The sequence below is a fragment of the Haloechinothrix aidingensis genome, assembly GCF_013450155.1.
GTDB classification, from domain to species: Bacteria; Actinomycetota; Actinomycetes; order Mycobacteriales; family Pseudonocardiaceae; genus Haloechinothrix; species Haloechinothrix aidingensis.
In genome coordinates this window covers 230,687-277,893 of sequence record NZ_JACCKD010000009.1, presented here as the reverse complement: position 1 = coordinate 277,893, position 47,207 = coordinate 230,687, and the positions used below count along the sequence as shown (strand labels likewise).

Annotated in this window: 42 protein-coding genes (1 of these 42 cut by a window edge); 33 read left to right on the top strand and 9 right to left on the bottom strand. The window is 69.3% G+C overall.

What is annotated here, in order from left to right:
• Positions 1–345: 345 nt before the first annotated feature.
• From H0B56_RS21590 to H0B56_RS21555, 8 genes are all read left to right on the top strand, one after another.
• Positions 346–1,182, top strand: a complete 837-nt coding sequence (locus H0B56_RS21590) for a DUF5336 domain-containing protein (RefSeq protein WP_180894922.1) — start codon at positions 346–348, stop codon at positions 1,180–1,182.
• A gap of 178 nt (positions 1,183–1,360) precedes the next feature.
• On the top strand, positions 1,361–3,019 hold the full coding sequence (locus H0B56_RS21585) for a cell division protein PerM (protein WP_180894921.1): 1,659 nt from the start codon (positions 1,361–1,363) through the stop codon (positions 3,017–3,019).
• A gap of 189 nt (positions 3,020–3,208) precedes the next feature.
• Positions 3,209–3,841, top strand: coding sequence for a phosphoribosylglycinamide formyltransferase (gene purN / locus H0B56_RS21580; RefSeq protein WP_180894962.1), 633 nt, complete (start codon positions 3,209–3,211; stop codon positions 3,839–3,841).
• Positions 3,835–5,394, top strand: a complete 1,560-nt coding sequence (purH, locus tag H0B56_RS21575) for a bifunctional phosphoribosylaminoimidazolecarboxamide formyltransferase/IMP cyclohydrolase (protein ID WP_219633047.1) — start codon at positions 3,835–3,837, stop codon at positions 5,392–5,394. Before purN ends, purH begins: the two co-directional genes overlap by 7 nt.
• Positions 5,395–5,690: 296 nt before the next feature.
• Entirely contained in the window at positions 5,691–6,422 is a 732-nt protein-coding gene (locus tag H0B56_RS21570; RefSeq protein ID WP_343063996.1) for a hypothetical protein, read from the top strand.
• A gap of 3 nt (positions 6,423–6,425) precedes the next feature.
• Entirely contained in the window at positions 6,426–8,048 is a 1,623-nt protein-coding gene (locus H0B56_RS21565) for a DNA polymerase Y family protein (RefSeq protein WP_343063995.1), read from the top strand.
• Complete coding sequence (locus H0B56_RS21560) at positions 8,048–11,458, top strand: error-prone DNA polymerase (RefSeq protein WP_180894919.1); 3,411 nt, start codon at positions 8,048–8,050, stop codon at positions 11,456–11,458. Before H0B56_RS21565 ends, H0B56_RS21560 begins: the two co-directional genes overlap by 1 nt.
• Before the next feature lie 54 nt (positions 11,459–11,512).
• Positions 11,513–12,124, top strand: a complete 612-nt coding sequence (locus H0B56_RS21555; protein ID WP_180894918.1) for a pentapeptide repeat-containing protein — start codon at positions 11,513–11,515, stop codon at positions 12,122–12,124.
• Between the two features lie 45 nt (positions 12,125–12,169).
• Here H0B56_RS21555 and H0B56_RS21550 read toward each other — a convergent pair whose 3' ends face one another.
• Entirely contained in the window at positions 12,170–13,885 is a 1,716-nt protein-coding gene (locus H0B56_RS21550; protein ID WP_180894917.1) for a glycohydrolase toxin TNT-related protein, read from the bottom strand.
• Between the two features lie 82 nt (positions 13,886–13,967).
• Here H0B56_RS21550 and H0B56_RS21545 point away from each other — a divergent pair, with 82 nt between their 5' ends.
• The 3 genes from H0B56_RS21545 to H0B56_RS21535 are packed head-to-tail and all read left to right on the top strand — an operon-like array spanning position 13,968 to position 16,219.
• Positions 13,968–14,957: a DMT family transporter gene (locus H0B56_RS21545; RefSeq protein WP_180894916.1), complete on the top strand. Its 990-nt coding sequence runs from the start codon at positions 13,968–13,970 to the stop codon at positions 14,955–14,957.
• Between the two features lie 60 nt (positions 14,958–15,017).
• A complete protein-coding gene (locus tag H0B56_RS21540; protein ID WP_180894915.1) occupies positions 15,018–15,923 on the top strand; it encodes a bifunctional methylenetetrahydrofolate dehydrogenase/methenyltetrahydrofolate cyclohydrolase in 906 nt (301 codons plus the stop codon).
• Positions 15,923–16,219, top strand: coding sequence for a DUF3017 domain-containing protein (locus H0B56_RS21535; RefSeq protein ID WP_180894914.1), 297 nt, complete (start codon positions 15,923–15,925; stop codon positions 16,217–16,219). The genes H0B56_RS21540 and H0B56_RS21535 overlap by 1 nt, the downstream gene beginning before the upstream one ends.
• Positions 16,220–16,223: 4 nt before the next feature.
• Here the strand turns inward: H0B56_RS21535 and H0B56_RS21530 are convergent, their stop codons facing one another.
• Positions 16,224–16,412 carry a DUF1918 domain-containing protein gene (locus tag H0B56_RS21530; protein ID WP_180894913.1) on the bottom strand — a complete coding sequence of 63 codons (189 nt, stop codon included), beginning with the start codon at positions 16,410–16,412 and terminating at the stop codon, positions 16,224–16,226.
• Positions 16,413–16,521: 109 nt separating this feature from the next.
• On the opposite strand from H0B56_RS21530, the gene H0B56_RS21525 reads away from it, so the two are divergent.
• The 12 genes from H0B56_RS21525 (at position 16,522) to pstB (ending at position 29,746) form a co-directional block, all read left to right on the top strand.
• Positions 16,522–17,184, top strand: a complete 663-nt coding sequence (locus H0B56_RS21525) for a spermine/spermidine synthase domain-containing protein (protein WP_180894912.1) — start codon at positions 16,522–16,524, stop codon at positions 17,182–17,184.
• Positions 17,185–17,297: 113 nt separating this feature from the next.
• A complete protein-coding gene (locus tag H0B56_RS21520) occupies positions 17,298–17,561 on the top strand; it encodes a Prokaryotic metallothionein (RefSeq protein ID WP_180894911.1) in 264 nt (87 codons plus the stop codon).
• A gap of 54 nt (positions 17,562–17,615) precedes the next feature.
• A complete protein-coding gene (locus H0B56_RS21515) occupies positions 17,616–18,095 on the top strand; it encodes a hypothetical protein (protein WP_180894910.1) in 480 nt (159 codons plus the stop codon).
• 325 nt (positions 18,096–18,420) lie between these two features.
• Positions 18,421–19,644, top strand: coding sequence for an NADP-dependent isocitrate dehydrogenase (locus H0B56_RS21510; RefSeq protein WP_180894909.1), 1,224 nt, complete (start codon positions 18,421–18,423; stop codon positions 19,642–19,644).
• 117 nt (positions 19,645–19,761) lie between these two features.
• The gene (locus tag H0B56_RS21505) at positions 19,762–20,484 is read left to right on the top strand and encodes a hypothetical protein (RefSeq protein WP_180894908.1); all 723 of its coding nucleotides are present in this window, start codon (positions 19,762–19,764) and stop codon (positions 20,482–20,484) included.
• Between the two features lie 8 nt (positions 20,485–20,492).
• Positions 20,493–20,891, top strand: coding sequence for a DUF4326 domain-containing protein (locus H0B56_RS21500; RefSeq protein WP_180894907.1), 399 nt, complete (start codon positions 20,493–20,495; stop codon positions 20,889–20,891).
• Between the two features lie 89 nt (positions 20,892–20,980).
• Entirely contained in the window at positions 20,981–21,787 is an 807-nt protein-coding gene (locus H0B56_RS21495) for an exodeoxyribonuclease III (RefSeq protein ID WP_180894906.1), read from the top strand.
• 842 nt (positions 21,788–22,629) lie between these two features.
• On the top strand, positions 22,630–25,182 hold the full coding sequence (locus H0B56_RS21490; protein ID WP_180894905.1) for a bifunctional FO biosynthesis protein CofGH: 2,553 nt from the start codon (positions 22,630–22,632) through the stop codon (positions 25,180–25,182).
• Positions 25,183–25,629: 447 nt separating this feature from the next.
• Positions 25,630–26,712 (top strand): extracellular solute-binding protein, encoded by a 1,083-nt coding sequence (locus H0B56_RS21485; RefSeq protein WP_180894904.1) that lies wholly within the window; start codon positions 25,630–25,632, stop codon positions 26,710–26,712.
• Positions 26,713–26,866: 154 nt separating this feature from the next.
• Complete coding sequence (gene pstC, locus H0B56_RS21480; protein ID WP_180894903.1) at positions 26,867–27,811, top strand: phosphate ABC transporter permease subunit PstC; 945 nt, start codon at positions 26,867–26,869, stop codon at positions 27,809–27,811.
• Complete coding sequence (gene pstA / locus H0B56_RS21475; RefSeq protein WP_180894902.1) at positions 27,811–28,887, top strand: phosphate ABC transporter permease PstA; 1,077 nt, start codon at positions 27,811–27,813, stop codon at positions 28,885–28,887. Before pstC ends, pstA begins: the two co-directional genes overlap by 1 nt.
• Before the next feature lie 79 nt (positions 28,888–28,966).
• Complete coding sequence (pstB, locus tag H0B56_RS21470; protein WP_180894901.1) at positions 28,967–29,746, top strand: phosphate ABC transporter ATP-binding protein PstB; 780 nt, start codon at positions 28,967–28,969, stop codon at positions 29,744–29,746.
• A gap of 42 nt (positions 29,747–29,788) precedes the next feature.
• On the opposite strand, the gene H0B56_RS21465 is transcribed toward pstB, so the two are convergent.
• Both H0B56_RS21465 and H0B56_RS23560 read right to left on the bottom strand, forming a co-directional pair.
• Positions 29,789–30,463, bottom strand: coding sequence for a response regulator (locus H0B56_RS21465; protein ID WP_180894900.1), 675 nt, complete (start codon positions 30,461–30,463; stop codon positions 29,789–29,791).
• Positions 30,460–32,145, bottom strand: coding sequence for a sensor histidine kinase (locus H0B56_RS23560; protein ID WP_219632997.1), 1,686 nt, complete (start codon positions 32,143–32,145; stop codon positions 30,460–30,462). The genes H0B56_RS21465 and H0B56_RS23560 overlap by 4 nt, the downstream gene beginning before the upstream one ends.
• A 247-nt stretch (positions 32,146–32,392) precedes the next feature.
• On the opposite strand from H0B56_RS23560, the gene H0B56_RS21455 reads away from it, so the two are divergent.
• The 6 genes from H0B56_RS21455 (at position 32,393) to H0B56_RS21430 (ending at position 38,734) form a co-directional block, all read left to right on the top strand.
• Positions 32,393–33,397, top strand: coding sequence for a Bug family tripartite tricarboxylate transporter substrate binding protein (locus tag H0B56_RS21455; RefSeq protein ID WP_219632996.1), 1,005 nt, complete (start codon positions 32,393–32,395; stop codon positions 33,395–33,397).
• A gap of 11 nt (positions 33,398–33,408) precedes the next feature.
• Positions 33,409–33,924 (top strand): tripartite tricarboxylate transporter TctB family protein, encoded by a 516-nt coding sequence (locus H0B56_RS21450; RefSeq protein ID WP_180894898.1) that lies wholly within the window; start codon positions 33,409–33,411, stop codon positions 33,922–33,924.
• A gap of 94 nt (positions 33,925–34,018) precedes the next feature.
• Positions 34,019–35,533: a tripartite tricarboxylate transporter permease gene (locus H0B56_RS21445; protein ID WP_180894897.1), complete on the top strand. Its 1,515-nt coding sequence runs from the start codon at positions 34,019–34,021 to the stop codon at positions 35,531–35,533.
• Complete coding sequence (locus H0B56_RS21440) at positions 35,530–36,504, top strand: tripartite tricarboxylate transporter substrate-binding protein (protein WP_180894896.1); 975 nt, start codon at positions 35,530–35,532, stop codon at positions 36,502–36,504. The genes H0B56_RS21445 and H0B56_RS21440 overlap by 4 nt, the downstream gene beginning before the upstream one ends.
• A 91-nt stretch (positions 36,505–36,595) precedes the next feature.
• Positions 36,596–37,732: an inner membrane protein YhjD gene (yhjD, locus tag H0B56_RS21435; protein WP_180894895.1), complete on the top strand. Its 1,137-nt coding sequence runs from the start codon at positions 36,596–36,598 to the stop codon at positions 37,730–37,732.
• 96 nt (positions 37,733–37,828) lie between these two features.
• On the top strand, positions 37,829–38,734 hold the full coding sequence (locus H0B56_RS21430) for an SGNH/GDSL hydrolase family protein (protein WP_219632995.1): 906 nt from the start codon (positions 37,829–37,831) through the stop codon (positions 38,732–38,734).
• Between the two features lie 9 nt (positions 38,735–38,743).
• Here H0B56_RS21430 and H0B56_RS21425 read toward each other — a convergent pair whose 3' ends face one another.
• On the bottom strand, positions 38,744–39,961 hold the full coding sequence (locus H0B56_RS21425; protein WP_343063993.1) for a D-alanyl-D-alanine carboxypeptidase family protein: 1,218 nt from the start codon (positions 39,959–39,961) through the stop codon (positions 38,744–38,746).
• Positions 39,962–40,151: 190 nt separating this feature from the next.
• Here H0B56_RS21425 and H0B56_RS21420 point away from each other — a divergent pair, with 190 nt between their 5' ends.
• The 3 genes from H0B56_RS21420 to H0B56_RS21410 all read left to right on the top strand — a co-directional run bounded on the left by H0B56_RS21420 (position 40,152) and on the right by H0B56_RS21410 (position 42,319).
• Entirely contained in the window at positions 40,152–40,430 is a 279-nt protein-coding gene (locus H0B56_RS21420) for an SCO4848 family membrane protein (protein WP_180894894.1), read from the top strand.
• Entirely contained in the window at positions 40,430–40,777 is a 348-nt protein-coding gene (locus H0B56_RS21415; protein WP_180894893.1) for a hypothetical protein, read from the top strand. Before H0B56_RS21420 ends, H0B56_RS21415 begins: the two co-directional genes overlap by 1 nt.
• Before the next feature lie 195 nt (positions 40,778–40,972).
• Positions 40,973–42,319 (top strand): acyl-CoA dehydrogenase family protein, encoded by a 1,347-nt coding sequence (locus H0B56_RS21410; protein WP_180894892.1) that lies wholly within the window; start codon positions 40,973–40,975, stop codon positions 42,317–42,319.
• A gap of 91 nt (positions 42,320–42,410) precedes the next feature.
• On the opposite strand, the gene H0B56_RS21405 is transcribed toward H0B56_RS21410, so the two are convergent.
• Genes H0B56_RS21405 through sdhC form a run of 4 tightly spaced genes read right to left on the bottom strand, consistent with a single transcriptional unit; the run spans position 42,411 to position 45,897 of the window.
• Positions 42,411–43,196 (bottom strand): succinate dehydrogenase iron-sulfur subunit, encoded by a 786-nt coding sequence (locus tag H0B56_RS21405; RefSeq protein WP_180894891.1) that lies wholly within the window; start codon positions 43,194–43,196, stop codon positions 42,411–42,413.
• Complete coding sequence (gene sdhA / locus H0B56_RS21400) at positions 43,196–44,998, bottom strand: succinate dehydrogenase flavoprotein subunit (RefSeq protein ID WP_180894890.1); 1,803 nt, start codon at positions 44,996–44,998, stop codon at positions 43,196–43,198. The genes H0B56_RS21405 and sdhA overlap by 1 nt, the downstream gene beginning before the upstream one ends.
• 39 nt (positions 44,999–45,037) lie before the next feature.
• The gene (locus H0B56_RS21395; RefSeq protein ID WP_180894889.1) at positions 45,038–45,454 is read right to left on the bottom strand and encodes a succinate dehydrogenase hydrophobic membrane anchor subunit; all 417 of its coding nucleotides are present in this window, start codon (positions 45,452–45,454) and stop codon (positions 45,038–45,040) included.
• A gap of 2 nt (positions 45,455–45,456) precedes the next feature.
• Positions 45,457–45,897 (bottom strand): succinate dehydrogenase, cytochrome b556 subunit, encoded by a 441-nt coding sequence (gene sdhC, locus H0B56_RS21390; RefSeq protein WP_180894888.1) that lies wholly within the window; start codon positions 45,895–45,897, stop codon positions 45,457–45,459.
• A 441-nt stretch (positions 45,898–46,338) separates the two neighbouring features.
• Between sdhC and H0B56_RS21385 the strand changes: the two genes are divergently transcribed.
• Positions 46,339–47,207 carry the 5' portion of a BMP family lipoprotein gene (locus tag H0B56_RS21385; RefSeq protein WP_180894887.1) on the top strand. Its footprint extends 223 nt past the window's final position, so the window shows 869 of its 1,092 coding nt (coding positions 1–869); it begins with the start codon at positions 46,339–46,341; its stop codon lies off the right edge, out of view.

Here is a 47,207-nt window from a genome sequence, read left to right as displayed (position 1 = left end):
GTACGCGTCGGCAAAACCCCCAGCGAAGCAGCCGAACTCGCCCGCGAACTCTACAAACAACTCTGAGCGGTTCGTAGGGATCGACACGGCGAGCGGGGCCGGGCACAGTGACTGTGTGCCCGGCCCCGCTCGTATGCCGGGGAACCGGACCGGGCCCGCGTCCGTCCCACCGTGCGGGGTGGGCTAGCGTCCGCCCTGTCAGCTGCAGGTGCAGCCGGTTACCGGAGCTGAGGGAGCGTCGTGCGGCGGGTGGACGGCGCGGTCCCGCTGGGGCGAGCGACGGGGTGCGCGCGTTCGTCCACCGGTGCATGACCCGACCCGTGACGACGACACAGGAGCGAAGACATGACGATGCCGAGCAGCGGGTTCCCGGCGCAGGGCCCCCAGCAGGCACAGCAGGCCTACCAGCAGCAGCCGAACCCGCAGGCACAGGGCACTCAGTTCCTCCCGTCGATGTCCGGGCACGCATCCGGTGGTACCGGCCGCCCCGCTCCACCGCTGGGGTTGATCCTGGCACTTGTCGTCACCGCCCTCGGTGTCGGCAGCTACTTCGTCAGCTTCGCTGATGTCGTGCCCGCTTCCAGCCCCAAGGTGATGTTCTTGCTGGTCGGCGGTCTTCTCGCCGCGTTGCACGCGCTTCCCGGCGGGCCGAGGAGCCTGCCGTTCGCCGCGTTGCTGAGCGTGACGGGATTCCTCCTGGCGTTGAGCGCGATGATCGACGCGGCATCGGTGGCCGGGGCGCTCGTGGTGTTGCTGATCATGGCGATCCTGCAGATGGCGGCGGCGGTGGTCGCGTTGCTGCTCGAGTACGGCGTGCTCCCGCCGCCGAGCCAGCAACCGGCCCAGCGACCGGCTCCACCGCAGCCCGGCCAGTACGCGCAGCCGGGGGTGCAGGGCCCGTACGGGCAGCAGATGCCACCCCAGCAGCAGACCCAGCAGCAGACCCAGCAGCAGACCCAGCACGGGGCGTTCGGCACACCTGCCGCGCAGGGGGCCCAATCCCCGGCGGCCGGGTACCCGCAGCCGGGCCAGTTCGCCGGACCGGCCTCCGCCCAGCAGGAGCAGGTCCCGTCGCCGCAGCCGACGCAGTACGCACCGCACCAGGGCCAGTTCCACCATCACTCCGCCACGCAGGCGCAGAGCGGCTCAGAGCACGCCGAGGGGGAGCAGCGCGCTGACTGACGGCGCCGCGGGGTGCCCGGTACAACACGGTCGCCACCGTCGCTAGCCCGGGAGGGTGGGGATGCCCACAGGGTCGCGCTGCCGGCGGCGTGCCGCGGCTGCTGTGCGGCGTTCCGGTGCGATCGTGGTGGCAGGGTTTCTGTCGGGCCGCACGATGTGAGGGACGGGTGTAGCGACTGTGGTTGCCAGGCTGCGCGTTCTCCTCGCCGCGGCAACGCTTCCCCTGGTTGCCGGTTACGTCGCGGTGGCAGCGGTGCTCGCCGGGATCGCGGCGACAGCCGAGCAGGCGGACGCCTCCGTACCAGGGGTGCTGCGTGCTGCGGGGCCCGGATGGCTGGCTGTGTACCAGGTTCCGGTCTCCATCGACGGTCACGAGCTCGGTGTCCTGCCGCTGGCGGCGACCGCCGCGATCTTCGCGCTCGTGGCCAAGGTGGCGCACGGAGCCGTCGCGCGGTTGGGGGCAACGGATCCTGCGTACCCGCTCATGGTCATCGCGGTGATCTCCACCGCGCACGGCCTGGCAGGGGGCGGTGTCGCGTTGCTGGTGCTGCCGGAGCCGGTGACCGTGGAGACGGGTGCCGCGGTCGTGGTCCCGGCGTTGCTCGCCGGGCTCGCCGCGACGGTGGGTGCTGCCCGGCGGGTCGACCTGCGTGACCATGTCCGGGCCCACATCGATGAGGCGGCTGTGCGCGGTTTGCGTGCCGGCCTGCTCGGAGTCGCCGCGCTTGTGGCTGCCGGCATGCTGGTCCTGCTGGTCTCGGCCGCGTTGTCGGTGGGAACCGCGCGGGACACGTTCGCCGAGTACGCCCTCGGGGCGGGCGGTGGGCTCGGCATGCTGCTGCTGTCCATCGTCTACCTGCCCAATGCCGTGCTGTCCGGGGTGGCCTTCGTGACCGGTCCGGGCTTCTCGATCGGCCCGGTGTCGGTGACCCCGTTCGGGCTCAGCGGGGGCGCGCTACCCGGGGTGCCGCTGCTGGCCGCCGTTCCGGAACAGTACGGAGCGTGGTGGCCCGCGCTGCTGGCGCTCCCGGCCTGCGCGGGGGTTCTCGTCGGATGGGTGCTGCGCCGTTCGGATCCGCAGCCGGTGGTCCGGCTGCGCAGCGTGACCGTCGCCGGTGTGTGTGCCGCCTTCGGATGTCTCGTGTTGACCTCGATGGCTGGTGGTCAGCTCGGTGACGGCGGGATCGGTGCCATGGAGATCCCCGCCGCCCTGGTCTCGCTCGCCGCGTTCGGGTGGATCGCGGTTCCCGCGGGGCTCGTCAGCTGGCTCGCGGGCCCGCGAGCGGTCGCCGCCGAGGCGGGTGTGGATGCCGGCGAGGAGGACGACGCTGCCGAGGAGGATGCTGCCGAGAACGACCTTGCCGAGAACGACGCTGCCGGGATCGGCGACGGCGCTGCGGACGACGACGCTGCGGACGATGGTGCGGAGGACGGCGACGGCGCTGCGGACGATGCCGGGGAGCGCGACGGGGACCCCGTCGGCGACACCGGCGGGGACACCGGCGAGCCCGACGGCGACACCGACGGGGACACCGTCGGCGAGCCCGACGGTGCTGAGCAGCTCGCCGCGCCTGCCGACCCCGTAGCGGAGCAGGGGTCCGGCGGCGAGGACCGCGACGGCGGGCATCGGGATCCCGAGGCCGCCGGGGAGAGCGCGGGGGAGCAGGGGGATACCGATACCCGCGGACCGGTACGCGCTGCGGAAGGCGAGGACCCCGAGGACGACGAGGACACCCCGGCCGGCGAGGACACCCCGGCTGGCGAGGACAGCGGCACGGGTATCGCTGACGCGGGCGAGTACACCGCGGATGCCGCGGAGCGGACCGCCGGCGGGTGATGCCGTGGCGCGGGCTCGGGGTGCATTCCAGATCACCCCATGATGTCCCGCGCGCGGGACGGTGGTGGGGTGATGTCTAGGGTTGGCTGTGCCATCCGTTCGATCCCGTGCGCGTAGCCGCGCGAGTCCAGGCAAGGAGCGGCGTTGCAACGTCCGTGGCGAGTACCGGCAGGTGCTGGGCAGGCAGAGGTGCAGCACGACGCGCCGGAAGAGGGGTCTGTCGCCAGGCTCGTCGTGCTCGCCTCGGGGTCGGGGACGCTGCTGCAGGCGTTGCTGGAGTCCACCAGGGAGGCAGGCTTCCCGGCGCGGGTGGTCGCTGTCGGCGCCGACCGCGATGGCATCGCGGCGTTGCAGCGCGCCACGGACGCTGAGGTGGATCACTTCGTCGTGCGGCTGGCCGATCACGGCGATCGCGCCGCGTGGGATCGCGCGCTGACCGAGGCGGTTGCCGCGTACGAGCCGGACTTCGTCGTCTCGGCGGGCTTCTTGAAGATCCTTGGCCCGGAGTTTCTCGCTCGTTTCCCGTCCCGTGTGATCAACACACATCCGGCGCTGCTCCCGGCCTTTCCCGGGATGCACGCCGTGTCGGATGCGTTGGCGGCTGGGGTGAAGGTCACCGGATCCACCGTGCATTTCGCCGATGCCGGGGTGGATACCGGACCGATCATCGCCCAGGAACCGGTCGCGATCGCACCGGAGGACGATGAAGCGAGCTTGCACGAACGTATCAAGGCTGTTGAGCGAAGGCTGCTCGTCGACGTGGTGGCGAAGCTGGCTCACTACCGCTATACGGTGACTGGACGGAAGGTGAGTTTCTGGTGAGTGCATCGGATCAAGCTGTGGTGCGACGCGCCTTGCTCGGGGTGTCGGACAAGTCCGGCCTCGCAGAGCTCGCGACCGGGTTGCACGCCGCCGGTGTCGAGATCGTCTCGACGGGCGGCACCGCCGGTGCCATCCGCGACGCCGGCGTGCCGGTCACTCCGGTCGAGCAGGTCACAGGGTTTCCCGAATCGCTGGATGGCCGGGTGAAGACGCTGCATCCCGGTGTGCACGCAGGGTTGCTTGCCGATGTGCGCAAGCAGGAGCACCGGCGGCAGCTGGAGGAGCTGGATATCGCGCCGTTCGACCTGCTCGTGGTGAACCTGTACCCGTTCGCGGACACGGTCGCCTCCGGGGCGAGCGGGGAGGACTGTGTCGAGCAGATCGACATCGGCGGGCCGGCCATGGTGCGGGCCGCCGCGAAGAACCACCCCTCGGTCGCTGTGGTCGTCGACCCGCAACAGTACGACTGGGTGCTCGGCCGGGTGTCGGCAGGAGGATTCACCCTCGCCGAACGCAAGCGTCTCGCGGGCCAGGCGTTCGCCCACACGGCGGGTTACGACCTCGCGGTCGCCTCGTGGTTCGCCGACACCTATGCTCCCGACGACCAGGCGCGGGCCCCGGAGTTCCTGGGCAGCGCGTGGCGGCGCTCGGCGGTTCTGCGCTACGGGGAGAACCCGCACCAGCACGCCGCGCTCTACACCTCGGGATCGGGCGGGCTCGCGAATGCCGAGCAGCTGCACGGCAAGGAGATGTCCTACAACAACTACGTGGACGCCGACGCGGCTGTACGCGCCGCACACGATCACGACGAGCCCGCCGTGGCGATCATCAAGCATGCCAACCCGTGCGGGTTGGCGACCGGTTCGGACATCGCCGAGGCTCATCGCAAGGCGCACGCCTGTGACCCGGTCAGCGCGTTCGGCGGCGTCATCGCTGCCAACGGCTCGGTCGGGCTGGATGCCGCCGAGCAGATCGCCGAGGTGTTCACCGAGGTGGTCGTGGCTCCCGACTACACGGAGGACGCCCTCGACGTGCTGCGGCGCAAGAAGAACGTCCGCATCCTGCGCTGCGCTGCTCCGGGGCGCGGTGGCCGCGAGCTGCGGCCGATCACCGGCGGCGCGCTCATGCAGGCGGCGGATGCGCTGGATGCCGAAGGGGACGACCCCGCGAGCTGGACGCTGGCCACGGGCGCGGCCGCCGATGCGGCGACGTTGGCCGATCTGGCCTTCGCCTGGCGTGCCGTGCGCGCGGTGAAGTCCAACGCGATCCTGCTCGCCGACGACCGTGCCTCCGTGGGTGTCGGTATGGGGCAGGTCAACCGGGTGGACTCGGCGCATCTCGCTGTGCAGCGGGCGGGTGACCGCGCGCGCGGCTCGGTCGCCGCGTCGGATGCGTTCTTCCCGTTCCCCGACGGGTTGCAGGTGCTGCTCGACGCCGGGGTACGCGCCGTCGTGCAGCCGGGCGGTTCGGTACGCGACGCCGAGGTGATCGCGGCCGCCGAGGCCGCGGGCGTAACGCTCTACCTCACCGGAACCCGTCACTTCGCGCACTGATCTCCCCTCCGGGTGGGAGCCCAATGTCACGTTGGGCTCCCTAGATGGAACCAACGCCACCTTCGGCTCTCACCACCCCGCGCCAGCTGGAAGGAGCCCAAGGTGACAGCGGTTCCTTAGAAGGATCCCAACGCCACCTTCGGCTCCCACCGCGCGCGCTCAGCCGGCTTGACAGCACCGGGGCGATGAGGTTGACTATCGGTGTCGAACATCAGTTCGATACCTGTTGGTCAGGTGGTGTACGAGAGCCCGCCAAGGTGTGCTGCCTTCGGTGTGGTTGAGCGGAGGTGGTGATCGTGTCCGGCTCGGTTCGGTCCACCGGGGCGGTCGCGCGGCTCTCGTCGTTGCCAGGGGTGAGCACGGCCAGCGACATGGCCGCTGCCACCGGGCGGGGTCCGGCCACGGGACGGCTACTTCCCGTGCGCCCCGAGCTGTCCGCTGCGCTTCCTCTCGGGGGGTTGCGCAGAGGCAGCACGGTGTCGGTTCGAGGCTCGCGTGCTCTGCTGTTCGCGTTACTCGCCGAGGCCACGACACGGGGGTCGTGGGCGGCGATCGTGGGGATGCCCGATATCGGGGCGGTCGCGGCGGCAGAGCTCGGCGTGGATGTGCGCAGGCTGGCGGTGGTGCCCGCGCAGGGAACCGAGCTCCTGTCGGTGACAGCGGCCCTGCTGGACGGGCTCGACCTGGTCGTTCTCGGGGACGGTCTGCTGGCGCGGCACGCACTGTCGCGCCAGCAGACCGAGAAGTTGACAGCGCGTGCGCGGCACAGGGAAGCCGTGCTGCTCGCAGCCGATGCCTTCCCGGGGGCGGAGCTGGAGCTGCGCTGCACGCCGGGACGCTGGTACGGGCTCGACGAGTCGGGTGGCTACGGGTACCTGCGGGAGCGTGCGGTCACCGTGCACGGTTCCGGCAGGGGCGCCGCGGCGAAGCCCGTCCGGGTGAGCGTGCTGCTTCCCGGCCCGTCCGGGGGAGTGGCCGCGCCTCACTCGAGTGGCACGGAAACGTCTCGGGTGCGAGAAGCGGGGTAGCGGGTGCCGTCTCACGTCGCCTTCCCCGGCAGGGTGCTCGTGCTGTGGTGCCCTGACTGGCCGGTCACCGCGGCGGCCGCGGCTGCCGGCGTATCCCCGCATGTGCCGGCCGCGGTGTTCGCGGGCAACCGCGTGGTCACCTGTTCGGCCGTGGCGCGGCGCAACGGTGTGCGCAGGGGGATGCTGCGCCGGGAAGCGCAGTCCCGCTGCCCCGACGTCGCGGTGCTCGCCTCCGATCCCGCGCGTGACGCCCGGCTGTTCGAGCCGGTGGTCGCCGCGGCCGAGGAGCTCGTCCCCGGCGTTGACGTGGTACGCCCCGGGGTGGTCGCCGTTCCCGTGCGGGGAGCGGCCGCGTACTTCGGGGGCAGGAACTCACCGGATGCCGCGGAACACGCGTTCAGCGAGCGGCTGGCCGAGCAGGTCTCGGCAACGGCGGGGGTGGAATGCCAGGTAGGCATCGCCGACGGCCTGTTCGCCGCCCTGCTCGCCGCGCGTCGAGGGGTGCTCGTGCCCGAGGGGCGGGACGCGGAGTTCCTGGCGCCCCTTCCGGTCGCCGAGCTCGATCAGCAGGGCGAGAGCACGACCGAGTTCGTCGACCTGTTGCGGCGCCTGGGGCTGCGCACGCTCGGCCGGCTGGCGGAGCTGGACGAGCGCACCGTAGCTACCCGGTTCGGCCACGAGGGGGTGCTCGCGCACCGGATCGCGCGCGGTGCGGCCGAACGCCCACTCTCCCCGCGCAGGCCTGCCCAGGAGCTCGCTGTCGAGCAACACTGCGATCCGCCGCTCGAGCGGGTCGATACGGCGGCGTTCGTGGCCAGGACCCTGGCGGACCGGCTGCATGCCGGCCTGACCGCGCAGGACCTGGCCTGCACGAGGGTGGGTATCTATGCCCGTACCGAGGAAGGGGAGGAGCGCCACCGGGTCTGGCGCTCCGCGCGACCGGTGACCGCGCACGGCGTGGCGGATCGGGTGCGCTGGCAGTTCGAGAGCTGGCTGCAGGCGGGGTCCGGGGGCCGCCCGAGCAGCGGGGTGGTGCACCTGCGGCTGGTGCCGGAGGAACTGGTGCACGGTGCCGCGCTGCAGCTTCACCTGTGGCACGGCGCTGGTGCGGCAGGCGGGACGGAGGACGACCCCGGTACGGAACGGGCCTCCCGCGCCTTCACCCGGGTACAAGCCCTGCTCGGCCCGGAAGGCGTATGCACTCCCGTGCTGACCGGTGGGCGCGGACCCGCCGAGCGGGTCGAGTTCGTGTCCTGGGGAAGCTCCCCCGGCAAGCCCGGGGAGCAGGCACCGTGGCCGGGCAGGCTCCCGGCGCCGTCTCCGACGACGGTGCCGGCCCGCCCGGTACCGGCCGCCGTGTTGGACGACGAGCGCAGACCGGTGAGCCTCACCGCGCGGGGTGCGCTCACCTCTCGGCCACACTCCGTGGCCGTCGAGGACGGGGTAGCCAGGAACATCACCGGCTGGGCAGGGCCGTGGCCGGTGGACGAGCGGTGGTGGGACAGCGCGGCGGAGGGCCGGCGCGCCAGGATCCAGGTGGTGACCACGGGCGACGGGCCGGCCCTGCTCCTGCTGCTGCGCGAGCACGGAAAGCCACGATGGATAGTTGAGGGAGTGTACGACTAGTGGGCTGGTACAACCCGCCGATGCGGTGGTCCGAACTGGAGCGAACCCTGTCCGGTCGCCCGAGGCGCGCGGACGACCAGGGCGACGGTTCGGACAGTCCGGCGTGGACGCGACGCCGTGAGGGCTATCTCAGGCCGGACGACCTCCGCTCGCTACGCGAGGACGATCACACCGGGGCCGGTACCCGCGTGCCCTACGCCGAGCTGCACTGCCACTCCAACTTCAGCTTCCTCGACGGGGCCAGCCATCCGGAGGAACTGGTCGAGGAGGCCTCCCGTCTCGGGCTGGATGCCGTGGCGCTGACCGATCACGACGGGATGTACGGGGTGATGCGCTTCTCCCAGGCAGCGCACGAGCTCGGCGTGCGCACGGTCTTCGGCACGGAACTCAGCATCGGCCTGTCACAACCGCAGAACGGTGTCGCCGACCCGGAGGGCGAGCACCTGCTGTTGCTGGCGCGCAACCCGCGCGGGTACAGCGACCTGTGCCGGGTGCTGACGGAAGGCCAGCTCGGCACGGGTGAGGGGGACGGTGACGATCGCGGTGGGGTGCGGGGAACCGCGGAGAAGGGCAAGCCGGTCTACCGGCTCACCGATGTCGCCGAGCAGGTGGCCGAGAACTGCGTCGTGCTCACCGGCTGCCGGAAGGGGGCCGTGCGTACGGCGTTGGGCACCGCGCGGTCCGGCCACGAGTACCGGGCCGCCGCCGACCGGTTGCGGGAGCTCGGTGAGCTGTTCGGCTGGGACAACGTTCTCGTCGAGCTCTTCGACCACGGCATGCCTGCCGACAGCGCGCACAACGACGTCCTGGCCACGCTGGCCGCGGAGTTCGGGCTGCCGACGGTGGCGACGGGCGTCGCGCATTACGCGGCGCCCGAGCGGGGCAGGTTGGCCGCCGCGCTGGCCGCTGTCCGGGCGCGGCGCAGCCTGGATGAGATGGACGGCTGGCTCCCTCCGGCACACGGCGCGCACATGCGGTCCGGAGCCGAGATGGCCGAGCGGTTCGCCCGCTATCCCGGCGCGGTCGGCCGGGCCGCCCTGCTGGGTGTGGAATGCTCCTTCGACCTCACCCTGATCGGCCCCGAACTGCCGCCCTTCGACGTGCCGCCGGGGCACACCGAGGCCAGCTACCTGCGCCAGATGACCTACTACGGGGCGCTCGAACGGTACGGCAGCCGCGAGTCCTGCCCGGATGCCTACCGCCAGCTCGAGAGGGAGCTGGCGGTCATCACCGAGCTGGGCTTTCCCGGCTACTTCCTGATCGTCGCCGACATCGTCCGGTTCTGCCGGGAGAACGACATCCTGTGCCAGGGACGCGGCTCGGCGGCGAACTCGGCCGTGTGTTTCGCCCTGGGGGTGACCAACGTCGACCCCGTGCGGTGGGGGCTGCTGTTCGCGCGCTTCCTGGCCACCGAACGGGACGGCCCGCCGGACATCGACATCGACATCGAGTCCGACCGGCGGGAGGAGGTCATCCAGTACGTCTACGCCAAGCACGGCAGGTTGCGTGCCGCTCAGGTCGCCAACGTCATCACCTACCGGGCCCGCTCGGCGGTGCGGGACGTGGCGAAGGCACTCGGGTACTCGCCGGGGCAACAGGACGCCTGGAGCAAGCAGGTGGAGCGCCGGGGCACGCGGCCGGGCCCGGTCAACGGCCAGCCCTACACGGCCCAGGTCACCGGCGGGGACGTGCCGGAACCCGTGCTCAGGCTCGCCACCGAGCTGGGTGACTTCCCGCGCCATCTCGGTATCCATCCGGGTGGCATGGTTCTCGCCGACCGTCCGGTGAGCGAGGTATGCCCGGTCGAGCGGGCGCGGATGGACGGTCGCACCGTGCTGCAGTGGGACAAGGACGACTGTGCCGCGGCGGGGCTGGTCAAGTTCGACCTGCTGGGCCTGGGGATGCTCTCCGCCCTGCACTACGCGACCGACCTCGTGGCCGAGCACGAGGGCGTCTCGGTGGACATCGGACAGCTGGACCTGGCGGACCAGGAGGTGTACGCGATGCTGCGCCGCGCCGATGCCGTGGGGGTGTTCCAGGTGGAAAGCCGGGCACAGCTGGCCACCCTGCCCAGACTCAACCCGGGGACGTTCTACGACCTCGCCGTGGAGGTCGCGTTGATCCGCCCCGGCCCGATCCAGGGTGGCGCGGTGCACCCCTACATCCGCAGGCGCAACGGCGAGGAAGAGGTGAGCTACGAGCACCCGTTGCTGGCGAACGCGCTGGACAAGACCTACGGTATCCCGCTGTTCCAGGAACAGCTCATGCAGATCGCGGTGGACGTGGCGGGTTTCGGTCCCGGCGAGGCGGACGAGCTGCGCAGGGCGATGGGCGCCAAGCGTTCGGCCAGGAAGATGGAACGGCTGCGGGAACGCTTCTGCGCGGGGGCGATGCGCAACGGTGTGGGTGCCGAGCTCGCCGAGCGCATCTACGAGAAACTGCTCGCCTTCGCCAATTTCGGTTTCCCGGAAAGCCATGCCCTCAGCTTCGCCCATCTGGTGTTCGCCAGCGCCTACTTCAAGCGCTACCACCCGGCGGCGTTCTGCGCGGCCCTGCTGCGCGCCCAGCCGATGGGGTTCTACTCTCCCCAGTCGCTGGTCGCCGACGCGCGCAGGCATGGCGTGACGGTGCGCGGCCCGTGCGTCAACGCCGCGGCCGCACACACCGGGCTGGAACCGCTCGGGGAGGGGAGCGAGGAGCCCGCGGTGCGTATCGGGCTGGCTTCGGTGCGCTCGCTCGGTCAGCACGGTGCAGCGGAGATCGTCGCGGAGCGGGACCGTGGCGGTCCGTTCACCAGCCCCGCCGACCTGGCGCGGCGGGTGCGGCTGCGGAGGGCGCAACTCGAGGCGCTCGCCACGGCCGGTGCGTTGCACTGTTTCGAACCGGACCGGCGTAAGGCGCTGTGGGGCGCCGGTGCCGTGGCGCGGGAACAGGACGGCACGTTGCCGGGCACCGGCGTCGGGACGGCTGCCCCCGAGCTGCCCGGGATGGACCCCGTCGAGCTCGCTGTCGCCGACGTCTGGGCGACGGGGCTGTCGCCGGACAGCTTCCCGACGCAGTTCCTCCGGCAGCACCTGGAGGAGCTGGGGGCGCTGCCCGCGGAGCGTCTCCACACGGTCGAGCACGGCAGCCGGGTACTGATCGGGGGTGCGGTGACTCACCGCCAGCGTCCGGCCACGGCGGGCGGGGTGACGTTCCTCAACATCGAGGACGAGACCGGGATGGTCAACGTGGTGTGCTCCCCGGGGCTGTGGGGGCGCTACCACCGTGTGGCGCGGTCGAGCACGGCGCTGCTGATCCGTGGGGTGGTGGAGCACGACCAGCACGGGGCGGGAGTGGTCAGCGTGCTCGCCGACCGGCTGCAGCATCTGGACCTGCGGATCCCCTCGGCCTCCCGGGACTTCCGGTGAGCGGTGCCGGTCGGCACCGGGGCCGGTGTCGGCCCGCTGTGCCAACCTGGCCGCATGGCTGACATCGACGCCGTCACCGAGACCGGCGCGAACTACCGGGATGCCGTGTGCGCGGGCGAGACCTGGGTCGATCGGCACTTCCTTCGCTGTGATTTCACCGAGGCGGACCTGCACGGTCTTCGTACCCAGGGGTGCACGTTCACCGACTGTACGTTCGTCCGGACCGATCTCGGCGAGTCGAGCCACGCGTCCTCGGCGTTTCGTACGTGCACGTTCCAGCGGGCGAGCCTTGGCGGAAGCTCGTGGTATCGGTGCAGCTTGCTGGGGTCGACGATCGTGGACTGCCGGATACGTCCGGTCACCGTCGTCGACAGCGACCTGACCCTGGTCGGGCTCGGCGGGGCGGATCTGCGCGGGACCGACCTGTCCCGGCTACGGCTGAGGGAGGCCAACCTGAGCGAGGCCGACCTGCGGGAGGTCGACCTGCGGAACGCGGACCTCTCCGGTGCCCGGTTGCTGCGGACCCGGCTCGACTCCGCCGACCTCCGGGGCACCGTGCTGGACGCCGACGGCCTCGTCCAGGCCTCGTTGCGCGGCGCTCACGTCGATACCGAGACCGCCCTCGCCTTCGCCGCCGCCCACGGCCTGCGCTGGAGCGCTGAATGACGCATTCAACTCGCGAGACGGACTGGAAGCGTCATTCAGCATTCCCTAGTCGACGGGTGGGTCGCCGGGCTCGAGCTCGATCAGCACGCCGCTGTCGAGGAGCTCCTGTACCGACACCGGCAGCAAGTACGCGTGACCGCCACCCGGCTGGTTGAACCACGGGATCGCGACGCCGGTGAGCGCTTCGATGGGGCGCTGCACCCGGTAGACGTGATAGGTCCGGTGCACCCACTCGGGCACCAGGGATCGCTCCTCGAACGGGGTCCCCGCGATGTAGGTGAGGTTGCCGTCGGGAGAGCCGAACCGGTCCAGCTCGCTGCCGGCCGGTAGCTGGCGGATCTCCTTGCCTCGGAACAGGGTCAGCGGGGGCTCGCCCGGCAGTGGCTGGATCGGCCACTGCTGTCCCGGACCCGGCTGTGCGGGCGTGCCACCGGCCTTCGACGGCTGGGAAGCCGTCTCGGGAAGCTGCTGGGACGGTGCCGCCCCAGCAGCCGCCCCAGCAGCAGGCCCAGCCTCGTGCTGGGCTCGCTCGGCACCGGTGGCTTGCGCCGCAGGCTGTTCTGCCAGCAGCAGCTTGCCGAGCATGAACGCGGCAGCGTCCTCGGCGTCACCGAAGACCGCAGGGTTGGTGAGTGACTCGTCGTACCAGCCGACCCGCCACCCGTTGTCGACCTGCTCCAGGCTCCACGCGTGCCGGGCCGGTTCGCCGATCCGGAAGCGTGCGCGATCCACTCCCAGCTCGTCGAGCTTGCTGGCGAGCCGCTCGATCACGGGGAAGTCGGCGAGCGCGGCCGCCTGCGCCTCGCTGCCCGACGGCGGGCCTGCCGCGTGCCGGTCCGCGGGCTCACCTCCACCCGGCTGGGGGTGCGGCTCGGCCTGCGGTGGGGGCGCGGCCTGGTGACGGGGTGGTGGCGGAGGCGGTGCTTGCTGGGCTTGCTGGTTGCTGCCGCCTGCGACGTAGCTGCTGGCCGCCGCGCGCTGCTCCTGGGTGACCTCGGGAACGGTGAAGCCGTTGGCGCGGATGTGCGCGACCAGGTCGGGCTCGGGTGCGACGCCGTGCTCGCGGAGGTAGTAGTTGACCGCGGCAGGCCAGATCCATGTCCCGTCGCTGTGGAAGGCCACGGGCACGGTCGGCTCGGACTGCCCGCTGAGCCGGTCGGTGTCCACGCCGTTACCCGGCAGCACGACGGGGGCGGTGTTGAGGTACTCGAGAACCTTCTCCCGCTCGTCGCTGTCCAGTTCCGCGCGGTTGATCAGCGGCCGCCCCGAGGGGCCGGTGCCGTCGAACACGCGCGCGAACCGGAACCGCGGGCCGGGACGCTCTGGGCCGAGGCCGGCGAGACGCCGCATCAACCACTCCGGGACGTTGTCGTCGGAGCGGGGGAACATGCGCAGCTCATCCGAGTAAGCCTGTGGCGGTGGCTCCATGTTCCATTGCGGTTCGTCCCGGTCGTACTCCAGGTTGTAGCTCGCCGGAGCATCGAGCTGGTACACCGCGTTGAACCAAGTGCCGCGCTGGTCGCGGTACATCCCCGCGCGGAGCTTGCCGAACATCGACGCGATGTCGTGGGTCGCGATCCACTCGCGGGTGGTCCCGTCGGTGAAGGTAACCTCGCCGTCGAGCTCGTGGTACTTGCCAACGGCGCGGTACTCGGCAGTGATGCTCTGCCAATCCTGCGGGGCTGCCCGCAGCAGGGCGAGGCCAATCTGCTTGACCAGGGTGTCCTGCTCCGTTGCGTTGAGCTGTGTCGCGTGTGCCACCTCAACATCTTGACGTGTAACCAGGGATTCTGCACAGGGGCGTGTGACAAGCACAGCCCTTGCGGCGGGTCGATTGTGAAGGATGAGCGAAATCGTCACCTCCGCGGACGGTAAGTGGCAGACGAGGAAGTTCCCGGGCGTGGCTCTGGCACTCGCCGCGGGAGGAGCCCTCGCCGTCCAGGCGCGTATCAACGGTCAGCTTGCCACCGATTTGGGTGACTCGATGCTGGCGGCGGTGATCTCGTTCGGCGGTGGGCTCGTCGCCCTGCTGGCACTGCTGACCTTCGTATCCGATATGCGCGGCGGGGTGCGCAGGTTGGCCGATGCCCTGGTTCGTCGCACGTTGCCTCCGTGGCACCTGCTCGGAGGTGCAGGCGGTGCGATGCTCGTCGCCAGCCAGTCGGTCACCGTCGGCGTGCTCGGTGTCGCCTTGTTCACGGTCGGTGTCGTCGCGGGACAGACGATCAGCGGGCTGGTCGTGGACAGGATCGGCCTCGGGCCTGCCGGGCCGCGCGCGATCAGCGTGCCACGCCTGGTCGGTGCGGCGGTCATGCTGGTGGCTGTGGTGATCACGATGCGAGGCGGCATCGTGATGGCAGGCGCGGGCGCGTGGCTGCTGGTCCTGCCGATCGTCGCGGGCTTCGCCATCGCGGTCCAGCAGGCCGTCAACGGCCGGGTGAGTGCGGCCTCGGGCAACGCCATGACGGCGACCCTGGTCAACTTCGCGGTCGGTACATCGTTCCTTGTCCTGGCATGGGTGGTGTCGCTGGTACTCAGGGGCGGTCCTACCGGCGCGCCCACCCATCCGATGCTCTACACCGGCGGCCTCATCGGCATCGGGGTCATCGCCGTTGCCGCGGTCGTGGTGCGCTGGACCGGGGTGCTCGTGCTGGGGCTCGCGACAGTCGCGGGTCAGCTTGCCGGCTCGTTCCTGCTGGATGTCTTCCTGCCCGCCCACGACGAGGACGTCACGGTGGCTACGGTCGTCGGGCTGCTTCTCGCGCTGGCCGCGACGGCCTGCGCATCGATCCCGCACAGGGAGCGGGGCCGGTCGGCTGCTCTGCGAGAATGAGCGCGTTGGGGCACGTGGTACGGCCGGCGTGCTGGCGCGTCCCGCGAGCCGCGGCACGGGATGAGGATCGAACCGGACGTTGGAGGGCAGGCTGTGGCCACGCTGCTGGATGGGAAGGCAACCAAGGACGCCATCTTCGCCGAGCTCGAGCCCAGGGTGTCCGCCCTTGCCGAGCAAGACGTGGTACCGGGGCTGGCTACGGTGCTTGTGGGGGACGACCCGGCCTCGCAGAATTACGTGCGGTCGAAGCATCGCGACTGCGCGGCAGTCGGCGTGCGCTCGATCAGCAGGGAGCTACCCGGGGACGTGTCGCAGGCAGAGCTGGAAGCGGTGATCGATGAGCTCAACGCCGACCCCGCGTGCTCGGGCTACATCGTGCAGCTCCCCCTTCCCGGACACATCGACACCGGCGCGGTCCTGGCCCGTATCGACCCGGCCAAGGATGCCGACGGGTTGGCTCCGAGCAGCCTGGGCAGGTTGGTGCTCGGGGAGCCGGGGCCGCTGCCGTGCACCCCGCGCGGCATCATCGAGCTGCTGCGCCGCTACGACATTCCGCTGGCAGGCGCCCACGTGGCAGTGGTAGGCAGGGGAATCACGGTCGGTCGCGCTCTCGGCCTGTTGCTGACGCGCAAGTCGGAGAACGCGACGGTCACGCTGTGCCACACCGGCACGCGCGATGTGGCCGCGGAGACTCGCCGCGCGGATATCGTCGTCGCGGCCGCTGGCGTACCGCACCTGATCACTCCGGACCACGTCAAGTCCGGGGCGGCCGTGCTCGATGTGGGCGTCTCCCGGGTGGACGGCGTGCTGACCGGCGACGTCGCGCCGGGTGTGGCCGACGTGGCTGCCCACCTGTCGCCCAACCCGGGTGGGGTCGGGCCGATGACGCGAGCGATGCTGCTCACGAACGTCGTGGAGGCCGCCGAGCGGGCCCGTGGTCAGGTCCTCGCGGGTCGAGGTGCGTGATGGTCTCGCGGCTCGCCCGCTGGCGGCAGCCCGTGGTGGCCCACCTGCCCTTCGGGGTGGTGCTGGTCATGGTGGCGGCGGGCATGGTGCGTATCGCGCAGTACCACTGGCGTGAGGGCGCGGCCCTGATCGCGTTGTCGCTGCTGGCGGCGGCGCTGCTACGTGCGGTGCTGTCCACGGAGCGCGCGGGCCTTCTCGTGATCCGCGGGCGCGCCGTCGATGTTGCGTACTACTCGGCCTTCGGGCTGATGATCATGTCTGTAGCGCTGACCATCACCGGCGGCCCGTTCCACTGACGGGCTAACGGTTCGGGTGCATGACCTCACTGTCGGGACCGGGATAGATCAGGCTCTCGTGCCCGTCGGAGAACCGGACGAGGTACGGCGGATGCCCGTCGTCGCCACGCACCTCGAGGATCTCGGCCTGTTGTTCCCCAGCACCGACGGTACGGCCGTGGATGAGGATCTGGTCCCCTGTCGTCGCTTGCATGCCGACCACCTCCTTGCGCGTCCCAGGGTAGGAGAGCGCGCTGTTGCGCGTCGATGGTTGGCGACCCGGTCCACCGGGTGTGGTGAGCGGGTCCCGATACCGTGGGTGCGTGGCTGAGGTCATCGATACGGCCGACGGCGTATGTGGGGTCATCGCGTTGCGTTCGGCCGACGAACATTACGAGGTCATCGCCGACGGCGTGTTCCTCATGGATACCCGGGACGGCGAGTCGGAACGCCTGATGATCACCAGTGTCGCCGACGAGATCGGCGCTCGCCAGGCAGGCTGTGCGCGCGTCCTGATCGGCGGGCTGGGGGTCGGGTACTCGTTGCGGGCCGCCCTGGACCACCCGGCGGTGGGCGAGGTCGTCGTCGTCGAGCGGGAGAAGGCGGTCGTCGCGTGGAACACGACGGGGCCGTTGCGGCAGGTGCACGGGGACGCGCTCGCCGACGATCGGGTGCGGGTGGTCGAGGCCGACCTGCTCGAGTGGCTCGGCCGCACGGACGAACGATTCGACGCGCTGTGCATGGATATCGACAACGGGCCGAGCTGGACCGTCAGCGAGAGCAACGCCGAGCTCTACACCCCGGACGGGGTGGAGCTGATGTGGTCGCGGCTGCGCGCGGGAGGTTTGCTGTCGGTGTGGGGTGCGCAGGACGACGCGACCTTTACCGCGCGGCTGCGCGCGCAGTTCGCCGAGGTGCGTACCGAGACGGTCGAGGTGCGGCGGGGCGAGCCCGATGTCGTCTGGGTGGCGCGCCGGGAACGCTGAGCCACGGCGACGCGTTCGAGTTGCCGGCCACCAGCACGAGGAGCACCCTTTGACGGTGAGCGGGCGCCGGTTGGCGGCGTGCCGCATGCCCAGTCAGGACAGGAGGTGCCGTTGTGGGTACGTGCGAGGTGTGCGGGAACGACTACTGGATGGCCTTCGAGGTGCGCACGTCCAGCGGTCACACACATGTATTCGACTCCATCGAGTGTGCCGCGCAGCGGATCGCACCGGAGTGCGAGCACTGCCGGTGCCGGGTGCTCGGGCACGGCGTGGAGGTCGACGGCCGGTTCTTCTGTTGCGCCCATTGCGCGCGTTCGGCCGATGCCGCCAAGGGAGCTGATATCCGCGACGCCGTCGGCGCGCATCCGGGCGTGTAGCTGACCGGCGCTGCGAGATACGGGGCACGGGTGTGCCGGCGATACGGTGGGCCCATGCGCCTGGATCGCCGGTGTCTCCGGTACGCCGTTTCCGCTCTCGCGCCCGCGGTGCTCGTGCTCGGCGCCTGTACGGACACGATCGCCGGTTCCGCGGCCCCGGTCACCTTCGACGGGGCAGAGCTGGTCGAGATGCTGGCCGGCACGTGGCAGGGGGAGTACACGTGCCCGCAGGGTCAGCAAGGTATGACGTTGGTCATCGACGGGGGTAGCCAGGGCGATGGCCAGGGGCGGCTGGTCGTCGAGTTCTTCGAGCTCAGCCACAACCCGGGAGTCGCGGAGGGAAGCTTCCTGGCGCGCGTCACCGTTGACGAGGACGGCACCGTGGAGTTCACCCCCGAGCGCTGGATCGAGCGACCGGACGGTTACGCGATGACCCCCCTGGTCATCAGCGATGCGATCGCGCGGGGGACCACGCGGCTGCGTGGCGATGTCGACTCCCCGGGGTGCGGGGAGTTCGTGGTGGAGAAGCAGTAGGGCTTCGCTCCCGCGCCCGGGCGAGCGTCCGGTCGAGCGTCCGGCCGAGCGTCGACGCGGACGGGTCACGGATAGCACGATGGGGTGAGTGCTGCGCCAGCAGGCATTACTGCTGGGTAACCAGGGGACGGGCGACAGGCTGCTCCTTTACCAGTACGCTTGTACCGCTAAGAAGTGCTGACGTCGAGCTCTGTCCCGCCCGCCGGAGCACTGCCGGGTAGTCGCGGCCGCCGACAGGCGGACCCGCCTACCGGGCAGGCGGACGGACCACCGCAGGGCTGATAACTAGAGACGCGAAGATCCGCGAGAGGAGCACCCGGCGCTCATGGGCAAGATCAAAGTCCAGGGGACCGTCGTCGAGCTGGATGGCGACGAAATGACCCGCATCATCTGGCAGTTCATCAAGGACAAGTTGATTCACCCGTACCTGGATGTGAATCTCGAGTACTACGATCTCAGCATCTCCGAGCGCGACCGCACGGATGACCAGGTCACGGTCGACGCGGCGAACGCGATCGCCAAACACGGCGCCGGTGTGAAATGCGCGACAATCACTCCCGACGAGGCGCGGGTCGAGGAGTTCGGGCTGAAGAAGATGTGGCGCAGCCCGAACGGAACGATCCGCAACATTCTCGGCGGCGTGGTGTTCCGCGAACCGATCATCATCTCGAACATCCCCCGTCTGGTGCCCGGCTGGACGAAGCCGATCATCATCGGCAGGCACGCGCACGCCGACCAGTACAAGGCCACCGACTTCAAGGTGCCCGGTCCCGGCACGCTCACCCTCACCTACACGCCGGAGGACGGCTCCGAACCGATGGAGTTCGAGGTCGCCCGCTACCCGGAAGGCGGCGGCGTCGCGATGGGCATGTACAACTACCGCAAGTCCATCGAGGATTTCGCCCGCGCGTCCCTGCAGTACGGGCTCGACCGGAACATGCCGGTGTACATGTCGACGAAGAACACGATCCTCAAGTCCTACGACGGCATGTTCAAGGACGTCTTCGCCGAGATCTACGAGTCCGAGTTCAAGGCGGACTTCGAGGCCAAGGGCCTGACCTATGAGCACCGCCTCATCGACGACATGGTCGCGGCCTCGCTGAAGTGGGAAGGCGGCTATGTATGGGCGTGCAAGAACTACGACGGTGACGTGCAGTCGGACACCGTCGCGCAGGGCTTCGGATCTCTCGGCCTGATGACCTCGGTGCTGCGCAGCCCGGACGGCAGGATCGTCGAGGCCGAGGCCGCGCACGGCACGGTGACCCGGCACTACCGGCAGCACCAGCAGGGCAAGGAGACCTCGACCAACCCGATCGCGTCGATCTTCGCGTGGACGCGCGGCCTGGAGCACCGCGGCAAGCTGGACGGCACGCCGGAGGTCGCCGAGTTCGCGCGCACGCTCGAGCAGGTCGTCATCGAGACCGTGGAAAGCGGCAGGATGACCAAGGATCTCGCGCTCATCGTCGGTGACGACACGCCGTTCCAGACCACAGACGAGTTCCTCACGAGCCTGGACGAGAACCTGCAGAAGAAGATGGCCTCGCGCTGACCCGCCGTTGCCCGGCCGGCGACGCGCCGACGGCCCCGCAGGCATACTGGTGTCAGGCGTTGGAGGTGGTCGTTGAAACTGGCCGATAACGGTGGGGAACTGGATCGAGCGCGACACGTGGACTGGCGCGACCGCACGTCCGTCAAGGGCGGTCCGCTCGTCCACGGGCTCGCGCGCGCGGGCTGGGGTGCCGGTGCCGTGGTCGGTGCGGCAGTCGTGCCCGGCGCGGTCGTGCTCGGCGGCGCGCTCGGTGGCACCGGTATCGGCGCGGCGCTGCTGGTGCTGGCCGTGCTGCTCGTCGCGGGGGCGGTGCCGGGTGCCGCGTTGGGCGCGCTCGCCCAGCAAGGCGCACGGTCATGGCTGTGCGCGCCGACCGAGCAGGAACAACGCTCGGCCCGCGCACGCTCGGCGCACGCCGAGCGACTGGACGCCTCGGACCTGGACGATTCCAGCCGGTGGGGTCGGCACTACCAGGCCTGCGCCGCGTCCGTCCACGCCTTCCACGAGCTGGTGCGTACGGTTCCGGCAGGCCGGAGCCGGGACTGGCTCGCCGATATCGGTGAACGCCTGGACGGCGAGCTCGCCGAGGCGTTGCGGCTGGCGCGGCTCGGCCAGCAGCTCGACAGCGGCGTTTCCCAGCACGAGGAGCAGGCGGCGACCCCGGAACGCATCGTCGAGCGGTTGCGGGCGGCGGAGGCCGACTTCGCAGCCACGGTCGAGCGCGCTTCGGCGATCGCGCTGGAGTCCACGGGTGACAGCGACTTCCAGCACCTGCACGCCGAGCTCGACATGCTCGCCGAGCAGGCCCCGCGGCTGCGCCTTCCCGGGGGGCACGAGTAAGGGGAGCCATGACGCACGCGCGGCTGCCTGACGAGTCCGCCACCTGGACGGAAGATGAGCGCGAACGCGCGGCACGGGTGCTCGACGGGCGCACGACCGTGGTGAACGTTCGCAAGTCCGGCCCGCACAAACGTCTCGTGCCCTGGCTGGTGCGACAGGATCTGTTGACCTACGTGGGGCACGCCGGCCCCCGGCACTCCTGGCCCGGGTCCGACTTCGCCAGCCCGTTCGTCAAGCAGGCCCGGACGGACCGTGCTGCCGCCAAGCGTAGCTACGAGCGGTGGCTCGACGAGCAGGATGAGCTGGTACGCAGGCTGCGTAGCGGCGAGCTGTCCGGACGTGCGCTCGGCTGCTGGTGCGCGCCGGAACCCTGCCACGCGGACGCGCTCGCGGAGCGGGCGGGCTGAGGGGCGGCTTCCGCCGCTTCCGCCGCCCCGGCCGGGCGCGAGCCGACCGGAGCGGCCCCTCCGTCGGGGGTGGCCGGTACGCTGCCGGCGTGCTCACGGTTTCCACGGTCAACGTCAACGGCCTGCGCGCAGCGGCCCGCAAGGGGTACACGTCCTGGCTGGACGGCACCGATGCCGACATCGTCGCGTTGCAGGAGGTCCGGGCCGAGCCGGACCAGCTGGCTGCCGGTGTGCGTGATCCGGAAGGATGGCATCGCACCATCGCGCCCGCCGCGGACAAGGGGAGAAACGGGGTGGCCCTGCTGTCCCGCCGGGAGCCGCACGAGGTGCGCGTGGGGTTCGGTTCCACCGAGTTCGACGCGGCGGGCCGCTACCTCGAGTACGAGTTCGAGAACCTGGTCGTCGGCAGCCTCTACCTGCCGAGCGGTGAGGTGGGTACGGCCCGCCAGGACGAGAAGGAACGCTTCCTGGACGAGTTCCTGCGGTACCTCAAGACGATGCGCGAGTACGCCGAGGCGGAGGGCAAGGAGGTGCTCGTCGCAGGCGACTGGAACATCGCCCATGCCGAGATCGACTTGAAGAACTGGAAGAACAACCAGAAGACCGCAGGCTTCCTCCCGGAGGAGCGGGCGTGGCTGACCAGGGTGCTCGACGAGGCCGGGTACGTGGACGTGCATCGCGCACTCGAACCGGAGGGGCCGGGGCCGTACTCCTGGTGGTCCTATCGCGGCAAGGCCTTCGACAACGACGCAGGCTGGCGGATCGATTACCAGATGGCGACACCCACCCTGGCAGGCAAGGCCGTGTCCGGACGGGTCGAGCGCGCACCCAGCTACGACCAGCGCTGGTCCGATCACGCTCCGGTGACGATCGCGTTCGACTGGGCGCTGCGCTGAGATCCGCTGTGCCGCGCGGGACGCGGGGCGCCCGGTGTCGCTCGTCGGAGTGGTTCGGGGCTGGGGAGAGGCGACACGCGTGCGGTATGGCGTGTTTCGCGAGCGGGGACGTGCACTATGGGGATGCGCGGTCGCCGATGCGGCGTACCGCGGCGGCAAGGCCGGGTCGTGCGTGATTCAGCGGGGTGGTCTCCCGCCTGTTACTCACCTCCGGTAGTTTCTGATCGTCACTGTTACTCGTGCCTCGCTCGAACGAGGGATGTGTATCGCTGGAGGTGCTTCGGTGCGTAGTCGAGTTCCGTCGCTGATGCGGAGCGTTCGGCACGCGGGAGCATGTAGCGCGCTCGTACTCGGCTGGCTCCTCACGTCCGCTGGGGTTGCCCCCGGGGTCGCTGCCGGGGCCGCTGTTGGGGAGCAGGCAAGTGTTTCTGGGGGTGCCATGTCAGGGTTGGCGAGTGTTTCCGGGGGCGCCGTGGCGGAGGCGCCGATTTTTGTGGCGCAGGCAACACAGGCGGGTGTCCCGTTCGGTCTTCTCGGGCCAGTCGGGGTGATCGCGGTCGGGCTCGGTGTGGCCGGGTTGTGCGCCGGGCTGCTCCGTGCGGCGAGTAGGCGTGCTTCCGGCGAGCGCGCCGATTCCGCTGCTCAGAACCGTGCTGCCGACCCGCCGGGGCAGGTCCCGACTGCCGTCACGTCCCGTACGGCGACGTCCGGCTGGGTCGGTGATCGTGCTCGCGCAGCGGAGCGGCCGGCCCGCGTGGACGGATCACCGGCAGCCTGACGGCAGCCCGCGAGACCGCAAGACTGTTGGCCAGTACGGCGACCTGAGTCGTAGTCTCGCGATCATGGCTGATTCCACACCCCACCCCACTTCCGACTCCGCGCCGACGACGTCCGCGATGCGCCGTGCCTTGCGGCGCGCCGAGGACGGTGTGCCGCTGGATGTGTCCGAAGCGGCGACGTTGCTGCACGCGCGGGGCGATGATCTGGAGCGCCTGCTCGCCACGGCCTCGCGGGTGCGTGCGGCGCACACGACGGACCAGGGGCGCAGCGGTGTGGTGACCTACAGCCGCAAGGTGTTCATTCCCCTCACCCACCTCTGCAGGGACCGGTGTCACTACTGCACGTTCGTCTCCGTTCCGGGCAAGCTGGACCAGCTGTTCCTGGAGCGCGACGAGGTCGTGGAGATCGCGAGGGCCGGAGCCGAAGCGGGGTGCAGGGAAGCGCTGTTCACCCTGGGGGACCGCCCGGAAGATCGCTGGCCGCAGGCACGGGAGTGGCTCGCCGCGCGCGGGTACGACTCGACACTGGACTACGTGCGCGCGTGCGCGATCGCGGTACTCGAGGAGACCGGTCTGCTGCCGCACCTGAATCCGGGGGTGATGAGCTGGGAGGAGCTGCAGCGGCTGAAGCCGGTGTCGCCGAGCATGGGAATGATGCTGGAGACCACGGCCGAGCGGCTGTGGTCCCAGAAAGGGCAACCGCACTACGGCAGCCCGGACAAGGAGCCGGCCGTCCGGTTGCGGGTACTGGACGACGCCGGGCGAGTCGGCGTGCCGTTCACCACCGGCATCCTGGTGGGGATCGGGGAGACCCACACGGAGCGCGCCGAGTCGCTGCTGGCGATCCGGCAGCGCGCGCGGCAGTACCGCCATATCCAGGAAGTCATCGTGCAGAACTTCCGCGCCAAGCCGGATACCGCGATGCGCTCCGAGCCGGACACGAACCTCGAGGAGCTGGCCGCCACCGTCGCGGTGGCGCGGCTGTTGATGCCGCCCGGGGTCAGCATTCAGGCCCCGCCCAACCTTGCCGGGCAGGAGCATGCCCTGCTGCTTCGTGCCGGAATCGACGACTGGGGCGGCGTCTCTCCTGTTACCCCGGACCACGTCAACCCGGAGAGCCCGTGGCCGCGGATCGACGAGCTGGCCGGGTGGACGGCCGAGGCAGGATTCGAGTTGCGTGAGCGGCTGACCGCCTATCCCCGGTACGTCAACGCGGCCGAGAAGTGGATCGATATCCGGCTGCACGAGCACGTCGGCGCACTCGCGGCCGATGACGGGCTCGCTGCCGGTGACTCGGTCGTCAAGGGCAGGCCGTGGCAGGAGCCGGACGGCGGGCTCGAGACCACGGGCAGGGCCGACCTGCACACCGCGATCGACACCGAGGGCAGGACAGAGGACCGGCGCGGCGACTTCGACAGCGTGTACGGCGACTGGGAGATGCTGCGCGAGGCGGTGCGTGATCGCGGCGCCCCGGAACGTATCGAATCCGATGCCCGCGACGGGCTCGACCTCGCCCGCCGCGACCCTGCCGCGCTGCTCGATCCCGCGCACGCCGACGCGGCGCTGGCGCTGCTGACCGCGGACGGCCCTGCGCTGGACACGTTGACCGGGCTCGCCGACGAGCTGCGTGCCGATGTGGCAGGCGAGGACGTGACCTACGTGGTCAACCGCAACATCAACTTCTCCAACGTGTGCTACGTCGGGTGCCGGTTCTGCGCTTTCGCGCAGCGCGAGCGGGATTCCGACGCGTTCCGGCTGTCCGCGGAGGACGTGGCCGACCGCGCGGCCGAGGCAGCCGCCGCCGGGGCGACCGAGGTGTGCATGCAGGGCGGGATCGACCCGAAGCTTCCTGTCACGTACTACGCCGAGATCGTGCGGGCGATCAAGGCCAGGGTGCCGGGGATACACGTGCACGCGTTCTCCCCGATGGAAGTGGTCTCGGCTGCTTCCAAGGCCGGGGTCAGCGTCGCCGAGTGGTTGACCGAGTTGCGCGATGCCGGCCTCGACTCGGTACCGGGCACGGCGGCCGAGATCCTCGATGACGACGTGCGGTGGGTCCTGACCAAGGGCAAGCTACCGGCCGCCACCTGGGTCGACGTGATCAGCACCGCGCACCGGCTGGGGCTGCCGTCGAGCAGCACGATGATGTACGGGCACGTGGACCGGCCGGATCACTGGCTCGGGCACCTGCGCACGCTCGCCGGTGTGGCCGACAGGGCGGCCGAACACGGCGCCGCGGGCTTCACGGAGTTCGTCGCTCTGCCGTTCGTGCACCACAACGCGCCGATCTACCTGGCAGGCGTGGCCCGGCCGGGCCCGACGGTACGGGACAACCGCGCGGTGCACGCCTTCGCGCGCCTGGCGCTGCACGGCCGGATCGCCAACGTGCAGTGCTCCTGGGTCAAGCTCGGCGAGCAGGGGACCGCGCAGGTGCTGCGCGGCGGGGCCAACGACGTCGGCGGCACTCTCATGGAGGAGACCATCTCCCGGATGGCAGGATCCGAACACGGCTCGGCGCGCACTATCGCCGAGCTGGAGAACCTCGCCGCGCTCGCGGGGCGGCCCGCGCGCGAGCGTACGACGACCTACGGTGCGGTTTCGGCGCCAGCGAGCTGAGCCGGACCGAGCTGAACCGGACGCCGTGCCGGGCCCGGTGCGTGGCTCGTCCTCAACCGGGTCCCCAACCGGGTCCCCAACCGGGTCCCCAACCGGCGTGCGGCACGCCTTCGCAGGCGCACCCGCGCCGGGCCCGGCGCGTGATCGGGTCGTGCGATCGACATCACGCTCATGGGTGCACGCAGCGATGTCCACCCGCGAAACGTGGCGCTACAGGCTACCCGAGCTCGATCCGGTGTGCCGGGATACTGTCGGCTGTCTCATACCCCGTCCCGGCACTTCGTTGTTGCACTGTGACGTCGCCCGGACGGTGAACCTTCGGCCCCTTGCCGTTCCCGTTCGGTTCACCCGCAGTGCCCTCCCGTGTCACGTCGCTCTCTTAGCGTTCGACCTGTCCGCGTTATCGCGCGGAGGGAATCGAGCACAATACCCCGAAAGAGGTCGATCGTGAATCGCACCAGCCTTGGCCGTTTCGCTGCGTTACCGACAGCCGGCGCCCTCGTTCTCGGAGTCGCGGCATGTGGTGCCGCCAACGAAGGTTCCGCCGAGGAGAGTGAGCTCGCCGGAACGATATCCGGCGCGGGCGCCAGCTCACAGCAGGCCGCACAGCAGGCATGGACGGCGGGCTTTCAGGACCAGTATCCGGACGTCACGGTGAACTACGACCCGATCGGCTCCGGGGGCGGACGCGAGCAGTTCGTCAGCGGCGGTTCGGACTTCGGAGGCACAGACGCGTACCTCGATGACGACGAGGTCGCCGCCGCCCGGGAGCGGTGTGCCGACTTCATCGAGGTCCCGCTGTACATATCTCCGGTGGCGATCGTGTTCAATCTGGACGGTGTCGACGAGCTGAACCTGTCACCGGAGACCATCGCCGGCATCTTCAACCAGGAGATCACCGAGTGGGACGACCCGGCGATCGCCGAGGACAACCCGGATGCCGAACTCCCGTCCTCGCCCATCGCGCCGGTGAACCGTTCGGACGAGTCCGGCACGACCGAGAACTTCCTGGAGTACCTGACCGCGGCCGCGGGTGACGCGTGGCCGCACGAGCCGAGTGGTGACTGGCCCGTGGCCGGCGGCGAGGCGGCACAGGGAACCTCCGGTGTGGTCGAGGCGGTACGCAACGGCGACGGCACCATCGGCTACGCCGACGCCAGCCAGGCGGGCGATCTGTCTACTGTGGCCGTTGGGGTCGGCGGCGAGTTCGTGAACTACTCGCCGGAGGCCGCGTCCACCGTCCTGGACGTCTCCGAACGGGTCGAAGGCAGGGGCGAGAACAGCTTCGCCTATGAACTGGCGCGTGACACCACGGAGGAGGGCACGTACCCGATCGTGCTCGTCTCCTACGGGCTGGCCTGCACCGAGTACGAGGACGATCAGGTCGGTGAGCTCGTCCGGGAGTACTTCACCTTCATGGCGAGCGAAGAAGGGCAGCAGCAGGCGGCCGAGAATGCCGGCTCCGCACCGATCTCCGGCGAGCTCCGGGAACAGATCATGCCCGCGATCGAGGCCATCGGCGCAGGCTGAACGCGCGGCGAACCGTCATCCGGGTAGCCGTCCCTGACGGCTACCCGGATGACCTCCTGTGCCGGACCGGAGATCACGCCAGGGATCACCCCGTACCACCGGGTGATCCGGCGTCGGCCGTCAACTACGACACCAGGGAAAGGGATACCAGGCTGTGCCGTTGAGCGAAACACCAAGCGCGGTCGCTCGCCCCCGACCGCGCGCGGGGGACCGGGTCTTCGCCGGACTGTCGACAGGCGCCGGTCTGTTGATCCTCGTCGTGCTCGCGGGCGTGGCCGCCTTCCTCCTGGTCGAGGCGTGGCCGGCGTTGACCGCCCCACCGGAGGAGGTTCCCGGTGGACGTGGCGTGGCGTTGTACGTATGGCCGTTGCTGTTCGGCACCGCGCTCTCTGCCGTCTTCGCGCTGCTTATCGCCGCCCCGCTCGCGGTCACGATCGCGCTGTTCGTCACCTACTACGCCCCGCGCGCCCTGGCACAGGGGCTCGGCTACCTCATCGACCTGCTGGCCGCGGTACCGAGCATCATCTACGGGCTCTGGGGCTTCACGGTGCTCGCCCCGGCCACCGTGGGACCCAGCGGGTGGCTGGCCGACAATCTCGGGTTCGTCCCGCTGTTCGCCGGTCCGGTCTCGGCGACCGGGCGAACCATGCTCGTCGCGATCCTGGTACTCGCCGTGATGATCCTGCCGATCATCACAGCGGTGGTGCGCGAGGCCTTCCGGCAGGTTCCGCGGCTGCACGAGGAAGCGGCGCACGCACTCGGCGCGACACGGTGGGAGATGCTGCGGATGGCGGTGTTGCCGTTCGGCCGGTCCGCGGTCATCGGCGCGTCGATGCTGGGGTTGGGCCGGGCGCTCGGCGAGACGATGGCGGTCACGATCGTGCTCTCGGTGTCCGGAGGTGTGACGGTCAACCTGATCAGCTCGGGCAACCCGTCCACCATCGCCGCCGACATCGCGCTGCAGTTTCCCGAGTCGACCGGCCTTGCGGTCAATACGCTGATCGCGTCGGGGCTCGTTCTCTTCGCCGTGACCTTCGCGGTCAACATGGCCGCGCGCACGGTGATCAACCGCCGTAGCGAGTTCTCGGGAGCGAACTGATGAGCGTGCCCACCAGGACAGAACGAGAGACGGACCTCCTTCGCACCGAGACGGCGCCGGTGCGCAGGACGTTGCCGCCCTGGGTCCCGTACGCCGTGCTGGCCGCTGCGATCGCCGTCGGCGGCGCCGCCGCACTCGCGGGCGTGAGCGCGGGCCTCGGCGCCGTGCTGACCGTGGTTCTCTACGCGGCCTGCGTCGTGACGGTCTCGCGACTTGTCGAAGGGCCGCGTAAGGCGAAGGATCGCGTGGTGACCACGGTCGTCACTTCCGCGTTCCTGCTCGCGCTCGTCCCGTTGATCTCCGTGCTGGCTACGGTGATCAGCAGGGGCACGGCGCGAATGGACGTGGAGTTCTTCAGCTTCTCGATGCGTGGCGTCGTCGGTGAGGGCGGTGGGGTCTACCACGCGATCACCGGCACTCTGATGATCACGGGTCTCGCGACGCTGATCTCGGTGCCGGTCGGCATGCTGTGCGGCGTCTACCTGGTCGAGTACGCGCGGGGAAAGCTTGCCGCGGTCATCACGTTCTTCGTGGACGTCATGACCGGCATCCCGTCGATCGTGGCCGGCCTGTTCGCGTACGCGCTGTTCGCGCTCATCCTCGGTCCCGGGGTTCGCATGGGGGTCATGGGCGCGGTCGCGCTGAGCGTGCTGATGATCCCGGTGGTCGTGCGTTCCACGGAGGAGATGCTCAAGCTCGTGCCCAACGAGCTTCGTGAGGCGGCTTACGCGCTCGCCGTGCCGAAGTGGCGGATGATCCTGAAGGTGGTGATCCCCACGGCGCTCGCGGGCATCGCCACCGGCGTCACGCTCGCCATCGCCAGGGTGATCGGGGAGACGGCGCCGTTGCTGGTGACGGTGGGGATCACGCAGAGCGTCAACCTCAACCCGTTCGACGGGCGTATGGCGACGCTACCGGTGTCGGCCTATTACCAGTACGTCAATCCGGGAGTGCCGCCGGATCCCGCCCTGGATCGCGCGTGGGCCGCGGCGCTCCTGTTGATCATTATCGTGATGGCGCTCAACCTCGTTGCCCGGCTCATCTCGCGCCGGTTCGCGCCCGAGGCCGGAGGCTGAGCATCACGGTGTCATCGCCGCGCCCGGACCACGTCCACCGGAGACGGTGCGTAACCGACGAGTAGCTAAGGACCCCGCTGTGGCCAAACACATTCAGGTCAAAGACCTCGACATCTACTACGACGAGTTCCTCGCCGTGCAGGGCGTGTCCATGACGATCGAGCCCCGGTCGGTTACCGCGCTGATCGGGCCGTCGGGCTGTGGCAAGTCCACGTTCCTTCGCTCGCTCAACCGGATGCACGAGCTCGTTCCCAAGGCCAAGGTCGAGGGGCAGGTGGCGATAAACGGCAGGGACATCTACGGCAACAATGTGGATCCGGTCGACATCCGTAGCGAGATCGGCATGGTGTTCCAGCGGCCCAACCCGTTCCCGACCATGTCGATCTACGAGAACGTGGCAGCGGGGATCCGCCTGACAGGTGCCCGGATGAAGCGCTCCGAAATCGACGATCTCGTGGAGCGCTCGCTTCGCTCGGCGAACCTGTGGAACGAGGTCAAGGACCGGTTGCACAAGCCGGGCGGCGGCATCTCCGGCGGCCAGCAGCAACGGTTGTGCATCGCGCGGGCGATCGCCGTCGACCCGGCCGTGTTGCTGATGGACGAGCCGTGCTCGGCGCTGGATCCGATCTCGACCCAGGCGATCGAGGATCTGATCAACGATCTCAAGCCCGACTACACCATCGTGATCGTCACGCACAACATGCAGCAGGCCGCGCGGGTGAGCGACACGACCGGGTTCTTCAACCTCGCGGATGTCGGTCAGCCGGGTCGGCTCATCGAGATGGACACCACCGCCAAGATCTTCTCGGCGCCGCGCGAGCAGGCTACGGAGGACTACATCACCGGCCGGTTCGGCTGATCGTCCCACCGGCGTGCGTGGCGCGCCGCCGTAGACGTCCGGTCACGCGCCCGCGATCCAGTGGTAGCGACGTTCGGGGCGTCCGGCCGTCCCGTACCGCAGCCGTACCTCGGCACGGTGCGACTCCGCGAAGAACTCCAGGTACCGCCTGGCGCTCACCCGAGACACGCCGGTGGCTTCGGCGCACTCCGTCGCGGACAGTCCGTCCTCCGCTGCCAGCAGCGCGTCCCGGACCAGCTCGGCGGTCTGCGTGGTGAGGCCCTTCGGCATCCGCGGAGTCGCCGGCGACGTACCGAACACCCTGTCCACCGCCGCCTGATCGGCATCGCTGATCTCGTGCAGCTTCTTGCGCTGCTCGGCGAAGGAGGACAGCCGCGCCTGCAGGGTAGCGGAGTCGAAGGGCTTGATGATGTAGTGCACCACCCCACCCCGCAAGGCCGTGCGTACGGTCTCCGCGTCGCGTGCCGCGGTGATGACCAGGACGTCGACATCGGGCACGCCGCCACCGCGCAGCTGGCGAAGGACGTCGAGCCCGCTCATGTCGGGGAGGTAGATGTCGAGCAGGACGAGGTCGGGCCGCCTGTCCCGGACGGCGGCAAGCGCCTCATTCCCCGTGCGTGCCTCACCGACGACGGTGAAACCCGGGATACGCTCGACGATCCCTCTGTGCACTCGCGACACCATGAAGTCGTCGTCGACGACGAGGACGTTGATCATGTGACACTCCCGCGCTGCTCGGTGTCCTCCGCCTGCGCCCCGTACGGCAGGTAGGCGATGAACTCGGCTCCGCCCCGCACAGCGGGCCCGTCCTGACCGCGGTCGGCAGGGCCCGGTTCGCCGTCCGGCCGGTCCGGCGCCGCCTGTATGCGCACCTCGCCGCCTCGGCGCGCGCAGATGAGCTGGATGATGGCGAGCCCGAGACCGCGCTCGGTGGGATCCCCTTCGTCCTTCGTGGAGAAGCCGTGCTGGAAGATCTTCTCGCTGAGCTCGCTCGGGACTCCCGGCCCGGAGTCCCGCACGCGCACCCACACGCCGCCGTTCCCGTCGGTCAGTTCCACCTCGACGAACGGCCGGGTGCTTTCCGTGCGACCGGAGTGGACGGCGTCGAGCGCGTTGTCGACGAGATTGCCGACGACGGTGACCAGATCGGCGGAGAGCTCCTCGCCCGTCGGGCCGAGTGCGGTGTGCTGTGAGATCGCCAGCTCGGCGCCCTGCTCAGCCGCTCTGCTCGCCTTGGCGATGAGGAGGGCGGCAAGCGAGGGGTCGGCCACGCGCGCGGTGATGTCCGCGCTGAGCCGCGCTCGCGCGCCGCCGATGCGGCTGACGTACTGGCTCACCTCGTCGTACTCACCCAGCTCGACCAGGCCGGTGATGACGTGCAGCTGGTTGTTGAACTCGTGGGCCTGCGCGCGGAGGGCCTCGGTGGTGGTGCGGGTGACATCGAGCTCGTGTTTGAGCGCGACGAGGTCGGTCCGGTCGCGCATGGTGGTAACCGTTCCGGCGTGCTTGCCGTCGGTGACCAGCGGCATCCTGTTGAGCGTCACCAGCCGGTCGCCCATGGGTACGACCTGGTCGCGCCCGCGTGCGGTGGTCGTGAGGACCTCGTACAGGCCGGGGTCGACGGCGAGCTCGTCCAGCCGCCGGTGCGTGCAGTCCTGCGGCAGCCTGAGCAGCTCCATGGCGGTGTCGTTGACGAGGGTGATCCGGTTTTCGGTGTCCAGGGCGAGTACGCCTTCCTTGATGCCGTGCAGGATGGCCTCGCGATGCTCGGCGAACCGGGCGATCTCGGTGGGTTCCAGTCCCAGCGTCTGCCGTTTGACGCGGCGTGCCAGTAGCACGGAGCCGGTGATCCCGACCGAACCGGCGATTCCCAGGTACACAAGCAGGTTCGGGGCGGCGGTGACCAGGCGCTGGGCCAGGTCCGGGTAGCGCCGCGCGGCCGCGACCAGCCCGATGACCTCGCCATGGTCACCGATGACCGGTACGTGCGCGACGAGGTACTCCTCGCCGCGGATCGAGCTCATGCCCGTCCACGCGCGGCCCTCGAGCACGGGACTGTCCCCGATATCGAGCCGCGTGTCGATATCGGCCGGGTCCGGCGAGGTCCGGATGCGCAGGTCCCTGCGCGTGATGATGAGCTTGTCCGCGCCCGAGAGGTTGCGCAGGCTTTCCGCCGTCGGCTGCAGGATGCCCTGGTTGCCCACGTCGCGCAGCCCGACGCGTACGGCCTCCCGTGTGGCGCCGGTCTCGGCGATGGCGCGCATGCGCTGGCTCTCGGACTGCCGGAAGCCGGCGTCGGCCTGCGCAAGGGACACGCCGGTGACCGCGATGAGTACGAGCACGATGATCGCGAGCTGGATGGCGAGGAACTGCCCGGCGAGGGTGAGCCTGGGGCGCACGTGCACACCTTTCGCGTCGTCCGGCGGACCGCGCGGGAGGCAGTCGTGCGGGTCCGGTTCAGGACCTCATCGTCCCCGGTGCGCGGGGTTCACGCACGCCAGTGCCCGGTGAACACAACGACCAGAACGGTCACTACCTTCACTGTCCTCGCAACGCACACAAGGGTTACCGGGCGGACATGGCCGCTGGTTGCATGTGGAGCACTTCACAGCCACTACGTGGCAACGAGAACCGAGGGAGGTCGACATGTCTGGTACCCGTGCCCGTGCGCGTGCGGTGCCTGCGGTGTTCGCGGCGTCGGCGTTGGTGCTGGCCGGCTGCGGCGCCGAGGGCGCCAGCGACAGCGGGGAGTGGTCCCCGCAGCAGCCGATCGAGATCACCGCCCCCGCCGACACGGGCGGCGGCTGGGACACGCTGGCCCGTACGAGCAGCAGGATCATGGAGGACGCCGGGTTGGTGGACCAGTCGGTCCAGGTCGTCAACAAGCCGGGCGGCGGTGGCGCAATCGGTTGGTCCTACATCGCCAACAACGCTGGTGACCCGCACAAGCTGTTCGTGACCAGCCCGCCCATCCTGTTCGTGCCGCTGGCAGGCGAGTCCGACTACGACCACAGCGACTTCACCCCGATCTCGCGGCTCGCCACCGAGTACATGACCTACCTGGTACCGGCCGACTCGCCGATGGACACGTTCGACGACCTCGTCGGTGAGCTGGAGGACGATCCGGGAGCGGTCAGTGTCGCCGGTGGGTCGGCACCGGGCAGCATGGACCACGTCGCCCTTGCCGGTGCCGCCGACGCCGCGGGCGTGGACGCCGGTGAGCTCAACTATGTCGCCTTCGACGGCGGGGGTGAGGCCACGACCGCGCTGCTCGGCGGGCACGTGGACGCGGCCGTCTCCGGTGCGGGCGAGAGCATGGAGCTGATCGAGGCCGGGGAGGTGAAGGCACTCGCCGTGTCCGCTCCGGAACGGGTCGGCGTGCTGCCGGACGTGCCGACGCTGACCGAGCTCGGCGTGGACTTCACCTTCGACATCTGGCGCGGCGTCATGGGCCCGCCGGACATGTCGCAGGAGGAGATCTCCTACTACGAGTCGGTCTTCGCGGAGATGATGGAGCAGGACTCCTGGAAGGAGGAGTCGAGCAAGCTCGGCTGGACCGACACCTACCAGGACAGTGCGGAGTTCGAGGCCTTCCTCGACGAGAAGCACACCGAGTTCGTCGACATCCTCGACGAGGTCGGCCTCCAGTAAGGCGCCGGGCCATGACCGAGTTTCGCTTCTCACACCGTACGATCGCCGTCGCGATCGCAGGTTTCGCGCTGGTGTACCTCCTCGGCGCGTACCACCTTCCCGACTTCGTGGCCGTCGACGTTCCCGTCCAACCGGCGACCCTGCCAAGGGGACTCGGTTACCTCCTCCTCGGCCTCGCGGCCATGCTGTACTTCCAGCGTGCCGAGCAGGCGGAGGAGGGGACCGCGACGGGCGAAACGGCAACGGAACAGCCTGCCGAGGCCGACGAGGTCGGCCTCGGCAGGCTGCGGGACACCCGGCTGGAGCTGGCCGTGTTCCTCGTCGCGGCGTGCCTGTATGTGGCGCTGTTCGCGGTCGCCGGGTTCGTGCTGGCCACCGCCGCCTACATCGCGTCGGCCGTCTGGTACCTGGGCTACCCCAGGCATCTGGTGACCGTGCTGACCAGCGTCACCATCCCGCTCGCAGCCTACATCGGCATGTCCGAGGGTCTCGGCGTGTCGCTGCCCAACGGTCCACTCCCGTTCTAGGTCGTGATCCTCGATCCCGCACAGCGGGTACGCGGGATCGAGGGCCACGACCCATCCCTCCGGGATCGGAACGTACGTCCTCACGGAGCTTTCCATGGATACGCTTACCCAGCTGGTGTCCGGGTTCAGCGTGGCGCTGAGCCCGGAGAACCTGCTCTTCGTGTTCGTCGGTGTTCTGGCGGGCACGATCATCGGGATCCTGCCCGGCCTGGGACCGATGACCGCGATCGCGTTGATGATCCCCATCGCGTTCGGCATGGACCCGACCACCGCGATCATCATGCTCGCCGGTGTGTACTACGGCGCGGTATTCGGTGGATCGACCTCGTCGATCCTGCTCAACGCGCCCGGCATCGCCGGGACGGTCGCCACATCGTTCGACGGTTACCCGATGGCGCGGGACGGGAGGGCAGGCAAGGCTCTCGCCGTAGCGGCCATCGCCTCGTTCGTCGGCGGCACAGTGGGTGTGGTCGGCCTGATGCTGATCGCGCCGACCCTGTCCAAGGTCGCGGTCAGCTTCGGGCCCGCGGAGTACTTCGGGCTCATGGTTCTCGGGCTGACCGCGGTCGTATCGCTGGCGGGCAAGAACGTCACCAAGGGGCTGATCTCCGCCGTCGTCGGTGTGATCATCGCCCTCGTGGGAATCGACTCCGCGACGGGAACCCTGCGGTTCACCTTCGACCGTCCCGAGCTGTACGAGGGCATCGACTTCCTGATCGTCGCGCTCGGTGTGTTCGCGCTCGCCGAGGTGTTCGTGTTGCTGAGCAGGCGCGGCCATGGCGGGGCGCAGGGCGGCGTTACGTCGTTGCGGTTGAGCAAGCGCGAGGTCAGGGCGATGACCCCATCGGCGTTGCGGGGGTCGGTGCTCGGCTTCTTCACGGGAGTACTGCCCGGAGCGGGCGCGACGGTCGCGTCGTTCCTGTCGTACTCGACCGAGAAGCGCATCGCCTCGGACGGGGACACGTTCGGCTCGGGCAACATCAAGGGCGTAGCCGCACCGGAGGCCGGAAACAACGGTGCCGCGATCGGGTCCTTCGTCCCGCTGCTCACGCTGGGGGTGCCCGGTTCGGGAACGACGGCGATCCTGCTCGGCGCGCTGCTCGTGCTGGGCGTGCAGCCCGGGCCGATGATGCTCGAGCAGCATCCCGGGGTGTTCTGGGGTGTCGTGGCGAGCATGTACATCGGTAGCATCGTGCTGCTGATCCTGAACCTGCCACTGATCCCGCTGTTCGCCAAGGTGCTGAACACCCCGAAGGCGGTACTGTTGCCGCTGGTTGTCGTGTTCTGCGTGATGGGTGTGTACGGTCTGAGCTTCAGCGTGTTCGACCTGTGGCTGCTGATCGGCTTCGGTGTGCTCGGGTTCCTGATGCGGGCGAACTCGTTCCCCGCCGCACCGCTGATCCTCGGCCTCATCCTCGGCGGACTGATGGAGCGGAACATGCGGCAGGCCTTGCAGATATCCGGAGGCGACTGGTCGGTGTTCGTGACCCAGCCCATCCCTGCCGTCCTGCTCGGGCTGGCGGCCGCCTCGCTGCTGCCGACCGTCATCGGCCTGATCCGGCGCAGGCGCGAGCGGGCCGACCGTGAGCGAGAGGTTCCCGCGGCGTGATCCGGTACGCCCGCCTGTGCGCCGTGACGGCCTCGGTGCTGTTGCTGCTCACCGCCTGCACGGCCGCGCCTGGGCCGGGTGAGCTCCGCATCATCGTGCCGACACCTCCCGGCGGAGGTTTCGACCAGACCGCGCGGACCCTGGCGGGTGCCCTCGAGGAGACCGAGCTGGCCGAGGACGCGGATGTGGTCAACATGCCGGGTGATGCGGGCATGGCCGCGCTGTCCCGGGTGCGTTACGAGGAAGGCGACGGGGCACTGCTGCTGCAGATGGGCCTCGGGCTCGTTGCCACGGCCCACATCACCGGGTTTACCGGTGAGCTCGCCGAGCTCACCCCGCTTGCCAGGCTGATCGAGGAGTCCGAGGCGATCGTGGTGCCCGCCGGGTCCGAGTACGAGAACCTGCCGGAGCTGGCCGACCGACTGCGCAGGCACCCGGAGGAGATCTCGGCCGGTGGCGGCTCGCAACCGGGCGGGCCGGACCATCTCGCCGTCATGTTGCTCGCCGAGGAACTCGGGGTCGACCCGGGGAACCTCGATTACGAACCCTACGACGGGGGAGGTGAGATCCTGGCGGCGTTACTCAGCCGCGAGGTCGACTTCGCCGCGATGGGGGCTGGTGAGCACCTGCGCGCCGTCGAGGCAGGCGAGCTGCGGGTGCTGGCCGTGACCGGGCCGGAGCGGGTAGCCGGTATCGACGCTCCCACCCTGCGCGAGCTGGGGATGGATCTCGAGTTCCTGAACTGGCGCGGGGTACTCGCACCACCGGGGCTGGACGAGGAGGACCACGAGGTGCTGCTCGAGGTGCTCGACGAGCTGCGCCGGTCACCGGAGTGGGCCGCGGCACTCGACCGGTACGGCTGGTCGGAGGCCTACCTCGCAGGCCCGGACTACCAGGAGTTCCTCGCCACCGAGGCCGAGCGTGTCGGCGATGTGCTCGACTCCCTCGGTCCGGACACGGACGGTGAGTAGCGCCCTGCCGCTGAGTAAGTGAGCACGCCACTCGGTACGACACCGGCACGGTGTCCACAGCGGAACGCGACCGAGCGGTTACCGTTGGCACGTGGCAGCAGATCGACGTAGGTCGGATGACCGGCCGGCCAAGCAGAAGGCGCAGCGGGTCGCCAGGGGCGCACAGCAGGTCGTGCCGAGCGTGCGGCAACGCTACCCGGCGATCGATCACCTCGTCCGTGCGAAAGAGGCGTTCGGCGACCGGTACGGAACCCACTACGCGGCGGCGATCACGTACTTCAGCGTGCTCTCCCTCGTACCCATCCTGATGGTCGGTTTCGCCATCGCGGGCTACATCCTGGCCGCCGATCCCACGCTGCTCGCGGATCTCCAATCGCGACTGCAACGGGCCGCCCCCGTCGGCCTGAGGGAGACCGTCGGGGAAGTCGTCGAGACCGCAGTGGACTCTCGCGCGACCGTGGGGGTTCTGGGGCTCGCCACAGCCCTGTACTCCGGTATCGGATGGATGCGCAATCTGCGGGATGCCCTCACCGCGCAGTGGGGCCAGGAACGCAAGAAGCGCCCGCTGCTCAAGGGCACGGCTCGCGACCTGCTCGCACTCCTCGGGCTGGGGTTCGCCCTGATCGTTTCCTTCGCGTTGACCACGGCAGGGTCCACGGCCGCGAACTCGCTGCTCACCCTGATCGGGCTGGAGGACGACCTGCCGGCCAGGATCGGGCTGACGACGCTGATGACCGTGCTGTCCCTCGCCGCGAACTGGCTGGTGTTCCTCTGGGTCATCGCGCGGTTGCCGCGCGAGCGGGTGACGTTGCGTAGCGCCGTCAAGGGCGCGCTCATCGCCGCGGTGGGGTTCGAGGTCCTCAAGCAGATCGCGTCCCTGTTCATCGCAAGCGTGATGTCGTCGCCGACCGGCGCGCTGTTCGGGCCGATCATCGGGTTGCTGGTCTTCGCCAACCTCGTGTCCCGCTTCCTGCTGTTCGTCACCGCGTGGACGGCCACGGCGACCGAGAACATCGTGCAGACCGTCTCCCCTCCCGGCCCTGTCGAAGTACGGCCGCTCGTGCACGTGCGGCGCGGAGCCAGTGCCCGGCAGGCCGTGGGCATCCTCGGCACCGGGGCGCTGCTCGGCGGCGGGGCGCGCTGGCTGTGGCGGCGCTCGCGCGGCAGCGCGGGGCAGCCGTCCCCGGAGGCGTCCCCGGAAAAGCGTGCGGAGGGACGCGGGGAGTGACGCTGTGTCACCGGTCGCGAGCGGCACTCTCCCTTTCGGTCGATTGATCCGGAGTGGCCTGTCCGGCAGCCTCAGGGGTCGGAGGTCGACCACGCCATGCCCGAACGCCCCGCCCGCTCACCGCGGCTCGCCACCCATGTCCCGCACCGCGCGGGCCGGGCCGGTGGGTACACCGGCTCCCGCCGGTCCCGTGCCCGGGTGTTGCTGGCGCTGATGCTGGTCGCCGCTCTCGCAGCGGGCGGGTTCGCCGGCACCGAGCGGCACGCACACGCCGGCGGGGTGTCCTATGTAGCTCTCGGTGACTCCTACTCGTCCGGCGTCGGATCCCGGACGTACTACGAGTCCGATGACGAGTGCTATCGCTCGCCTGCCGGTTACCCGGCCTTGCTGTCCGCGGAACTCGGCGGGCGGCTGGACTTCCAGGCGTGCTCGGGCGCGGGGGTGACAGCCGTCCGGGTGAACCAGCTCGACGCGCTGGACGCCGCGACGACGCACGTGACCGTATCGGTAGGGGGCAACGATGCCGGTTTCGCGCGCGTGCTGACGGCCTGCGCCCGGCCGTGGCCGTACACCTGCTGGGACGAGATCGACTCGGCGAAGACGGTCATCACCGAATCCCTGCCCGGCAGGCTGGACACGCTCTATGCCGAGATCGTCGAGCGTGCTCCGAACGCGACCGTCGTCGCGGTCGGTTATCCCCGGTTGTTCAACGGCGAGCAGTGCAACCTCGCCGCGCAGATCACGCCGAGCGAGCAAGCGGAGCTGAACGCCACGGCGGACCTGCTCGCGGAGGTGACCGGTGACCGGGCGGCAGCACACGGCCTCGGCTTCGCCGATCCGCGCGAGGCGTTCCTCGGGCACGCGGTGTGCGACAGCGCGGAGTGGATCAACGGCGTGTCGTACCCGATCCTGGAGTCGTACCATCCGAACCGGACGGGGTATGCCCGTGGCTACGTCCCGGTGGTCGCCGATCGGCTCGCGGCGGGCGTCCCCGCGGCGTAGCCTGCGCCGCTACCGCCGTGGCACCTGCCTGTTCTCGCGTCGTAGCGCGATGATGCCGAGCAGCGCCAGAAGGGCGACGACCGTGGCGATGACCGGTCCCAGCGCACTGCCGGTCCCGGAAGCGGTCGCGGCATCGTCGTCCTGCGGCGGCTGCGCGCCCTCCTGCACGGCGACGTCCGGTTCGGACTCGGGACGGGTGGCGGACGCGAGTTCCCCGACGGCCTCGTAGTCGCCTTCGGCGAGGTCGAAGCCGTAGTCGAGGAGCGCCGAGGCTTGCTCGGGAACCGGTACCGGGCGGGCTTCCGTGTGCAGCAGTACCACCGCCACCGTTGCGTGCTCGCGTTGCGCGGCGCCGAGGTAGGTGTGCCGTGCGGCGTTCGTGTAGCCGGTCTTGCCTCCGAGGAACCCGTCGTAGGAGTTGAGCAGCCGGTTGTCGTTGTACAGGGTGACGGGTTCCTCGTCGGGTTCGACGGTGAAGTCCATCGTGCTCGTACGCACGGCCTCGTTGAACGGGGCCTGCCCCAGCGCGTACCGGAAGATCACGCTCAGGTCGTAGGCCGAGCTGGACATCCCGGGACCGTCCAGGCCTGATGTGGTGGCCGCACGGGTGTCGAACGCCTGGAGCCGTTCGGCGAGGGCGTTCATCGCATCGAGCGCCTCCGGGATCCCACCGAGGGCGTTGCCCAGGGCGTGCGCGGCGTCGTTTCCGGAATGGATCAGGGCCGCGGTGAGCAGGTCCTCGACGGTGTAGTCCTCACCCTCGACCAGGCCGACGCAGGTACAGACCTGCGCGACGTCCTCCTCTGTCGCGGTGATGACCTCGTCCGGGCCGAGCTCGTCGATGACGGTGGCCGCCAGCAGTACTTTGATCAGCGAGGCGGGCCGGTGCCTGGCGTGCGGGTCGGAGGCTGCCAGCACGTCGCCGGACTCGAGGTCGGAGACCATCCAGGCGGACGCGGTCGCCTCCTCAGGGGGGTCCGGTGCGCCGTCCGGCAGTACGACGCCGCACTCGGCCATGCGCTCACCGCCGACCGGCTCCTCCGGGACGGGGAGCGGCTCGGGAGCGGTCTCGCCGGGTGCCGGTTCCTCGGAGGGCACGTTGGCAGACGGGGGTGTCTGCTTGTCGGCGCAGGACTCGGCGCTGGACGGCGAGTCGGGGTCGGCATGCGCGGCCGGCCCGGCGGTGCCGAATGCGATGCCGCACACGAGCAGCGCCGCGGACAGCACAGCTGTACATCCCCGCGGGGATGCTCCGAACCACGACCGATGACGCACCAACACAGGCTAACCATGACCTGTGCTGTCGGTATACGTGGCTGTGACACTCTGTCGTGCCTACCCGGACACGCACGGTGCCGGGCGTGGCGGCGCTCACCCGGTGTGCTGGCCGGTCGGCGGGGACGTGGATACTGCGCGTATGCACGCACGCCCGACCTCGATCTTCCTGCTCGCCTTCGGCGTATGGTCCTGGGCCATCTGGCTGATGTTCGCGCGCAATCTCTGGGCCAGCGAGAACTCGTGGGCGGCTGACGGCTCGCCGACGTCGTACTTCGTGGTACATGCCGCGCTCACCGTGGTATCGATCGTGCTCGGTACGATCATCGGCGTGATCGGCTGGCGCGGGCTCCGTGCGAGCGGTCCCCGTTCCCGGGACGACACCACATCTGCCACCAACGACATCGCGAAGGGGCGCTGATGGACTTCCTTCACCAGCTGCTGTTGTTCCTGCACCTGCTCGGTATGGGATTGCTCGTCGGTACGTTCCTCCTGCAGCTGCGCGGCGGGGCGGACGCTCCGCTGAACAAGGGGTGGTTGCACGGTAGCGGAGTCATGCTGATCACGGGCGCGGCCATGATGGCGCTGGACCCGTTCAGCGACAACGACCTCAACCACACGAAGCTGGGCATCAAGATCCTGGTGCTGATCGCGATCGGCGGGCTGGCTCTGGCTTTCCTGCGCAAGCCTGCCGTGCCTCGGTGGGTCGGTTTCGCTCTCGGCGGGCTCGTCGTGATCAACGTCGGCCTCGCCGTCTTCTGGACCTAGCAGTGCGCTGAATGGCACTTTCGGTCCGCGAGATGGACCGAAAGTGCCATTCAGCACATCTCTAGATCAATTTTCTCGATGCCGCGGCCTCTGGACGCCGGTGATATCCTGTGATGTGCCTCACATCGCGGACGGATCTTTCTGACCCGCCTGTGCTCGGCGTGAGGATCATTCGGTACACGGAGGCGAATTACGATGGCGATCGATTTCACGCTGACTGCCGAGCAACAAGAGGTACAACGCCTGGCGCGTGATTTTGCGCAAAATGTTCTGGCTCCTATTACGGAAAAGGTCGACCAGGAGCCCGACCCGCTAACAGCTTTTCAGATGGTAAAACCCGCGTACGCGGAAGCGTGCAAGCAGGGTATCGCGTTTTCGATGTTGCCCAAAGAATATGGTGGAGGCGGCCTGTCGAATGTGGATTTCGTGATAGCGGCCGAGGAGATTCAAGCGGTCGACCCGGGATTCGGGACGACGGTCCTGGTGAACGGGCTCGGCCTGATGCCGGTCTGGTACTACGGCACCGAGGAACAGAAGAAACGGTTCATCGGCGGCGCGACATCCGACACCAGCGGCGAGTTCATCGTCGGCTATGCCGCGAGTGAACCGCCGGGCATGCCCGGCGGCACCGCGAACTTCGACGCCCCGGCCGTCGGTGGGGCGGGAATGAACGTCACCGCGGTCCAGGACGGTGACGACATCGTGCTCAACGGCCGCAAGTACTGGCCGTGCAATGTCGGCGGCTGGGACAATCTCGGTGCCAACCTGAACCTGGTCATCGCCCGGACCGATCGGTCCGTCGGGGGAACGTCGGGTCTCTCGGCGATCGTGGTCGAGCGGGGCACCCCCGGGGTCACCTACCGGTCGATCAGTACGTCCGCCCAGCGCAGCGCCCCGAACTGCGAGATCGTCTTCGACAACGCGCGGGTACCCGCTGCGAATGTGATCGAGGGCACCCGGGGCAACGGGGATCTGGTGATCAACCGCAACTTCGCCTGGTCCGGGCCGGTAGCGGGGATCGGAGCGGTCGCGGTGGCGCGGTCCGCGTACGAGGACGCGCTGAGATGGGCGAAGACCTACACCGCGGGTGGGCCCAAGCCCATCTTCCACTACCAGTACCCGGGTTACGTGCTCGGCGACGTGGCGACACAGATCGAGGCTGCGCGCTACTTCTGCTGGAAGGGCGCGCACTACCTGGATCAGCACGACTATCACGGTGAGGCACTCGGCGCCATGTGCAAGGTGCACTGCACGGAGATGCTGTTCGACTGCGTCTACAAGTGCATGCAGGTCGTCGGGGTGAACTCGGTGGACAAGAAGACCAAGTTCGACCGCTACCTGCGGGAGGCGGCGCTCCTGCCGTTGTACGACGCGGGCAACTTCGGGATGCAGCGGCGCAGGGTGCACGGTGTGATGGCCGATGAGAACTTCAACCCGCGCGCGTTCATGGATGACGAGGCGATCGAGTTCACCAAGGGGATGGAAGGGATCGACACGATCCCCGGACCCACGACCGACGAGCCGGCGATGGCGCGTTCGTGAGAGGTCCCGAACGCGACACAACCTGCCCGTGAGCCCGACGCGGCCTGCCGGCACGCCCGACACGGGGTGCCGGCAGGCACGGGCTCGGGAGTCAGACGCGCTTGAAGAGCAGAGCTTGCTTGACCTCCTGGATGGCCTTGGTGACCTGGATCCCTCGGGGGCAGGCGTCGGTGCAGTTGAACGTGGTGCGGCAGCGCCACACGCCCTCGGTGTCGTTGAGGATGTCCAGCCGCTCCTCGGAGCCCTCGTCCCGCGAGTCGAAGATGAACCGGTGTGCGTTGACGATCGCCGCGGGGCCGAAGTACGAGCCGTCCGACCAGAACACCGGGCAGGAGGTGGTGCAGCAGGCGCACAGGATGCACTTCGTGGTGTCGTCGAATCGCTCCCGGTCCGCCTGGGACTGTATCCGCTCGTGGGTCGGCTCGTTGCCGTAGGCGATGAGGTACGGCTTGACCGCCTTGAATGCCTCGAAGAAGGGCTCCATGTCGACATAGAGATCCTTCATCTGCGGCAGGCCCTTGATCGGTGCCACCGAGATGGTGGTCCGCTTGTTGCCCTTGGCGAGCAGATCCTTGATCAACACCTTGCACGCCAGCCGGTTCACCCCGTTGATCTGCATGGCATCCGAGCCGCAGATGCCGTGCGCGCAGGAGCGCCGGAACGACAGCGTGCCGTCCACATAGCTCTTGATGTTGATCAGCAGGTTGAGCACGCGGTCGGTGGGCAGCGCCGGGACGTCGTAGGATTCCCAGTGCGGCTCGTCGTCGAACTCCGGGTTGAACCGGAGGATCCGGACCGTGACCGTGATCGAGCCTTCCGGTGCCGGGATCTGCGAGGTGTCGTGGGCCGCGGTGTCGGTCGGTGTCGGGCTAGCCATCAGTACTTGCGCTCCATGGGCTCGTACCGGGTGAAGACTACGGGCTTGTAGTCCAGCCGGATATCGGACGTAAAGCCGGTCAGGCCGAGTGGCGCGTTCTCCTCCTTCTGCTCGGGCAGGAGCTTGTAGCACATCGAGTGACGCATGAAGTTGACGTCGTCACGGTCGGGGTAGTCCTCCCGCGCGTGCCCGCCGCGCGACTCCTTGCGTGCCAGCGCTGTGGTCACGAGCGCCTCGGCCAGGTCGAGCAGGAAACCCAGCTCGACCGCCTCGAGCAGGTCGGTGTTGAACCGCTTGCCCTTGTCTTGCACAGCCACCCGGCCGTAGCGCTCCTTCAGCGCGTGTACATCGGACAGTGCCTGCTTGAGCGTGTCCTCGGTGCGGTACACGGCGGCGTTGGAGTCCATCGTCTGCTGCAGCTCGGTGCGGATATCGGCGACCCGCTCACCACCCGTCGCGGTGCGCAGGTGCTGCACCATGCCCTCCACCGTCTCGGCGGCGTCGTCGGGCAGCTCCACGTGCTCGGACCGCGCGGCATACCGTGCCGCGGCCATACCCGCCCTGCGGCCGAACACGTTGATGTCCAGCAGCGAGTTCGTGCCCAGCCGGTTCGAACCGTGCACGGACACGCAGGCGACCTCGCCGGCCGCGTAGAGCCCCGGCAGCACGGTGTCGTTGTCCCGGAGTGCCTCGCCGTCGACGTTGGTGGGAATGCCGCCCATCGCGTAGTGCGCCGTGGGATACACCGGGACGGGCTCGTACACCGGGTCGATGCCCAGGTAGGTGCGGGCGAACTCGGTGATGTCCGGCAGCTTCGTCTCCAGGACCTCCTCGCCGAGATGCGTGCAGTCCAGGAAGACGTAGTCCTTCTCAGGGCCGGCACCGCGCCCCTCGAGGACCTCCAGCACCATCGAGCGCGCCACGATGTCGCGCGGAGCGAGATCCTTGATGGTCGGGGCGTAGCGCTCCATGAAGCGCTCGCCGGACTCGTTGCGCAGGATCGCGCCCTCGCCACGCGCACCCTCGGTGAGCAGGATGCCCAGGCCGGCAAGGCCCGTGGGATGGAACTGGTAGAACTCCATGTCCTCGAGCGGCAGGCCCTTGCGGAAGTAGATGCCCATGCCGTCGCCGGTGAGGGTGTGGGCGTTGGATGTCGTCTTGAAGACCTTGCCGAAGCCCCCGGTGGCGAACACGATCGACTTCGCCTGGAAGACGTGGATCTCGCCGGTGGCCAGCTCGTAGGCGATCGCGCCGGAGGCGACCGGTCCGTTCTCGGTGTCGGTCAGCACGACGTCGAGTACGTAGAACTCGTTGAAGAACTCGATCCCGTGCTTGACGCAGGTCTGGTACAGGGTCTGCAGGATCATGTGCCCCGTGCGGTCGGCCGCGTAGCAGGACCTGCGTACGGCGGCCTTGCCGTGGTCGCGGGTGTGCCCGCCGAAGCGGCGCTGGTCGATGCGCCCCTCTTCGGTGCGGTTGAACGGCAGGCCCATCTTCTCCAGGTCCAGCACCGCGTCGATGGCCTCCTTGGCCATGATCTCGGCGGCGTCCTGGTCGGTGAGGTAGTCACCGCCCTTGACGGTGTCGAAGGTGTGCCATTCCCAGTTGTCCTCCTCGACATTGGCCAGCGCGGCGCACATGCCGCCCTGGGCCGCCCCGGTGTGTGAGCGGGTCGGGTACAACTTGGTCAGCACCGCGGTGCGGGGGCTCGTCGCGCCGGACTCGGTCGCCGAGGCGATCGCGGCGCGCATGCCGGCGCCGCCCGCCCCGACGATCAGCACGTCGTACTTGTGGAACTGCATTGCGAACTCCGTGTTCGATTCGGCGGTCGGGGGCGGCGGTCAGCCGGCGATGTTCGGATCGAAGGTGAAGATCACCAGGGTGCCGACGGCGAGGATGAGCGCGATCGAGACGTAGAGGAGCATCTTCAGCCAGAACCGCGTGGTGTCCTTGCGGGCGTAGTCCTCGATGATCGTGCGCATGCCGTTCCCGCCGTGCAGCTGCGCCAGCCACAGCATGGCCAGGTCCCAGAACTGCCAGAACGGTGAGGCCCAGCGGCCGGCCACGAAGGCGAAGTTGATGCGGTGCACCCCGTCGTCGAGGATGTTCATGATGAACAGGTGCCCGAGCACGAGCACCACGAGCGCCAGCCCGGACAGCCGCATGAACAGCCAGCTGTAGAGCTCGAAGTTGTTGCGGCGTGCCGCGGGCCTGCGGGGGGAACGCGGCTTGTCGAGGGTGAGGGACTCGGTCGACATGATCAGTTACCCCCGAACATCGTGGAGACGGTGCGCTCGAGCATGAAGTAGGTACCCGGGATCATCACCACGGCCCAGATGCCGATCAGACCCCACAGCATCGGGCGCTGGTACCTGGGCCCCTGCGACCAGAAGTCGACGAGCATGACGCGGATGCCGTTGAGGGCGTGATACAGCACCGCGCCGACGAGACCGACCTCGAGCAGGTTGACGAACGGGGTCTTGTAGGTCTCGATGACCGCGTCGTACGCACTCGGCGAGACTCGCACCAGTGCGGTGTCGAGTACGTGGACGAAGAGGAAGAAGAAGGTGAGCGCGCCGGTGATGCGGTGCAGCACCCAGGACCACATGGCAGGGTCGCCGCGGTAGAAGGTTCCGCTCAGACGCGAGGTACCCGCCCGATCGCTCGTACCCGCAGGCGCGGTACTCGCAGTGACAGACATCGGTGTACGGCCTCCATTGTCTTGTGGCATACCCACGCCTGCCGGCCGCGTACCAGCCGCGAACCGTGGGGGCATCCCCGACGCGACGGCTGAGGTCATCCCGGACCGTGGCCAACGTGGGCCTTAATAGGGGGATGCTAGACCCGTCCGCTGCCGCCCGCGAAAACTCGGTTGGTCCGTTGTGATCGACAAGACAACCCACCCGTGATCGTCAGTGTCCGGAACCGGCGATTCGAGGGGCGAACCGGAGTCCGGGACTCGATCGAACGGGTGCTCAGCAAACAATTTGATTACGTAGTGTAGAGCTCGTGTGGCATGCGTCTCATCTCCGGGTAGTGTTCTGCCGTCGTGCCCACGTCAGGGTGAGCCGGCGAGAGACCCGGCGAGAGACAGGGCGCCCGGAGTGCCGCCCCGACCGAGTGTGGAGGGTGAGTGATCGCCATGCACCGTGCAGCTGTCATTCGAGTGGGAGCCGTGCTCGCGGCGTCGGCACTGGTGGTTACCGCCTGTGGCGAGGCCCCTGAGGAGACCGATGCCGGCTCGGACGGTACGGACTTCGTCGGTTGCATGGTCACCGACGAGGGAGGTGTCGACGACAAGTCCTTCAACGAGACTTCCCATCGTGGCCTCGTGAACGCGCACGACGCGGGGACTATCTCCGAGGTACAGGTAGCCGAGTCACATTCCACCGCCGACTTCGAACCCAACGTGTCGAGCATGGTCTCCCAGGACTGTGGCCTGATCGTCACCGTAGGGTTCATGCTCGCCGACGCTACGGCCGCCGCGGCCGAGAGCAACCCCGACGAGCGGTTCGCGATCGTCGACTTCCAGTACACCGACGAGGACAGCGGCGAGCCGGTCACCATCGACAACGTCAAGCCGCTCGTCTTCAACACCCACGAGGCGTCGTTCCTCGCCGGTTACCTCGCAGCCGGGTACTCGGAGACCGGCACGGTCGCCACGTGGGGAGGAGCGAAGATCCCCACGGTGACGATTTTCATGGACGGGTACTACGACGGCGTGCAGCACTACAACGAGGTCCATGACGCCGATGTCGAAGTGCTCGGGTGGGACAAGGAGTCCCAGGACGGGCAGTTCACCGACGACTTCAGCAACGCCAGCCTCGCCCAGCAGTACAGCGAGAACCTCATCCAGCAGGGCGCCGACGTGATCATGCCGGTCGCCGGGCCGATCGGCGAGTCCGCGGCCGTCGCCGCGCGGGACGCGGGCGATGTCGCGCTGATCTGGGTGGACACCGACGGGTACGAGTCGCTGCCCGAGTACTCCGACCTCATCCTGACCAGCGTCGT

What these genes read in the sequence shown, in the direction of transcription:
- H0B56_RS21590 (WP_180894922.1), top strand. Translation starts at nt 346, where the DNA reads ATGACGATGCCGAGCAGCGGGTTCCCGGCGCAGGGCCCCCAGCAGGCA.
- H0B56_RS21555 (WP_180894918.1), top strand. Translation starts at nt 11,513, where the DNA reads ATGGCTGACATCGACGCCGTCACCGAGACCGGCGCGAACTACCGGGAT.
- H0B56_RS21545 (WP_180894916.1), top strand. Translation starts at nt 13,968, where the DNA reads ATGAGCGAAATCGTCACCTCCGCGGACGGTAAGTGGCAGACGAGGAAG.
- H0B56_RS21540 (WP_180894915.1), top strand. Translation starts at nt 15,018, where the DNA reads ATGAGGATCGAACCGGACGTTGGAGGGCAGGCTGTGGCCACGCTGCTG.
- H0B56_RS21535 (WP_180894914.1), top strand. Translation starts at nt 15,923, where the DNA reads ATGGTCTCGCGGCTCGCCCGCTGGCGGCAGCCCGTGGTGGCCCACCTG.
- H0B56_RS21530 (WP_180894913.1), bottom strand. Translation starts at nt 16,412, where the DNA reads ATGCAAGCGACGACAGGGGACCAGATCCTCATCCACGGCCGTACCGTC.
- H0B56_RS21515 (WP_180894910.1), top strand. Translation starts at nt 17,616, where the DNA reads ATGCGCCTGGATCGCCGGTGTCTCCGGTACGCCGTTTCCGCTCTCGCG.
- H0B56_RS21510 (WP_180894909.1), top strand. Translation starts at nt 18,421, where the DNA reads ATGGGCAAGATCAAAGTCCAGGGGACCGTCGTCGAGCTGGATGGCGAC.
- H0B56_RS21500 (WP_180894907.1), top strand. Translation starts at nt 20,493, where the DNA reads ATGACGCACGCGCGGCTGCCTGACGAGTCCGCCACCTGGACGGAAGAT.
- H0B56_RS21490 (WP_180894905.1), top strand. Translation starts at nt 22,630, where the DNA reads ATGGCTGATTCCACACCCCACCCCACTTCCGACTCCGCGCCGACGACG.
- pstA (WP_180894902.1), top strand. Translation starts at nt 27,811, where the DNA reads ATGAGCGTGCCCACCAGGACAGAACGAGAGACGGACCTCCTTCGCACC.
- H0B56_RS21465 (WP_180894900.1), bottom strand. Translation starts at nt 30,463, where the DNA reads ATGATCAACGTCCTCGTCGTCGACGACGACTTCATGGTGTCGCGAGTG.
- H0B56_RS21455 (WP_219632996.1), top strand. Translation starts at nt 32,393, where the DNA reads ATGTCTGGTACCCGTGCCCGTGCGCGTGCGGTGCCTGCGGTGTTCGCG.
- H0B56_RS21450 (WP_180894898.1), top strand. Translation starts at nt 33,409, where the DNA reads ATGACCGAGTTTCGCTTCTCACACCGTACGATCGCCGTCGCGATCGCA.
- H0B56_RS21445 (WP_180894897.1), top strand. Translation starts at nt 34,019, where the DNA reads ATGGATACGCTTACCCAGCTGGTGTCCGGGTTCAGCGTGGCGCTGAGC.
- H0B56_RS21430 (WP_219632995.1), top strand. Translation starts at nt 37,829, where the DNA reads ATGCCCGAACGCCCCGCCCGCTCACCGCGGCTCGCCACCCATGTCCCG.
- H0B56_RS21420 (WP_180894894.1), top strand. Translation starts at nt 40,152, where the DNA reads ATGCACGCACGCCCGACCTCGATCTTCCTGCTCGCCTTCGGCGTATGG.
- H0B56_RS21415 (WP_180894893.1), top strand. Translation starts at nt 40,430, where the DNA reads ATGGACTTCCTTCACCAGCTGCTGTTGTTCCTGCACCTGCTCGGTATG.
- H0B56_RS21410 (WP_180894892.1), top strand. Translation starts at nt 40,973, where the DNA reads ATGGCGATCGATTTCACGCTGACTGCCGAGCAACAAGAGGTACAACGC.
- H0B56_RS21405 (WP_180894891.1), bottom strand. Translation starts at nt 43,196, where the DNA reads ATGGCTAGCCCGACACCGACCGACACCGCGGCCCACGACACCTCGCAG.
- sdhA (WP_180894890.1), bottom strand. Translation starts at nt 44,998, where the DNA reads ATGCAGTTCCACAAGTACGACGTGCTGATCGTCGGGGCGGGCGGCGCC.
- H0B56_RS21395 (WP_180894889.1), bottom strand. Translation starts at nt 45,454, where the DNA reads ATGTCGACCGAGTCCCTCACCCTCGACAAGCCGCGTTCCCCCCGCAGG.
- sdhC (WP_180894888.1), bottom strand. Translation starts at nt 45,897, where the DNA reads ATGTCTGTCACTGCGAGTACCGCGCCTGCGGGTACGAGCGATCGGGCG.